This window comes from Pseudomonas sp. Z1-29 (genome assembly GCF_051131995.1).
Classification (GTDB): Bacteria; Pseudomonadota; Gammaproteobacteria; order Pseudomonadales; family Pseudomonadaceae; genus Aquipseudomonas.
In genome coordinates, this window is the sequence record NZ_CP071645.1 from 1,771,222 (window position 1) to 1,826,201 (window position 54,980).

Here is a 54,980-nt window from a genome sequence, read left to right on the forward strand (position 1 = left end):
AACGCGCCAAGCAGCCCTCGCTGCGTGGAATCGAAAAATTGGTCAGCGAGATCAACAGCGAATTTACCTACGTTCGAAAGCTTTGCAAGGAAGAGCGCGAAGGCTTTCACTGTTAAAAAGGTTGTTGTTCGGCGCGTTGGCCCATCCCTTGCATTGTCCTGTCTCGACTGCATCAAAGATCCCAGTGCAGCGGAGACCATTTCATGCCCGTTACGCCTAATACACTCCTTCAGGCCGTTACCCAGTCCAAGCCGCAGGCCGCCGTCAATCCGTTGGCGGCTGGCCCGGACGCCGGGACTAAAGCCTCCAGTTTCGCCCAGGTCTTCGCCAAGCAGGCCCCCGTCAAACCCTCGACGGCCCTTGAGCCGGAGATTAAGCCGGTGCGCGACAAGGCTTCCGACAACACCGTCAAAAAGGATGCAGGCAGCGACACGGCTGCCGCTCCTGAGCCGGCGGTTGCCGATAGCGGCAAACCCTTGCCCGCCGACAAGCCGGCCACGGCCGACGACAAGCCCACGCAGGACGATAGCGATACGGCCGAGACGCCTGTAGCCGACGCCGCCCCAGTCGATCCGACACTCGACCCGGCCTTGCTGCCCGGGGTCATCGTGCCTGAAGTCATTGCCGAGGCGCTGCCCGCGCCTGTGGTGAGCCCGACCGAGGCGCCAGTCGTCGCGGCAGTCGCGGCTCCCGTGGTGGCCTCGGCCACGCCGGCCACGCCGGCTCCGGTGACCGATCCGGAATTCGACCCCCAGGCCGATCCGCTCGACGCCCTGCCGGCGTTGCGTCTGGCGATGGAGCAGAGCGGCCATGTGTCCGCTTCCAGCCAGGCGCAGCCCAAGGCAACAGCGCCAGCGTCCGTCGATGGCGAGCCGACGTCGGCCCAGACGTTCGCGGCCGGCATGGCGAGCATGCTCCATGTACAAGCCGACCAGGACAGTACCAGTGCCGGCAGCCAGGGCGGTGAGAAGGCGTTCAGTGGCTTGCTCAACGAAGGCCTCAAGGATCTGACCGCCGCCTCCAGCGACACGCGGGTAGATGATTTCGCCAACCGCCTGGCGGCATTGACCCAGGCGGCTACGCCAAAAACCGCCAACGCGGTCCCGGTCAACCAGCCCATCGCCATGAACCAGAGCGGCTGGACCGAAGAAGTGGTCAACCGGGTGATGTACCTGTCGAGCGTCAATCTCAAGGCGGCTGATATCCAACTGCAGCCGGCCGAGCTGGGGCGCCTGGATATTCGCGTGAACATGGTCCCCGACCAGCAGACCCAGGTCACGTTCATGAGCGCCCATTCCGGCGTCCGTGAAGCCCTCGAAGGCCAGATGCATCGCCTGCGCGACAGCTTTGCCCAGCAGGGCATGGGCCAGGTCGACGTCAGCGTGTCGGATCAGTCGCGTGGCTCCCAGGGTCAGGAACAGCAAGCCCAGCAGCAGGCCCAGGCTGGTCGCACGAGCTCTTCCTCTGGCGGCCGAGTGGATTCGGTGGACGAAGAGTTGCCGGTCAGCGTTGCCGAAGTGGCGGCCAACACCACCAGCGTCATCGGCACCAGCGCGGTCGACTACTACGCCTGATCCAACGCGGTTTTTCCCCTGTGGGAGCGAGCCTGCTCGCGAAAGCGCACTGTCACCCACCCTTGGGGGCTGACCCGGCGCCATCGCGAGCAGGCTCGCTCCCACATTGGTTTATGCGGTGCCGAAGAGCGCAAGCGACCATCATCCTTAGCCCTGACACACTTCTGGCATAACACTTGCTCCAGCCAAGCCGTGCAACAGTGAAACCCCCGATTAGCGACGGATTATTGGCATGGCGAAGAGTGAAGCAGCAGCTGTAAAAGACCCCGCAACCAAAGGCAAACTCAAGCTGATCATCATGATCGTGGTGGGTTTGCTCCTGGCGATGGGTGTTTCCGTGGGGGCGACCTGGTATTTCATGCACAGCGCTCAAAGCAAACCGGCAGAAGTGGTGGAAACCGCGCCGGTGGGCAAGCAGCCGGCGATTTTCGAGCCGATGGCTCCCGCATTTGTGGCCAACTACACCCAGAACGGTCGCCAGCGCTACATGCAGGTGAGCATCACCCTGCTGGGCCGCAACCAGGCTGACCTGGAAGCGCTGCGGGTGCACATGCCGCTGATTCGCAATAACCTGGTGATGCTGTTCTCCGGACAGAGTTTCGACACCCTGGCCACTCCGGTCGGCCAGGAAATGCTGCGTCAGAAAGCCACGGCCAGCGTTCAGGAAGTGGCTCAGAAAGAGCTTGGCAAAGTGGTGATCGAACAGTTGCTCTTCACTAACTTCGTATTGCAGTAGGAACACGACATGGCCGTGCAGGACTTGTTGTCCCAGGACGAAATCGACGCGCTGTTGCATGGTGTCGACGACGGCCTGGTGCAGACCGAAAACGCTGCTGAACCGGGCAGCGTCAAAAGCTACGACCTGACCAGCCAGGATCGCATCGTTCGCGGACGCATGCCGACCCTGGAAATGATCAACGAGCGTTTTGCCCGTTACACCCGCATCAGCATGTTCAACATGCTGCGCCGTTCGGCCGACGTGGCCGTCGGTGGCGTGCAGGTGATGAAATTCGGCGAATATGTGCACTCGCTGTACGTGCCCACCAGTCTCAACCTGGTGAAGATCAAGCCGTTGCGCGGCACTGCACTGTTCATCCTTGACGCCAAGCTGGTGTTCAAGCTGGTGGATAACTTCTTCGGCGGTGACGGCCGTCACGCCAAGATCGAAGGCCGCGAATTCACGCCGACCGAGCTGCGCGTCGTGCGCATGGTGCTGGAGCAGGCTTTCATCGATTTGAAGGAAGCCTGGCAGGCGATCATGGAAGTCAACTTCGAGTACATCAACTCGGAAGTGAACCCGGCCATGGCCAACATCGTCGGTCCGAGCGAAGCCATTGTCGTGTCGACTTTCCACATCGAACTCGACGGTGGCGGCGGCGACCTGCACGTGACCATGCCGTACTCGATGATCGAGCCGGTGCGCGAAATGCTCGACGCCGGTTTCCAGTCGGACCTCGACGACCAGGACGAGCGCTGGATCAATGCGTTGCGCCAGGACGTGCTGGACGTCGACGTGCCGATCGGCGCGACGGTTGCCCGGCGCCAGCTGCGCCTGCGGGACATCCTGCATATGCAGCCGGGGGATATCATCCCCGTCGAGATGCCGGAAGACATGATCATGCGCGCCAATGGCGTGCCGGCCTTCAAGGTCAAGATGGGCTCTCACAAAGGCAACCTCGCGTTGCAAGTGATCGAGCCGATCGAACGCCGCTGAGTGCTGTCAATCGCTTAAGTTTGTAACGGATTTCTAGTTTTTTACCGATTCTTGCCCGCCGAGGAAACATGATGGCTGACGATATGAATACCCAGGATGACCAGGCGCTGGCCGATGAATGGGCTGCGGCCCTGGAAGAAACCGGCGACGCCGGGCAGGCCGATATCGATGCGCTGCTGGCCGCCGATACCGGCAACCACGCTTCCAATCGCATGCAGATGGAAGAGTTTGGCAGCGTGCCGAAAAGCAATGAGCAAGTCACCCTCGACGGGCCGAACCTGGACGTGATTCTCGACATCCCGGTGTCGATTTCCATGGAAGTGGGCAGCACCGACATCAACATCCGCAACCTGTTGCAGCTCAACCAGGGCTCGGTGATCGAACTGGATCGCCTGGCCGGTGAACCGCTGGACGTACTGGTCAACGGTACCCTGATCGCCCATGGCGAAGTGGTGGTGGTCAACGAGAAGTTCGGCATTCGCCTGACGGACGTGATCAGCCCGAGCGAACGCATCAAGAAGCTGCGCTGAATGAAAGGCTTTCTCGCCGCAGCCTTGATGCTGCCGTTCAGCGTGCTGGCGGCCGAGCCCGCGGCCACGGCGGCGGTTGCGCCGGCAAGTGGCGGCAGCATGGCCGGGCAATTGGCGCAGTTGGTGCTGGGCCTGCTCGTGGTGCTCGGGTTGATTTTTTTCCTCGCGTGGATGCTGCGGCGGGTGCAACAGGCGGGGCCTGCCGGCAAAGGCCAGGTCATCGACATCATCAGTTCCCGCGCGCTCGGCCCGCGGGATCGGCTGGTGCTGGTGCAAGTTGGCAACGAGCAGATCCTGCTCGGCCTGAGCCCTGGCACGATCACCGCTTTGCACGTTCTCAAGGAGCCGGTGCAGGTGCCCGCCACCGAGCAGGCCGCCCCCGAATTTGCCCAGCGGCTCATGGAACTGCTGGGTAAAGATCAGAAGGATAAAAAGTAATGCCGTTGCGCATTCTGTTGGCGCTGGCCCTGTTGCTGGCTGCACCGTTGGCGTTTGCCGCCGACCCGTTGTCGATTCCGGCGATCACGTTGGGCACCAACGCCGAAGGGGCTCAGGAGTATTCGGTCAGCCTGCAGATTCTGCTGATCATGACCGCGCTGAGTTTCATCCCGGCGTTCGTCATGCTGATGACCAGTTTCACCCGGATCATCATTGTCTTTTCGATCCTGCGCCAGGCCCTGGGTTTGCAGCAGACGCCGTCGAACCAGATCCTCACGGGCATGGCGTTGTTCCTCACCATGTTCATCATGGCGCCAGTCTTCGACCGGGTGAACCGTGATGCGCTGCAACCCTACCTGGCCGAAACCCTCAGTGCCCAGGACGCGGTGGCCAGGGCCCAGGTGCCGATCAAGGATTTCATGCTCGCCCAGACTCGCAGCAGCGACCTGGAGTTGTTCATGCGCCTGTCCAAGCGCACCGACATCGCCAGCCCCGACCAGGCCCCATTGACCATCCTGGTGCCAGCGTTCGTGACGTCCGAGCTGAAAACGGCGTTCCAGATCGGTTTCATGATCTTCATCCCGTTCCTGATCATCGACCTGGTGGTCGCCAGTATCCTCATGGCGATGGGTATGATGATGCTGTCACCGCTGATCATTTCGCTGCCGTTCAAGATCATGCTGTTCGTGCTGGTGGATGGCTGGGCCTTGATCATCGGCACGCTGGCGGGCAGTTTCGGCGGTGTTTAGACCACTTGCGCGGGTAGCACGACATGACGCCTGAAGTAGCGGTAGACCTGTTCCGCGAAGCACTCTGGCTGACCACCGTGATGGTTGCCATCCTGGTGATTCCGAGCCTGCTGGTGGGCTTGCTGGTGGCGATGTTCCAGGCCGCCACGCAGATCAACGAACAGACCCTGAGCTTCCTGCCGCGCCTGCTGGTGATGCTGGTAACGCTGATCGTCGCCGGCCCGTGGCTGGTGCAAACCTTCATGGAATACATCCTGCAGCTGTACGGCAGTATTCCCCAGTTGATCGGCTGACCCGATGTCGATGCTCGAACTGACGGACACCCAGATCAGCAGCTGGGTGGCGTCGTTTATCCTGCCGCTGTTTCGCGTCACCGCCGTGCTGATGAGCATGCCGGTCTTCGGCACGACCCTGGTGCCAAGCCGTGTGCGCCTGTACCTGGCTGTGGCAATCACCGTGGTCATCGCGCCCGGACTGCCGCCGATGCCGCCGGTCAATGCCCTTGACCTCAGTGCGCTGATGCTGGTGGCCGAGCAGATCCTCATTGGTGTCCTGCTGGGGTTTTCATTGCAGCTGTTCTTCCAGGCGTTCGTGGTGGCCGGGCAAATCATTTCGATCCAGATGGGCATGGCGTTCGCCTCCATGATCGACCCCACCAACGGCGTCAACACCGCGGTCATCGGGCAGTTCCTGACGATGCTGGTGACGTTGCTGTTCCTCGCCATGAACGGGCATCTGGTGGTGTTTGAAGTGCTCACCGAGAGCTTCACCACAATGCCGGTGGGCAGTGCGATGCTGGTCAATCATTTCTGGGACATCGCCGGCAAGCTCGGCTGGGTCCTGGGGGCGGCGATGCTGCTGGTATTGCCAGCCATCACCGCGCTGCTGGTGGTCAACATCGCTTTTGGCGTGATGACCCGCGCGGCGCCGCAGCTGAACATTTTTTCCATCGGCTTCCCCCTCACGCTGGTGCTGGGCATGGTGATCTTCTGGGTCAGCCTGGGGGATATTCTCAACCAGTATCAGCCGTTGGCGACTCAGGCCTTGCAGCTGCTACGCGACATGGCACAGGCGCGCTGAACCATGGCTGAGAGCGAAAGCGGTCAGGACAAGACAGAAGACCCCACGGAGAAACGCACCAGGGAGTCCCGCGAGAAGGGTGAGATCGCCCGTTCCAAGGAGCTCAACACCCTGGCGATCATGCTCGCCGGCGCTGGCGGCTTGCTGATCTATGGCGGCGGGCTGGCGCTGGAACTGCTGGAAATCATGCGCCTGAATTTTTCCTTGCCTCGGGAAGTATTGCTGACCCCTGGCGCCATGACGCAGTACCTGCTGCATTCGGGCAAGATCGCGCTTCTGGCGATGCAGCCCGTGCTGATTTTTTTATTGTTGGCGGCATTCATCGGCCCGATTTCCCTGGGCGGATGGCTCTTCGCCGCCGGCAGCCTGGCACCTAAGTTCAGCCGGATGAACCCGGCCGCCGGCATCAAGCGCATGTTTTCCACCACGGCGCTGGTGGAGCTGCTCAAGGCTTTCGGCAAGTTCCTGCTGGTCCTGTCCGTCGCGTTGGTGGTGCTGGAGGGCGACATCGACGATCTGCTGCGCATCGCCCATCAACCGCTGGAACAGGCCATCATTCATAGCGTGCAGCTGGTGGGATGGAGCACGTTGTGGATGTCTTGCGGCCTGATCCTGATCGCTGCCATCGATGTGCCGATCCAGCTCTATCAGAGCAAGCAGAAGCTGATGATGACCAAGCAGGAAGTGCGCGACGAGCACAAGGACGCGGAGGGCAAGCCGGAGGTCAAGCAGCGGATTCGCCAATTGCAGCGCGACGCCTCCCAGCGGCGCATGATGGCGGCGATTCCCGATGCCGACGTGGTCATCACCAACCCGACCCACTATGCGGTGGCGCTCAAATACGATCCTGAAAAAGGCAATGCGCCGGTGCTGCTGGCCAAGGGCAGTGATTTCCTGGCGTTGAAAATCCGCGAAATCGCCGTTGCCAACGAAGTGATGCTGCTCGAATCGCCGGCGCTGGCGCGCTCGATCTACTACTCCACCGAACTCGATCAGGAAATTCCCGGAGGTCTGTACCTGGCTGTGGCCCAGGTGCTGGCCTACGTCTACCAGATCCGCCAGCACCGCGCCGGCAAGGGCAAGCGTCCCGAACCGCTCAAGGACCTGCCGATCCCGCCGGATTTGCGGCGTGACTCCTGAGTCAGGCGATGCTATTCCCTTAAGGCATCGACAAACCCGTGGCGAGCGAGCTTGCTCCCGCTGGGCCGCGAAGCGGCCCCAAAACCCGCCAGATGCGGGGCATCAGACACGCCGCACCCGCCGGTTTGCGACTGCTTCGCAGCCGAGCGGGAGCAAGCTCCCTCGCCACGGATACATCATTTCTCAATCGAACCGCATTTACCCTGTGGGAGCGAGCCTGCTCGCGAATGCGGCCATCCATTTGATACAGGCGTCGATTGACAAACCGCTTTCGCGAGCAGGCTCGCTCCTACAGGGTTGAAGTCGCTTCGGCCTTTCTATTTCAAGCTTTTGCAAAAGTTGGAAAGCTTCTTGCAATACCCCGTCTGCGCCCCCTCCGGGCGTCAAAAACTTGCTTCACAGGAACGGGGAATATTGGTGGATCGCTCTCAGTTATTCAGCACCGCACGCAGCAACGTAGCCGACCTCAGCCGGGGGAATCTGGGTGTGCCGCTGTTGCTGCTGGTCATGCTCGCCATGATGATGCTGCCGATACCCCCGTTCCTGCTCGACGTGTTCTTCACGTTCAACATTGCGCTGTCCATCGTGGTACTGCTGGTCTGCGTATACGCCTTGCGGCCGCTGGATTTCGCGGTGTTCCCGACCATCCTGCTGGTGGCCACGCTGATGCGCCTGGCGCTGAACGTGGCGTCCACTCGCGTGGTCATGCTCCACGGCCAGGACGGCCACGCTGCCGCCGGTAAGGTGATCCAGGCCTTCGGTGAAGTGGTGATCGGCGGTAACTACGTGGTCGGTATCGTGGTTTTCGCCATCCTGATGATCATCAACTTCGTTGTGGTGACCAAGGGTGCCGGGCGGATTTCCGAGGTGAGCGCACGTTTCACCCTCGATGCGATGCCCGGCAAGCAGATGGCGATCGACGCCGACCTCAACGCCGGCCTGATCGATCAGAACCAGGCCAAGGCTCGTCGTCTTGACGTGGCCCAGGAAGCCGAGTTCTACGGCTCCATGGACGGTGCGAGCAAGTTCGTGCGCGGCGACGCCATCGCCGGCCTGCTGATCCTGTTCATCAACCTCATCGGCGGCATGGCCGTCGGTATCTTCCAACACGGTATGACGTTCGGTGATGCTGGCAGGGTTTACGCCTTGCTGACCATCGGTGACGGTTTGGTGGCGCAATTGCCATCACTGTTGTTATCCACAGCTGCCGCGATCATGGTGACCCGTGCTTCGGGCTCCGAAGACATGGGCAAGCAGATCAATCGCCAGATGTTCGCTTCGCCCAAGGCCCTGGCCGTGGCGGCCGGCCTGATGGCGGTGATGGGTATCGTGCCGGGCATGCCCCACGTGTCGTTCCTGAGCATGGCTGCCCTGGCTGCTGGTGGCGCCTACCTGTTCTGGAAAAAGCAGAACGGGCAAAAGGTCCAGGCGCTGGAAGAGGTCAAGCGTCAGCAGGAACTGCTGCCATCGCCGGCGCGGGCCATGGAAACCAAGGAGTTGGGTTGGGACGATGTGACGCCGATCGACATGATTGGCCTGGAAGTCGGCTACCGCCTGATCCCACTGGTCGACCGCAACCAGGGTGGTCAACTGCTGGCCCGGATCAAGGGCGTGCGCAAGAAGCTGTCCCAGGACCTGGGCTTCCTGATGCCCACCGTGCATATCCGCGACAACCTCGATCTGGCCCCGAGCGCCTATCGCCTGACGCTCATGGGCGTGATCCTGGCCGAAGCGGAGATCTATCCCGACCGCGAGCTGGCGATCAACCCAGGACAGGTCTACGGTTCGCTCAACGGTATTACCGCCAAGGATCCGGCTTTCGGCCTGGAAGCGGTGTGGATCGAAATCAGCCAGCGGGCCCAGGCGCAATCGCTCGGTTATACCGTGGTAGACGCCAGCACCGTGGTGGCGACCCACTTGAACCAGATTTTGTACAAGCACTCCAGCGAGCTGATCGGTCACGAGGAAGTCCAGCAATTGCTGCAAGTACTGGCCAAAGGCTCGCCAAAACTCGCCGAGGAGCTGGTGCCGGGCGTGGTGTCGCTGTCGCAGTTGCTCAAGGTTTTGCAGGCGCTGTTGGCCGAACAGGTCCCGGTGCGCGACATTCGCAGTATCGCCGAAGCCATCGCCAACAACGCTTCGAAGAGTCAAGATACCGCCGCGTTGGTCGCTGCGGTGCGGGTCGGCGTATCCCGCGCAATCGTCCAAAGCATTGTAGGCACTGAGTCTGAGCTGCCTGTGATCACTCTGGAGCCAAGGTTGGAACAGATATTGCTCAATAGTCTGCAGAAGGCAGGACAAGGCTCGGAAGAGGGTGTTCTGCTGGAGCCAAGCATGGCCGAGAAGCTGCAGCGTTCGTTGATCGAAGCAGCCCAGCGGCAAGAGATGCAAGGCCAACCGGTGATCCTGCTGGTGGCCGGTCCGATTCGCGCGATGCTCTCGCGGTTCGGTCGCCTCGCGGTCCCGGGGCTGCATGTGCTGGCGTACCAGGAAATACCGGACAACAAGCAAGTGACCATCGTTGCGACAGTAGGGCCCAACGGCTGAGGTAGTGGTTTATGCAAGTGAAGCGTTTTTTTGCCGCCGATATGCGTCAGGCCATGAAGCTGGTACGTGACGAGCTGGGCGCTGAAGCAGCCATCATCGGTAATCGCCGGATCGCCGGCGGTGTCGAGCTGACGGCTGCCCTGGATTACAAATTGTCGGCGCTGGCCCCGCGGGTTCCGAACATGGAGCTTGAGGATGAGCTGCGCAAGACCCAGTCGCGCATCGCCAGCGCCCAGGCCGAACTGAGCCTGCGCAGCAGCGAAGGCGAAGGCAGCGCGGGGACCAATCGTCAATTGTTCGCCGGCCAGCCACTGACGGCCGGCCTGCCGCTGACCGCTGCCGAACCGCTGATCGAGCCAGCCCAGGCCGAGCCGCGTCGTCCGGCACCGGCGCCAGCCGCGCCAGCCGCGGGTGTCGACCCACGTGCCCTGGACTCGATGCGCTTTGAACTCAACAGCCTGCGTGAGCTGATGGAAGTCCAGCTTGGCTCGTTGGCCTGGAACCAGCTGCAAGGCAGCCGTCCGGCCCAGGCCAACCTGTGGCGTCGCCTGCAACGCATCGGCTTGTCCGGCCCGTTGTCCCGCGACCTGCTGGCACTGATCAACGATATCGAAGAGCCTCGCCAGGCCTGGCGCATGTTGTTGGCGCACCTGGCGCGGATGATCGCCACGCCGGAAGTCGAGCCGCTGGAAGAGGGCGGGGTGATTGCCATGGTCGGCCCGGCCGGCATGGGCAAGACCACCACCCTGGCCAAGCTCGCCGCCCGTTATGTACTCAAGTACGGCGCCCAGAGCATCGCCCTGGTGAGCATGGACAGTTTCCGCATCGGCGCCCAGGAGCAACTCAAGACCCTGGGCCGGATCCTCAATGTGTCGGTGACCCATGTGGATCCGGGCCAATCGCTGGCCCAGGCGCTGGAACCACTGCTGCGCAAGCGCGTCGTGCTGATCGACACCGCCGGCCTGCAAGCCAGCGATCCGGCCCTGCGCATGCAGCTGGAAAGCCTGGCCGGGCGTGGCATCAAGTCAAAAAATTATCTCGTGTTGGCAACCACCAGCCAGAAACAGGTTCTAACCGCCGCATACCACAGCTACAAACGCTGCGGGCTGGCCGGTTGCATCCTGACCAAGCTGGACGAAACGGCAAGCCTGGGCGAGGTGTTGAGCCTGGCGATCGGTCATGAACTACCGGTGGCCTACCTGACCGACGGGCCGCGGATCCCGGATGATTTGCATCTGCCGCGCCGTCATCAACTGGTCAGTCGTGCCGTGAGTGTGCAAATGCAGGAAGAACCCAGCGACGAAGCCATGGCTGACATGTTCGCTGACATCTACCACAGCCCGACCAAGCAGGTCGGCTGAGGTAATCATGAATATTTTTTGTACCTACATCGATGGTCTGCCATGCATTGTTCCGTATGCGAACGCGCAGCCAGTAATGTGGCCTCCGTCTAAGTAAGACAAGGTAAAGAACGAACATGGGCAGCATGCATCCCGTACAGGTGATCGCGGTGACCGGCGGCAAAGGTGGCGTCGGGAAGACTAACGTGTCAGTGAACTTGTCCCTGGCTCTGGCAGAGCTTGGCCGACGGGTCATGCTGCTGGACGCCGACCTGGGCCTGGCGAACGTCGACGTGCTGCTGGGGCTCACTCCCAAGCGCACGCTGGCGGACGTGATCGAAGGCCGCTGCGAACTGCGCGACGTGCTCCTGCAGGGGCCTGGCGGGATTCGCATCGTGCCGGCCGCCTCCGGTACCCAAAGCATGGTTCACCTGACGCCGGCGCAGCACGCCGGCCTGATCCAGGCTTTCAGCGACATCGGCGACAACCTCGATGTGCTGGTGATCGACACGGCCGCCGGTATCGGTGACTCGGTGGTCAGTTTTGTCCGCGCCGCCCAGGAAGTCCTGCTGGTGGTCTGTGACGAACCGACCTCCATCACCGATGCCTACGCCCTGATCAAACTGCTCAACCGCGACTATGGCATGAACCGCTTCCGCGTCCTGGCCAACATGGCCCAGAGCCCGCAGGAAGGACGCAACCTGTTCGCCAAGTTGACGAAGGTCACGGATCGCTTCCTGGACGTCGCCCTACAATATGTCGGCGCAGTGCCTTACGACGAAAGCGTACGCAAGGCTGTCCAGAAGCAACGTGCCGTCTATGAAGCTTTTCCACGTTCCAAATGCGCGCTGGCGTTCAAGGCTATCGCCCAGAAGGTCGATACCTGGCCGCTGCCGGCCAACCCTCGCGGGCATCTGGAATTTTTCGTCGAGCGTCTCGTGCAACAAACGGCAGGGCCCGTGTTATGACAGCCAGCGGTTACAACCATCTCTACAAAAAATCGGCACGGGACGCCCAGTACGAACTGATCGAGCGTTATGCGCCGTTGGTCAAGCGCATCGCCTATCACTTGCTGGCACGCTTGCCGGCCAGCGTCCAGGTCGAAGACTTGATCCAGGCGGGCATGATCGGCCTGCTCGAAGTGTCGAACAAATACGACGCGAGCAAGGGCGCCAGTTTCGAGACGTATGCCGGTATCCGGATTCGCGGAGCGATGCTCGATGAAGTCCGCAAGGGCGACTGGGCGCCGCGTTCGGTGCACCGCAATACCCGTATGGTCAGTGACGCGATCCGCGCGATTGAAGCTAAAACCGGGCGTGACGCTAAAGATCACGAGGTTGCGGCCGAACTCCAGTTGAGTCTCGATGATTATTACGGGATTTTGAACGATACCTTGGGCAGCCGCCTGTTCAGTTTCGACGACCTTTTGCAGGACGGCGAGCACGAAGGGCTGCACGAGGACAATGCGAGTGCTCACATGGAGCCGTCGCGTGATCTGGAAGACGAACGTTTCCAGAGCGCGCTGGCGGATGCGATTGCCAATTTGCCGGAGCGTGAGCGACTGGTCTTGGCGCTGTACTACGACGAAGAGCTGAACCTCAAGGAAATCGGTGAGGTCCTGGGGGTCAGCGAATCGCGGGTCAGCCAGTTACACAGCCAGTGCGCGGCCCGCTTGCGGGGGCGTTTGGGGGAGTGGCGAGCGCGCTGACAGGCAGTGTGGGGACGCTGCGAGCGGGGCTGGCATGGCATGTGCCGGGCCAGTCTCCATCCGTGGGACTCCATACAGTTGTCGAGTGTTGTGCCGGATTGATTGAAATGGCGCGTCCAGGTGCTGGGCGCGTTTAAGACTGCTTGGAGGTCGAATTGGACAAGAACATGAAAATCCTCATCGTTGATGACTTCTCAACGATGCGGCGGATCATAAAAAACCTGTTGCGTGACCTCGGGTTCACCAACACGGTCGAGGCTGACGATGGCACCACTGCCATTCCAGTCCTCAACAGCGGGAGCATCGACTTTCTGGTGACTGACTGGAACATGCCCGGCATGACCGGTATCGACTTGCTGCGCCACGTGCGCGCCGATGAAAAACTCAAGCACCTGCCGGTGCTGATGGTCACCGCCGAAGCCAAGCGCGAGCAGATCATCGAAGCGGCCCAGGCCGGTGTAAACGGCTATGTGGTCAAACCCTTCACGGCCCAGGCGTTGAAAGAGAAGATCGAAAAAATCTTCGAACGCATCGGTTAACGGCGCCACGGGGGAGCTATGGACAACGAATCTTCAATGGGCGATTTCGAATCGACCCTGAAAAAACATGCCCGCGAACTGGTCGACAGCCTTGAAAAGGGCCGCTTCGGTGACGCGGTTCAAATGATTCATGAGCTCAACCAGACCCGTGACCGCGGTCTGTACCAGGAAGTCGGCAAGCTCACCCGTGAACTGCACAGCGCGATCGTCAATTTCCAGATCGATCCGAACATGCCACAGGCCGAGGAAGTCTCGCAGATCACCGACGCCACCGAGCGCCTGGGGTATGTGGTCAAGCTGACCGAAGCCGCGGCCAACCGCACCATGGACCTGGTGGAAAGCGCTACTCCGCTGGTCAACGGCCTGAGCGAGGAAGCCCAGGCGTTGAGTACCGATTGGGGGCGCTTCATGCGTCGCGAAGTCGGTGCCGAGGAGTTTCGCGAGTTGGCCCGTCGGGTCGACGGTTTCCTGACGCGCAGCAGCAGCGAAAACCGCGCCGTGGCGAGCAATCTCAATGACATCCTGCTGGCTCAGGACTACCAGGACCTGACAGGCCAGGTGATCAAGCGCGTGACCCAGTTGGTCACCGAAGTGGAAAGCAATTTGCTCAAACTGGTGCTCATGGCCAGCCAGGTCGATCGCTTTGCCGGCATCGAACACGACCGTGAGGCGATGCTTGCTGAAAAAGATCCACAAAAACATCTCTCTCAGGGTGAAGGTCCGCAGATTCATGCCGATAAAAGAGAAGACGTTGTGTCCGGTCAGGACGATGTGGACGATTTGCTGTCCAGCCTTGGATTTTGAGTTTTAGCCCTATTTTAGGAGCAGCCATTAATGAGCTTCGGCGCCGATGAAGAGATCCTTCAGGATTTCCTGGTTGAGGCCGGCGAGATTCTAGAGCAACTGTCCGAACAGCTGGTCGAGCTGGAAAGCCGACCTGATGATGCGGATCTGCTCAATGCAATTTTTCGCGGTTTCCACACTGTAAAAGGAGGCGCCGGCTTCCTCCAGCTCAATGAGCTGGTGGAGTGCTGCCACATTGCCGAAAACGTGTTCGACATCCTGCGCAAGGGTGAGCGTCGCGTTGACTCGGAATTGATGGACGTCGTGCTCGAAGCGCTGGATGCGGTCAACAGCATGTTCAGCGAAGTGCGCGAGCGTTCGCCGATCACCCCCGCCACGCCTGAGCTGCTTGCTGCATTGGCGCGCCTGGCCGAGCCGCAGTCGGCTGACGAAACCGCGCCGGTTGCCGAGGCTGTGGCTGAAGAGCCGGTTGCCGAGGAATCGGGTGACATTACCGACCACGAATTTGAATCGCTGCTGGACTCGCTGAGTGCCGTCAAGGCCCAGGCCGAGGCTCCGGCCGCACCCGCTGCGCCAGCCGCTGCTGCTGCCCCAGGCAGTGATGAAATCACCGACGCCGAGTTCGAGTCGTTGCTCGACCAGCTCCACGGCAAAGGCCAGTTCGCCCCTGATGCCGTTGCCGCCCCGGCGGCCCCGGCCGCGCCAAAGGCTGCGGGGGATAACTCCGACATCACCGACGACGAATTCGAAGCATTGCTCGACCAGTTGCACGGCAAGGGCACCTTTGCCGTCGATGCGCTGGATTCGGCCATCGCTGCTGCGCCAGCCCCGGCCAAGCCAACCGCGGCCGCCGCCGGTGGCGACCTGATCAGCGACCACGAATTCGAATCCCTGCTCGACGAATTGCACGGCAAGGGCAAGTTCAGCGAAGTCGGCACGGCCACCGCCGCGCCTGCCGCCGCCACTGCTGCGCCGGCCGCCAAGGCCGCGCCCAAGCCCGCTGCCAAGGCACCGGAGCCGAAGGCCGAGACACCCAAGCCTGCCGCCGCCGCAGCGCCGGCCCCAGCCCGTGCGCCGTCTGCGCCGCCTGCGGAGAAACCGGCCAGCGAAGCCGAGACCACCGTTCGGGTCGACACCGCGCGCCTGGACGAAATCATGAACATGGTTGGCGAACTGGTGCTGGTGCGTAACCGCCTGGTGCGCCTGGGCCTCAACAGCCAGGACGAAGCGATGTCCAAGGCCGTGTCGAACCTCGACGTGGTCACGGCTGACCTGCAGACCGCGGTCATGAAGACCCGGATGCAGCCGATCAAGAAAGTCTTCGGGCGCTTCCCGCGCCTGGTTCGTGACCTGGCGCGCCAGCTCAAGAAAGAAATCAACCTGGAGCTGGTGGGTGAAGAGACCGACCTCGACAAGAACCTTGTCGAGGCCCTGGCCGACCCGCTGGTCCACTTGGTGCGCAACGCGGTCGACCACGGCATCGAGTCGCCGGAAGAGCGCGAGGCCTCGGGCAAGGTCCGCAGCGGCAAGGTGATCCTGGCCGCCGAGCAGGAGGGCGACCACATCCTGCTGTCGATCTCCGACGACGGCAAGGGCATGGACCCGCACGTACTCCGGGCGATTGCGGTGAAACGCGGCGTGATGGACAAGGACGCGGCCGACCGCCTGAGCGACACCGAGTGCTACAACCTGATTTTCGCTCCGGGCTTCTCGACCAAGACCGAGATTTCCGACGTGTCGGGTCGTGGCGTGGGCATGGACGTGGTGAAAACCAAGATTTCCCAGCTCAACGGCTCGATCAACATCTACTCGACCAAGGGCCAGGGCTCGAAAATCGTCATCAAGGTCCCGTTGACCCTGGCGATCATGCCGACCCTGATGGTGATGCTGGGCAACCAGGCCTTCGCCTTCCCGCTGGTCAACGTCAACGAGATCTTCCACCTCGACCTGTCGCGCACCAACGTGGTCGACGGCCAGGAAGTGGTCATCGTGCGGGACAAGGCGCTGCCGCTGTTCTACCTCAAGCGCTGGCTGGTCAGCTCCGCCGCCCATGTCGAGCAGGGCGAGGGCCACGTGGTGATCCTTTCGGTGGGCACCCAGCGGATCGGCTTCGTCGTCGACCAACTAGTGGGCCAGGAAGAAGTGGTCATCAAACCGTTGGGCAAGATGCTCCAAGGCACCCCGGGCATGTCCGGCGCCACCATCACCGGCGACGGCCGCATCGCGTTGATTCTCGATGTGCCTAGCATGCTCAAGCGCTACGCCGCCCGGCGTATTTGATTCTGGAGGGGTGCGGCCTGGCGCCGCGCCTCGTCTAACGGAGTGTTTATGGTAGTTAAAGTCCTGGTGGTGGACGATTCGGGGTTCTTCCGCCGCCGCGTCTCGGAAATTCTTTCGGCGGACACCAGCATCCAGGTCGTCGGTACGGCGACCAACGGCAAAGAGGCGATCGATCAGGCGCTGGCGCTCAAGCCGGACGTGATCACCATGGACTACGAGATGCCGATGATGGATGGCATCACGGCGGTGCGGCATATCATGCAGCGCTGCCCGACCCCTGTATTGATGTTCTCGTCCCTGACCCATGAAGGCGCCCGTGTCACCCTCGATGCGCTGGACGCCGGGGCGGTCGATTTCCTGCCGAAGAATTTCGAAGACATCTCGCGCAACCCGGACAAGGTCCGCCAGTTGCTGTGCGAGAAAGTCCACAGCATTTCCCGCAGCAATCGCCGGGTCAGTGCCTACAGCGCACCGGCGCCCGCGCCGGTTGTTGCGCCGACGTCCGCGCCCGCGTCTTCTTCCTCGTCGAGCAGCTTCAATCCGGCCCCGGTACGCAGTGCTCCGGCACCGGCGCCGGCGCGCTCGGCACCGGCCAGCGCAGCGTCGCCGGCACCCAAGCGCAAGGCCTACAAACTGGTTGCCATCGGTACGTCCACCGGCGGCCCGGTGGCGCTGCAGCGGGTCCTGACCCAACTGCCGGCGAATTTCCCGGCGCCCATCGTGCTGATCCAGCACATGCCTGCGGCGTTCACCAAGGCGTTTGCCGAGCGCCTGGACAAACTCTGCCGCATCAGCGTCAAGGAAGCCGAGGACGGCGACATCCTGCGGCCGGGGCTGGCGCTGTTGGCGCCGGGTGGCAAGCAGATGATGATCGACGGCCGTGGCGCGGTGAAAATCCTGCCAGGTGACGAGCGTCTCAACTACAAGCCTTGCGTGGACATTACCTTCGGTTCCGCGGCGAAGTCCTACGGCGACAAAGTTCTGGCGGTGGTCCTCACCGGCATGGGCGCTGACGGTCGCGAGGGCGCGCGCCTGCTCAAGCAGGGCGGCAGCGCGATCTGGGCCCAGGACGAGGCCAGTTGCGTGATCTATGGCATGCCCATGGCAATCGTCAAGGCCGACCTGGCCGACGCGGTCTACAGCCTGGACGACATGGGTAAACATCTGGTCGAGGCGTGCCTGTAATGGACGTGCTCAGCCTGATCGGCATCATCATGGCGTTCGTCGCCATCATTGGTGGCAATTACCTGGAAGGCGGTCACCTCGGCGCGTTGGCCAATGGCCCGGCCGCGTTGATCGTGATCGGTGGCACCGTAGGCGCTGCGCTGTTGCAGTCGCCGATGAGCGCCTTCAAGCGCGCCATGCAGGTATTGGTGTGGATTCTGTTCCCGCCGCGGGTCGACCTGGCCGGCGGCATCGACCGCGTGGTGAACTGGAGCCTGACCGCCCGCAAGGAAGGCTTGCTGGGGCTGGAAGGGGTGGCCGACGCCGAACCCGACAGCTACTCGCGCAAGGGCCTGCAATTGTTGGTCGACGGCGCCGAGCCGGAAGCGATCCGCAGCATCCTGGAGGTGGATTTCTACACCCAGGAAAGTCGCGACATCGAAGCGGCGAAAGTCTTCGAAAGCATGGGTGGCTATGCGCCGACCATCGGCATCATCGGTGCGGTGATGGGCCTGATCCATGTGATGGGCAACCTGGCCGATCCGTCGCAACTGGGCAGCGGCATCGCCGTGGCCTTCGTCGCGACCATCTATGGTGTGGCGAGCGCCAACCTGGTGCTGCTGCCGATCGCGGCCAAGCTCAAGTCCATTGCCATGCGCCAGTCGCGCTATCGGGAAATGCTCCTGGAAGGCATCCTGTCTATCGCCGAAGGTGAAAACCCGCGCTCCATCGAATTGAAGCTCCAGGGCTTCATGGACTGATGGAGGATATGGAAGATGGCACGTCGCAGACATCGTGAAGAACACGTCAACCATGAACGCTGGCTGGTTTCCTACGCCGACTTCATCACGTTGCTGTTTGCCTTTTTTGTGGTCATGTATTCGATCTCCTCGGTCAACGAGGGCAAGTACAAGGTCATTTCCGAAGCGTTGATTGGCGTTTTCACTGATTCGGACCGTGCTCTCAAGCCGATTCCCATCGGCGACGAACGCCCGAAGACGACGACCCCGGCCAAGCCGTTGGTCAAGGACAGCGAGCAGGTCGATGCTGGCATTGCCGGTGGCAGCGATCCGTTGAAAAGCATTGCCGACGACATCAGCGCGGCGTTCGGCGACCTTATCAGCTCCAACCAGATGACCGTGCGCGGCAATGAGTTGTGGGTCGAGATCGAGCTCAACTCCAGCCTGCTGTTCGGTAGCGGCGACGCGATGCCCAGCGACATGGCATTCAATATCATCGATAAGGTCGCGGCGATCCTGAAACCGTTCGACAACCCGATCCACGTCGAAGGTTTCACCGATGACCAGCCGATCCGCACCGCGCAGTACCCGACCAACTGGGAGCTGTCGTCGGCCCGTTCGGCGAGCATCGTGCGCATGCTTGCCATGCAGGGCGTCAATCCCGGACGCCTGGCCTCGGTGGGGTATGGCGAGTTCCAACCGGTGGCCAACAACGCCACCGCCGAAGGGCGCGCGCGCAACCGGCGGGTAGTGCTCGTGGTGTCGCGTAACCTTGATGTCCGGCGCAGCCTGACCGGTACCGGCACCGCCAATGCAAAACCCGATGCGGCATTGAAGCGGGCTGGCACACAAACTGCACCGACCCCGGTCAAGTCGCCGGAAAGACAGAACGCCGTCAATTCTCCGTCACCGGCTTTATAACCGAGCTATTTCTCGGTCGAACCCGTTTCGACCGGGAGGAACGATCCGAATGAGAGTCTGGGCAGTCGCCAATCAAAAAGGTGGTGTGGGCAAAACCACATCCTCCATCGCTTTAGCCGGTTTGCTGGCCGAGGCGGGCAAGCGCGTGGTCATCGTCGATCTGGACCCCCACGGCTCGATGACCAGCTATTTCGGCTACGATCCCGATAGCCTGGAGCACAGCAACTACGACTTGTTCCTGCACAAGGGCAGCGTGCCCGAGGGCCTGCCGGGCCAGTTGTTGCTGTCTACCAGTGACGAGCGGATTTCCCTGTTGCCATCGAGCACGGCCCTGGCCACCCTGGAGCGCCAGTCGCCCGGGCAGGGCGGCCTGGGCCTGGTGATCGCCAAGAGTCTGGCGCAGCTGTGGCAGGATTTCGATTACGCAATCATCGACAGCCCACCATTGCTCGGGCTACTGATGGTCAATGCCCTGGCCGCGAGCCAGCAACTGGTGATTCCGGTGCAGACCGAACACCTGGCTGTCAAAGGCCTGGAGCGCATGGTCAACACCCTGGCGATGGTCAACCGCTCGCGCAAGCAATCCCTGGCGTTCAACATCGTGCCGACCCTGTTCGACCGTCGCACCCAGGCGTCCCTCGGTACCCTGCGCGTGTTGCGCGATATGTACCCCGAGGACATCTGGCAAGGTTATATCCCGGTCGATACGCGTCTGCGAGACGCCAGCCGCGCCGGCGTGACCCCTTCGCAATTCGATGGCAAAAGCCGTGGCATCCTGGCCTATCGCGCGCTTCTCAAACATTTGCTGGCCCAGCAGCTCGTTCCGCAGCAGGTGGCTTGAAGTGACGAAGTTTTCCACAGCCGTTGTGCTTGCTTGCGGGCGCTCAAGTCCTGACGTATCCATGCCGATAACCTTTTCAAGTGGCGCACAGTTCTCATGAACCGCCCGATCAAGACAACCTCGCGTCCGCAACTGGCCTTGCAGTCCTACCTGGACGGGCTCTTGCAGGAAGCGACCGAAGAATTGCCAGCGCCGCCGAGCGCGGCCGAGGCGTTGCCCGAGCCCGTCGTCGAAGCCGAAGCTGAAGCTGTACTGGACGAGTTCCAGGCGGCCGTGCTCGAAGAGCAGGCTCGTGATGCACGGATTTCCATGACTGCCGCAGCGGTCGAGGCGCCGCTCGTCAAGCCGAAGGTGGCCGTGATGGAAGCGCCCGCGCCGATCCTGGCGCCGGTCTCGACCGTTGCACCGTTGTTGCAGGGCCTGGTGACGCCGGTAGTGGAAATCCACTTGCCGCCGCCGAGCAACACACCGCCGCCGGTGCAGGGCGACGACCGTCCGGCCTGGGCCGCCGAGCCGTTCGAGTGTCTGTTGTTCGATGTGGCCGGGTTGACCCTGGCGGTGCCGCTGGTGTGCCTGGGATCGATTTATTCCCTGGCGGGGCAGGAATTGACGCCGTTGTTCGGCCAGCCGGAATGGTTCCTCGGGATCCTGCCGAGCCAGGCCGGCAACCTGAAGGTGCTGGACACCGCGCGCTGGGTCATGCCGGACCGTTATCGCGATGATTTTCGCCAGGGCCTGCAATACGTGATTTCAGTGCAAGGCTACGAGTGGGGATTGGCGGTGCATCAGGTCAGCCGTTCGCTGCGCCTGGACCCGAACGAAATCAAATGGCGAAGCCATCGAGGACAACGGCCATGGCTGGCCGGTACGGTGATCGAACACATGTGCGCCTTGCTGGACGTTTCCGAACTGGCGGAGCTGATCGCCAGCGGCGGGGCAAAACACCTGGGCGGCAGCAAGCCGGTCCAGAAACCGAAATAAGACAACCGGGGGCGCAGGGCGCCGCCGGACAGAACACACACCGCCACAGGCGGTTTTTCGAGGGGTCAGGGTATGAATGATAAGGCGTCGTCTCAAAAGGGTTCTGAAGATCCGATTCTGCAGTGGGTGACCTTCAAGCTCGATAACGAAACCTACGGCATCAACGTGATGCGCGTTCAGGAAGTGCTGCGCTACACCGAGATCGCCCCGGTTCCAGGTGCGCCAAGCTATGTGCTGGGGATCATCAACCTGCGTGGCAACGTGGTCACCGTGATCGATACTCGTCAACGCTTCGGCCTGATGAACGCCGAGATCAGCGACAACACCCGGATCGTCATCATCGAAGCCGACAAGCAAGTGGTTGGCATCATGGTCGACAGCGTCGCCGAAGTGGTTTACCTGCGTCAGTCGGAAATCGAAACCGCGCCGAACGTCGGTAACGAAGAGTCCGCCAAGTTCATTCAGGGCGTGTGCAACAAGAACAACGAGTTGCTGATCCTGGTTGAACTGGACAAGATGATGAGCGAAGAAGAGTGGTCGGAACTGGAGAGTATCTGATTTGATTCTTGAGGTAGCAGTCATTGTCCTGTTCCTTTTCTGGGCAGGCACGCTGGCAATGTTCGTGTCCTATATACGCGGCCAGCGGCAGATCGCCGCTCAGCAGGCCCAGGGCGATGCGCTGCGCGATCAGCGCATCCGCGACCTGGCCAAGCGCGTCGACGACTATCAGAACGGCACCGTGCGCATGGGCGAAGCGCTCCATGAGCTGCGTGCCGTGGTCGGGCCATTGCCGGACAAACTGGCGCAGCTGGAACAGCGCGACCCCTCCAGCCTGTCCTTCGCCCAGGCCGCCCGCCTGGTCGGCATGGGCGCCAGCGTCGACGAACTGACCCAGGCGTGTGGTCTGACCCAGGCCGAAGCGGAATTGATGAGCAAGTTGCACAAGGGCGGCTGAAGCTATTTCTCCCCCTGAACCCTGTGGGAGCGAGCCTGCTCGCGAAAGCGGCGTGACAGTCAATAAAGATGTTGACTGACCCGACGCCTTCGCGAGCAAGCTCGCTCCCACAGGTTTTTCTGGCGTTCAGAAATAGTCATTCCTACCCAGGCCTGTGGCGAGGGGATTTATCCCCGCTGGGTTGCGCAGCGACCCCGCTTTTTAGCGGCTGCTGCGCACCCGAGCGGGGATAAATCCCCTCGCCACAAATCAGTAATCATCCCCGCGGTCCGTCACGTCCTTTTCGACGTCCGGCGCGTGGGGGTCGAAGCCTTGGGGGAATTTGCCCTTCAGGTTCCAGGCAAAGGCAATGATCTCGGCGATCGTGCGGTACAGCTCCTCTGGGATGCTGTCGCCCAACTCCAGCCGCGCCAGCAATTTCACCAATTCGGCGTTTTCATAGATCGGCACTTCGCTTTCCCGGGCGATGCGCAGGATTTCCTCGGCCAGGGCTTCGTCGCCCTTGGCGGTGAGGGTGGGGGCGTGGTGGCCGTCGTACTTGAGTGCGATGGCCTGGCGGGGTTCGGTATGGGTTGTCATGCGGTTTCGTCCACCCAGCGTTGATCCAGTCGGGTCTTTGGCCCCTGGGGCGGGGTGCCGAGGTGGCAATCCAGGTCGCCGACGTTCAGCCCGCATGTCACCAGACGCTCACGCAGGGCGGTCAGGTTGCTTTCGATCAGGCTTGCGGTGTACGGCCTTTGCGCCCACAGCTGGCTGGAAAGGCTGCCGCCGAGCAACTGGGCCTGAATCTGCAACGGGCCCAGCGGCTCCATGTCGAACGCCAGCTCGACCCTCCACAATTGCTGTTTCGCTTCGCGTGGTTCGCGGCGCTCGTCCGGCTGCTCCCGGGCAGGGGTTTCCTCGCGTTGGAACTTGACCTGCAATGGCACGATGTCCTGCAGGTTGCGCATCGGAATTTCCAACTGCCAGGTGCTCATCAGTCGGCCATCGTCGGTCAGCCCGGTCTGCTCCAGGCTCGACAACTGATGGCTTTGCAGGCGCGAGACAGCGGCTGCGGCCAGACGCAACAGGTGCTCCAGATCGCCTTCTTCGTCCTGGCCTTTGAGCAGGCGCGAGGGCAGCGGAAAACTCGTGGGCTGCGGCTTGGCGCTGACCTGGCCAAGCATCCCCAAGGCACTGCGCACGAAGTTGGGCAGAGCCTGGGCCAGGGTGTTGGCGGCGATGATGGCGCTGAGATTGGTGGACGCGGGCAGGGCCGGTGTCAGTTGGGCGATCAGTTTCAGCAGGTCGCCTTTCATGTCCGGGGCGAGGCTCGGCGGCTGCCCGGCGAGGAGTTTGCTCTCCAGGAACATGCCGCTGGCGACCATGGCCTGGGCCAGGCCCTTGGGTGTGCTCAGTTGCTGGACGTCTGGCAGACCGGCCAACAGGCGCGTTACCGCCGCGCGCAGCTCGGAGCCGGCGTCTTCGCTGGCGGGAAGGTTTTGCAGGGCGGTGAGCAAGCTGTCCAGCGAACCCTGGCGGCTCACCTGCGTAACCAGCTGCTGGCTGACCGCCAATTGTTCCTGGCGGTTGCTCAGGGGGACGAACTTCAAGGTCTGCACATCCTGCACCTGAGCGCTCAACAACGTGCCGATGCGCAGGGGCTGGGGGCTGTCGATGTCCAGGGTACTGCCGGCCTGGACGGTGTTGAGCAAACTCACCAGCGAGCGATATACCGCCGCTTGCCCTGGCAACTGCGGCAGCACCTGGCTGGTCAGCACCTTGCCTTGCAGCAACGTGCCCACCGGCAGCTGCGCGGTGTCGATGCGCGTCAAGGTGGCGACGCTGGAGGCGACGGCCTGTTGCACGGCAATCGCCAGGTTGCTGGCGGACGGCTGGGTCACGGCCAGGCTGGTGCCTTGCGGCAACGGCTGGGCGCTGGTGGCCTGCACCGTGGCCTGCCGGCCGCTTTCCAGGGTCAGCTTGAGCAACAGCTGGAAGGCCTGGTCCGCCTGCTTGAGTGACAACACCTCGGCCTTGGCTGTCTGGCCCGGGCCGATCAGCCCCTCGGCCGGCGCCAGCAACTTCAGCAGCTCGCCAGTCACTGCCGGCATACGTGTCGTTGCCGTGGGCTGGGGCAGCGGCGGGATGTTCATGTCGCCTGTCATCTGCGGTCTTACCTTGGGGAAATCAGCGCTCTTTGGAGCGAGGCTTCACATGTATAATGCCGCCCGCCTTCCAGAGAGCGGCGAAAATCTTGCATTTGTTTGACGCAGCTCTGTGGAACGGGCCGTCAATGCATCTATGCTGCATCACTTTAACGGCCGCTGCACTGCCGACTTGAACCGTATAAGGCCCGCGATCCCTTGACCAGTCCTCTCTTGCAAACCATCGGCCTCGCCTGCGAGCGAGACCTGCGGCTGCTTTTCGAAAATCTCGAATTGAGACTCTCGCGTGGCGATATGGTGCAAGTCAGTGGCCCCAACGGCAGCGGCAAGACCAGCCTGTTGCGCCTGCTGGCCGGGTTGATGCAACCCACCGCAGGCCAGGTGCTGCTCAACGGCCAGCCCCTCGACAGCCAGCGCAGCGAACTGGCCCGCAACCTGCTCTGGATCGGCCATGCCGCCGGTATCAAGGACCTGCTGACGCCGGAAGAAAACCTCAGCTGGCTGTGCGCCTTGCACCGGCCGGCCGGTCGCGAGGCGATCTGGCAGGCCCTGGCGGCGGTAGGTCTGAAGGGTTTCGAGGATGTGCCCAGCCACACACTGTCGGCCGGCCAGCAGCGCCGCGTGGCCCTGGCCCGGTTGTACCTGGACAGCCCGCCGCTGTGGATTCTCGACGAACCCTTCACCGCACTGGACAAGCAGGGCGTCGCCCAGCTCGAAGAACACCTGGCCCGGCATTGCGAGAGCGGCGGCATGGTGTTGTTGACGACCCATCACACGTTGACCCGGATGCCCGCCGGCTATCGCAGCATTGACCTGGGGAACTGGGCGGTATGAGCGTCTTTGGCCTGTTGCTTGCCCGTGAAGCACGCCTGCTATGTCGGCGTCCGGCTGAACTGGCCAATCCGCTGGTGTTTTTTGCGATCGTCATCGCGCTGTTCCCTCTGGCGGTCGGTCCGGAGACTCAATTGTTGCAAACCTTGTCGCCAGGGCTGGTCTGGGTGGCCGCGCTTTTGTCGGTCCTGCTCTCGCTGGACGGGCTTTTCCGCAGTGATTTCGAAGACGGTTCCCTGGAACAGTGGGTCCTTTCGTCGCACCCCCTGGCCCTTCTGGTTTTGGCCAAGGTACTGGCACACTGGGTTTTTTCCGGCCTGGCGCTGGTGCTGCTCTCGCCGCTGCTTGCGATGATGCTGGGCTTGCCCGCCGCGTGCATGCCGGTGCTGCTGCTGTCACTGTTGCTCGGCACGCCGGTGCTGAGCCTGCTCGGCGCGGTGGGTGCGGCGCTGACGGTAGGGCTCAAGCGTGGCGGCTTGTTGCTGGCGCTGCTGATCCTGCCGCTGTACATCCCGGTACTGATCCTCGGCAGTGGCGCCTTGCAAGCGGCGCTGCAAGGCCTGCCGGCAACCGGTTATCTGCTGTGGCTTGGGAGCCTGAGCGCCCTGGCGATAACCCTGACACCCTTTGCAATAGCCGCTGGCCTGAAGATCAGCGTCGGCGAATAATAATGCGGCCTGGTCAGGAATTGACCACTTCCACTGGAAGCGAAGGCTGACCTGGCGGCTCGTGAAGACGAGCCGCAACCGTGATGGAAACTGCAATGAACTGGACCTGGTTTCATAAGCTCGGCTCACCCAAGTGGTTCTACGGCATCAGCGGCAAGATGCTGCCCTGGTTGAGTATCGCCGCCCTGTTGCTGATCGGCATCGGCCTGGCCTGGGGCCTGGCTTTCGCGCCGCCGGACTACCAGCAGGGCAACAGCTTTCGCATTATCTATATCCATGTTCCGGCGGCGATGCTCGCCCAGTCGGTCTACGTGATGCTGGCAATCTGCGGTGTGGTCGGGCTGGTGTGGAAGATGAAGCTGGCCGACGTCGCGCTGCAATGCGCAGCGCCCATCGGTGCCTGGATGACCGCCGTGGCGCTGGTCACCGGGGCAATCTGGGGCAAGCCGACCTGGGGTTCATGGTGGGTCTGGGATGCACGACTGACGTCGATGCTGATCCTGCTGTTCCTGTACTTCGGTCTTATTGCGCTGGGCAACGCCATCAGCAATCGTGACAGCGCGGCCAAGGCCTGCGCGGTGCTGGCGATTGTCGGCGTGATCAACATCCCGATCATCAAGTACTCGGTGGAATGGTGGAACACCCTGCATCAGGGCGCGACCTTCACCCTCACCGAAAAACCGGCGATGCCGGTCGAGATGTGGCTGCCGCTGCTGCTGACCGTGCTGGGTTTCTACTGCTTCTTCGGCGCGGTGTTGCTGCTGCGCATGCGCCTCGAAGTACTCAAGCGCGAAGCCCGCGCCAGTTGGGTGAAAGCCGAAGTACAGAACAGCCTGGAGGCCGCTCGATGAGTTTTGCGTCATTCGGCGACTTCCTCGCCATGGGCCATCACGGCCTGTATGTCTGGTCAGCCTATGGCATCTGCCTGGCGGTGCTGGCCCTCAACGTGGCGGCGCCGATCCTGGCCCGCAAGCGGTATCTGCAACAAGAGGCGCGTCGTCTGCGTCGGGAGAACGGTCAGTGAATCCGCTGCGCAAAAAACGTCTTGTCATCATCCTGGCGATTCTGGTCGGCGTCGGTGCGGCGGTCGGCCTCGCCCTCAGCGCCTTGCAACAGAACATCAACCTGTTCTACACCCCGACCCAGATCGCCAATGGCGAAGCGCCCAAGGGTACGCGCATCCGCGCTGGCGGCATGGTGGAGCAGGGCTCGCTGGCGCGTTCCGGTGATTCGCTGGACGTGAAGTTCAACGTCACCGACTTCAACAAGACCGTGACCATCAGCTATCGCGGGATCCTCCCGGACCTGTTCCGCGAAGGGCAGGGCATCGTTGCCCTGGGCAAACTCAACGCCGACGGCGTGGTGGTGGCCGACGAGGTACTGGCCAAGCACGATGAGAAATACATGCCGCCGGAAGTGACCAAGGCCCTGAAAGACAGCGGCCAGTCGGCGCCCGCTCCCGCTCCCGTGAAGGAGGGTTGATCGATGAATGCCGGTCTGTTTATTCCTGAGCTGGGCCATCTGGCGATGATCCTGGCCCTGTGTTTTTCCCTGGTCCAGGCGGTTGTGCCGTTGCTCGGTGCCTGGCGTGGCGACCGCTTGTGGATGAGCCTCGCCCAGCCGGCGGCATGGGGGCAGTTTGCATTCATGCTGTTCGCGTTCGGCTGCCTGACCTACGCGTTCATGGCCGACGATTTTTCCGTGGCCTATGTCGCCAGCAACTCCAACAGCGCCTTGCCCTGGTACTACAAGTTCAGCGCGGTGTGGGGTGCCCACGAAGGTTCGTTGCTGCTCTGGGCGTTGATTCTTGCCGGCTGGACCTTCGCGGTGTCAGTGTTCTCCCGACAGTTGCCGCAAGTGATGCTGGCCCGGGTGCTGGCGGTGATGGGCATGATCAGCATCGGTTTCCTGCTGTTCCTCATCCTCACGTCAAACCCGTTCGAGCGCATCCTGCCGCAAGTGCCGATGGACGGCCGCGACCTCAACCCGTTGCTTCAGGACATCGGTCTGATCGTCCATCCGCCGATGCTCTACATGGGCTACGTCGGCTTTTCCGTGGCCTTCGCGTTCGCCATCGCCGCTTTGCTCGGTGGTCGCCTCGACGCCGCGTGGGCGCGCTGGTCGCGGCCATGGACCATTGTCGCCTGGGCCTTCCTCGGGATCGGCATCACACTCGGGTCGTGGTGGGCCTATTACGAACTCGGCTGGGGCGGCTGGTGGTTCTGGGACCCGGTGGAGAACGCCTCCTTCATGCCATGGCTGGTCGGCACGGCGCTGATCCACTCCCTGGCCGTCACCGAAAAACGCGGTGTGTTCAAGAGCTGGACCGTGCTGCTGGCGATCGCGGCGTTCTCGCTGAGCCTGCTCGGGACCTTCCTGGTGCGCTCCGGCGTGCTGACCTCGGTGCATGCCTTCGCCTCGGACCCCGAGCGTGGCGTATTCATCCTGATGTTCCTGCTGTTCGTGGTCGGCGGTTCGCTGACGCTGTTCGCCCTGCGTGCACCCGTGGTGAAAAGCCAGGTCGGCTTCAACCTCTGGTCCCGGGAAACCCTGTTGCTGGGCAATAACCTGGTGCTGGTGGTGGCGGCGTCGATGATCCTCCTCGGGACGTTGTATCCGCTGGTGCTCGATGCGTTGTCCGGCGCCAAGCTGTCGGTCGGCCCGCCATATTTCAACGCACTGTTCATTCCGTTGATGGCGATCCTGATGGTGGTGATGGCGATCGGTATGCTGGTGCGCTGGAAGGACACGCCGGTCAAATGGCTGCTGGGCATGCTCACGCCGGTGCTGCTCGGCACCGCCGCCCTGGCCGTGGTGGCGGGCATCGCTTATGGCGATTTCAACTGGGCGGTGCTGGCGACATTCGTGCTGGCGGCGTGGGTATTGCTGGCGGGCGTGCGGGATATTTTCGACAAGACCCGCCATAAAGGCCTTTTCAAAGGTCTGCCGACCCTGACCCGCAGTTACTGGGGCATGCAGCTCGCCCACCTGGGGATCGCCGTCTGCGCCCTCGGTGTGGTGCTGTCCAGCCAGAACAGCGCCGAACGCGACCTGCGCCTGGCACCGGGCGAGTCCATGGACCTGGGCGGTTATCAGTTCGTTTTCGAGGGCGCCAGGCATTTCGAAGGTCCGAACTTCACGTCCGACAAGGGCACCGTGCGGGTCATTCGCGACGGCCAGGAGATCACCGTGCTGCACCCGGAAAAACGCCTCTACACCGTACAGAACTCGGTGATGACCGAAGCCGGGATCGACGCCGGGTTCACCCGCGACCTCTACGTGGCGCTGGGCGAACCCCTCGGTGATGGCGCCTGGGCGGTACGCGTCCACGTCAAGCCGTTCGTACGCTGGATCTGGTTCGGTGGCCTGCTCACCGGCCTGGGCGGCGTATTGGCTGCGCTGGATCGACGCTATCGGGTCAAAGTGAAAACCCGGGTGCGCGAAGCCCTGGGCGTGACGGGAGCCACTGCATGAAACGTTGGTTGATGGTGTTGCCGCTGGCGCTGTTTCTGGTGATGGCGGTGTTCTTGTACCGCGGGCTTTACCTGAACCCGTCCGAATTGCCCTCGGCGATGATCGGCAAACCGTTTCCGGAGTTCTCCCTGCCATCGGTACAAGGCGACAAGACGCTGACTCGCGCCGACCTGCTGGGCAAGCCGGCGCTGGTCAACGTGTGGGGCACCTGGTGCATTTCCTGCCGGGTCGAACATCCGGTGCTGAACAAACTGGCCCAGAACGGCGTGGTGATCTACGGCGTCAACTACAAGGACGTCAATGCCGATGCCTTGAAGTGGCTTGCCGAGTTCCACAACCCGTATCAACTGGACATCCGTGATGAGGAGGGCACCCTCGGCCTGAACCTGGGCGTCTACGGTGCGCCGGAAACCTTCTTTATCGACGCCAAGGGCATCATCCGGGACAAGTTCATCGGGGTGGTCGACGAGCAGGTCTGGCGCGAGAAGCTGGCCGGCAAATATCAGGCACTGGTGGACGAGGCCAAGCCATGAGGCGCTGGTTAGCGGCTGCCGTCCTCGGCTTGAGCCTGGCGGGTGTGGCCCACGCCGCCATCGACACTTACGAATTTGCCAACGATGCCGAGCGCGAGCGGTTTCGCGAACTGACCAAGGAACTGCGCTGCCCCAAATGTCAGAACCAGGACATCGCCGACTCCAACGCGCCGATTGCCGCCGACCTGCGCAAGGAGATCTTCCGCATGCTCGGCGAGGGCAAGGACAACCAGCAGATCATCGACTTCATGGTTGATCGCTACGGTGAGTTCGTGCGCTACAACCCGGCGCTGTCTTCCAAGACCGCGCTGCTCTGGTTCGGCCCCGCCGGGCTGCTGCTCGGTGGTTTCGTCGTCATCGCGGTGATCGTGCGTCGCCGCCGGGTCCAGCGCACTGCCGCCCCGGACACGCTTTCTGTCGAAGAGCGCCAGCGCCTCGACCAACTGTTGGATAAAACCAAGCATGATTGATTTCTGGCTCGCCGCAGGTCTGCTTCTCCTGGTTGCCCTGAGTTTTCTGTTGATCCCCGTGTTGCGTGGCCGCCGCGCCCAATTGGAAGAAGACCGTACTGCGCTGAACGTGGCGCTGTACCAGGAGCGCGTCGCCGAACTGCAGGCCGAGCGGGAGGAGGGCGTGCTCAACGCCGCGCAACTGGACACCGGTCGCGCCGAGGCCGCCCGTGAATTGCTCGCCGACACCGAGGGCGCCGAGGCGCCGCGCGAATCGCGACTGGGCAAGCCGTTGCCGCTGCTCGCGGCGGTATTGGTGCCGGTATTGGGCCTGGCGCTGTACCTGCATTTCGGCGCAAGCGACAAGGTCGAGCTGACCCGTGAATTCGCTCAGGCGCCCAAGTCCATGGAAGAAATGACTTTGCGCCTGGAGCGCGCGGTGGCGGCACAACCGGATTCCGCCGAAGGTTTGTATTTCCTCGGGCGGACCTACATGGCGCAGGATCGGCCGGCGGATGCGGCAAAGATCTTCGAGCGCACCGTGGCACTGGCCGGCCGCCAGCCCGAGCTGCTCGGACAGTGGGCCCAGGCGCAGTATTTTGCCGACGGCAAGAAATGGTCGGACAAGGTCCAGGCCCTCACCGACGAGGCGCTGAAGCTCGATCCGAAGGAGGTCACCAGCCTCGGCCTGTTGGGCATCGCCGCGTTCGAAGGCGAGCGCTATCAGGAGGCGATCGATTACTGGGGCCGCCTGCTGGCGCAGTTGCCCGAAGGCGACAAGTCGCGGGAGGCGTTGCAGGGGGGCATCACTCGCGCCACCGAGAAGCTGCAAGCCAATGGCGGCAAGGTTGCCCAAGCGCCGGTCGCCAAGCCTGCGGCGCTGCTCAAGGTCCGTGTCGAGCTCGATCCGGCCCTCAAAGCCAAGGTGCAGCCGGGCGACAGCGTGTTCATTTTCGCGCGCGCCGTGTCGGGCCCGCCCGCGCCGTTGGCGGCCAGGCGCCTGACCGTCGCCGACCTGCCGGCCAGCGTCGAGCTGGGTGACGCTGATGCGATGATGCCGCAGCTGAAACTGTCGAACTTCCCTGAAGTCCAACTGGTGGCGCGCATCTCCCGAGCCGGCCAACCCACCGCCGGCGAGTGGATCGGTCGCAGCCAGCCCCTGGCGAGCAGCACCACGGCGCTACAACAATTGATTATCGACAGTCCGGACCAATGACAGGAATTCGCACCATGACCGCCATCGCTCGTATGACCCTGCTCACCCTCGTCCTGGGCCTGAGCGCTTGTGCGGTCCAGCGTCCACCGGAGCCTTCGGCGCCATTGCCACCGATTCCGCCTTCGACGCCGACCACCAAACCAGGCCCGTCGACCGCGCCCGGCAAACCCGTGACCCCGAACAAACCGGCCAAGCCGCTGCCGCGCACCTCCGCCAGTTTCGCTCCACCACCGGGCGGCAACAGCCACTGGGACGCCAAGCTCGGGGTCTATGTGCTGGACAAGCAGCCCAACACGTTCTATCGCCAGCGCACCTATTATCGTTGGAACAACGGCTGGAGCCGCTCCGTCAGCCCGAACGGCCCGTGGGAAGAAACCACTATCGAAGGCGTACCGGCGGGGCTCGGACAGAAGTTTCACTGAAGCCTGGGCCTTGGTGGCGAGGGAGCTTGCTCCCTCGCCACCAGAAGGTTCGACCTGTCATCCCCAGCGTCGTAGAATGCGCGCCTTTGCGAGCCTTAACTGGCCAACGCGTATTGATCGGAGCACCTGACCATGACGACCACCCCGACCGGCGACTACCTGGAAACCCTCTACGAAGGCTATGGCCAGCGTTTTCGCATGGACAAGCTGCTGCACGAAGTGCGCACCGAGCACCAGCACCTGGTGATTTTCGAAAACCCGCGCATGGGCCGGGTCATGGCCCTGGATGGTGTCATCCAGACCACCGAAGCCGATGAATTCATCTATCACGAGATGCTCACCCACGTACCCATCCTCGCTCATGGCGCCGTCAAGCGCGTGCTGATCATCGGTGGCGGTGACGGCGGCATGCTCCGTGAAGTGACCAAGCACGTCGGCATCGAGCACATCACCATGGTCGAGATCGATGGTACGGTGGTGGACATGTGCAAGGAGTTCCTGCCCAACCACTCCAAGGGTGCCTACGACGACCCGCGGCTGAACCTGGTGATCGACGATGGCATGCGTTTCGTCGCCACCACCCAGGAGAAATTCGACGTCATCATTTCCGACTCCACCGACCCGATCGGCCCGGGCGAAGTGCTGTTCTCGGAAAACTTCTACCAGGCTTGCCATCGCTGCCTGAACGAAGGCGGGATCCTGGTGACCCAGAACGGCACGCCGTTCATGCAACTGGGCGAAGTGCAGACCACCGCCGGACGCTTGCACGGCCTGTTCGCCGACTGGCATTTTTACCAGGCCGCTGTGCCGACCTACATCGGCGGCGCCATGACCTTCGCCTGGGGCTCGACTGATACCGCTCACCGCAAGCTTTCTCGCGAAACCCTGCGCGAGCGCTTCATTGGCAGCGGTATCGTGACGCGCTACTACAACCCCGAGATCCACCTGGGCGCGTTCGCCATGCCGCAATATGTGCTGCAGGCGATCAACAAGCCGAGCAACGACTGAGGCCTCGCAATTGAGGCGAGATCCTTCTGTGGCGAGGGAGCTTGCTCCCGCTGGGGCGCGAAGCGGCCCTCCTGGATCTACCTGACACACCCAGTTGCCTCAGCGTGTGTTGGGGGCCGCTTCGCAGCCCAGCGGGAGCAAGCTCCCTCGCCACAAGAGCGCTGGGGTGCTTTTGTGTTTCCAGATATTCATTGAACGAAATTTTCACCAAGTCTTGTCGACAATCCCCCGCGCTCTGTCGCCAGCGGTTATTTAATGGCAATGCCATGGCCGTTCGTGCGACATTCGCGCACTTGCGCAAGCCCCGGGCCTGATATCTGGCCAACAGAGGGCGCGCCGTTGTTCTATTTGTCACTCCAACTCCAATAGGTCCTCAAACGACATGGCAATCCCGGACGCCCTGAGTCAGCAGCGCACCACGCATCGCCTGCTGCAACCGACCGTCAAATCGCACCTGGCCTACACGTTGCTCTGTGCGTTGGTGATAATGGTCATGCTGAGCCTGCTGCGCGTTGCGCTGCTGGTCTACAACCGCGAGATGATCCTTGATACACCGGCCTCTACCTTCGTTGAAGCGTTCGCCAACGGCCTGCGTTTCGACGTGCGCCTGGTGGTCTACCTGTGCATCCCGCTGCTGCTGGCCCTGTTCAGCGCACGGGCGATGGCGGCACGTGGATTCTTTCGTTTCTGGCTGACCGTCACGTCCAGCATCGCGCTGTTTCTCGGCTTGATGGAAATGGACTTCTACCGCGAGTTCCACCAGCGCCTCAACGGCCTGGTCTTCCAATATGTGCAGGAAGACCCGAAAACCGTCATGAGCATGCTCTGGTACGGTTTCCCGGTGGTGCGCTACCTGCTGGCCTGGGCCGGCGGCACGCTGATCCTGGCCCTGGCCTTCAAAGGTGCTGATCGCGCTACCCGGCCACGCGGGCCGTTCAGTGGCGGCAGCATCGGCACCCGCCAGATCGCCCCGTGGTATGGCCGCGTCGCGGTGTTCCTGGTCTGCCTGGTGGTGGCCGTCGCCGCCGCCCGTGGCACCTTGCGCCAAGGCCCGCCCCTGCGTTGGGGCGACGTCTATACCACCGATTCGAACTTCGCCAACCAGTTGGGCCTCAACGGTACTCTGTCGCTGGTGGCGGCGGCCAAGAGCCGAATGTCCGAACACCGTGACAATGTCTGGAAGGCCACCCTCGAATCGTCGCTGGCGCAGCAGACCGTGCGCGACATGCTGGTGATGCCCGACGACAAGCTCGTCGACGCCGGGACTGCCGCGGTAAGACGCGACTACACGCCGCCGGCCGACAAGACACTGCCGATCAAGAACGTGGTGGTGATCCTGATGGAAAGCATGGCCGGTCACTCGGTCGGCGCCCTGGGCGCGCCGGGTAACATCACGCCATACCTGGACAAGCTGTCCAAGGAAGGCCTGCTGTTCGACCGCTTCTTCTCCAACGGCACCCACACCCACCAGGGCATGTTTGCCACCATGGCGTGTTTCCCGAACCTGCCCGGTTTTGAATACCTGATGCAGACCCCGGAAGGCAGTCACAAGCTCTCGGGCCTGCCGCAACTGCTCAGCGCCCGGGACTACGACGATGTGTATGTCTACAACGGCGATTTCGCCTGGGACAACCAGTCGGGTTTCTTCAGCAACCAGGGCATGACCACGTTCATCGGACGCAATGACTATGTGAACCCGGTGTTCTCCGACCCGACCTGGGGCGTGTCCGACCAGGACATGTTCGACCGTGGCCTGATCGAGCTCAAGGCGCGCGAGAACGGCAAGCCGTTCTATGCGTTGTTGCAGACCCTGTCCAACCACACGCCTTACGCACTGCCGACGCCGTTGCCGGTCGAGCCGGTCACGGACCGTGGTCGCCTGAACGAACACTTGACCGCCATGCGTTACTCCGATTGGGCGCTGGGGCAGTTCTTCGAGAAAGCGCGCAAGGAGCCTTACTTCAAGGAAACCCTGTTTGTCGTGGTCGGCGACCATGGCTTCGGCAACGAGCGTCAGATCACCGAAATGGACCTTGGCCGCTTCAACGTGCCGATGTTGCTGATCGGCCCGGGCATCCAGGAAAAATTCGGCCAGCGCAGCCACACCGTGGGCACCCAGGTCGATATCGTCCCAACCATCATGGGACGGCTCGGCGGACAGGTGCGTAACCAGTGCTGGGGCCGTGACCTGTTGAACCTGCCGTCAGGCGACACCGGGTTTGGCGTGATCAAGCCGTCGGGCAGCGACCAGACCACCGCGATCATTCGCGACGACACGATCCTGGTACTGCCGGAAGAAAAGGCCATGCCAGCGAAGCTGTTCCGCTATCAGCTGGGGGCCAATCCGCATGCCGAGATCATTCCGGACGCACCTGACACCGCTCAGATGAAACTCAAGCTCGAGGCGTTCCTGCAAACCGCGACCAAGAGCCTGCTGGATAACACCGCCGGTGTTGTTGACGGCAAGCCGGACTGATAATCGCGACGTATAAAAAAAGAGGCCTCAAAGGCCTCTTTTTTTACGCTTGGTGTTTTATATCTTGCCAAGTAACAACAAGATCAACAGCACGACCAGCACAACGCCGATGATACCGGACGGGCCATAACCCCAACTTCTGGAGTGCGGGAAGACCGGAAGGCCACCGATCAGCAGGAGGATCAGGATGATGATAAGAATAGTGCCCATTGTTGATTTCCTTATTGGTCAGTTCTGGAGTGATGTAACTTTCAACTGCCAGCGCGCGTGCGTTGAATCCGGGCGGCTTATTAAGTCCGACCGTAACGTCCTGTAAAAAATTCAAAAGTTTTTATTGTTGAGCGTAAAACACAAGAGCACTGAAACCCCGTGGCGAGGGAGCTTGCTCCCGCTGGGCTGCGTAGCGGCCCTTTAATTGAAACCGACTCCGTTAACGAGGCGGCATCATGGAGGCCGCTCCGCGCTGGAACGCCAGCCCGCCCAGCGAGAGCACTCCCTCGCCCGGTACCTCAACCCTCCACGGTTTGCCCTCGCCATTCAGCAATCTGATGGTGCATGGGTCTGTTCGGGTCCTTCGCTACACTCGGCGCATCTCTCCCGGAACAACAAGGCTGTTTCCCTATGCAAAATCGCATGATGATCACCGGTGCCGGCTCCGGCCTGGGCCGCGAAATCGCGCTGCGCTGGGCCCGTGAAGGCTGGCGCCTGGCCCTGTCCGATGTCAGCGAGCCCGGCCTTCAGGAAACCCTCAGGCTGGTGCGCGAGGTCGGTGGCGAGGGTTTCGTCCAGCGCTGTGACGTGCGCGACTACAGCCAGCTCACCGCATTCGCCCAGGCCTGCGAGGAGAAGCTTGGCGGCATCGACATCATCGTCAATAACGCTGGCGTGGCTTCGGGCGGGTTCTTCAGCGAGCTCTCGCTGGAGGATTGGGACTGGCAGATCGCAATCAACCTGATGGGGGTGGTCAAGGGCTGCAAGGCGTTCCTGCCACTGCTGGAAAAAAGCCGCGGCAAGATCATCAACATCGCCTCCATGGCGGCGCTGATGCAGGGGCCTGCCATGAGCAACTACAACGTGGCCAAGGCCGGCGTCGTGGCGCTGTCGGAAAGCCTGCTGGTCGAGCTGGCCCAGCAGGAAATCGGCGTACACGTGGTATGTCCGTCGTTCTTCCAGACCAACCTGCTGGACTCGTTCCGTGGCCCGACCCCGGCCATGAAGGCCCAGGTGGGCAAACTGCTGGAAAGCTCGCCGATCACCGCGGCGGACATTGCCGATTACATCTACCAGCATGTCGCCCAGGGTGAATTCATGATCCTGCCCCACGAGCAGGGGCGCATGGCCTGGGCCCTCAAACAGAAAAATCCGCAACTGCTGTACGACGAAATGACCGCCATGGCCGACAAGATGCGCGCCAAGGCACGGCAGGCCTGAGTTGACCTGATTGCCGGGTGTCCTCAGGATGGCGCCATTCGTGCCTTCCTGATGGACATAGCAATGCTCAATTACCTGTGGTTTTTTCTCGCCGCGCTGTTCGAGATCGCTGGCTGCTACGCCTTCTGGATGTGGTTGCGCCAGGGCAAGAGTGCCTGGTGGATCGTGCCGGCGCTGCTCAGCCTTGCGTTATTCGCCCTGTTGCTGACGCGCATCGAAGCCACTTATGCCGGTCGTGCCTACGCCGCCTACGGTGGCATTTACATCATCGCCTCGATCGGCTGGCTGGCCGTGGTGGAACGGGTGCGGCCGCTGGGTTCCGACTGGATCGGCGTGGCCCTCTGTGTCGTGGGGGCCAGCGTGATTCTGTTCGGTCCGCGTTTTTCGGGGCCATAAACTGCCGTTTCGGCGGGGTTTTGCAGGACGTTTCCTTCAGCCAACGGAAAGTTGTTCGTAGGGGTTTACTGAATTCCCGCCGGTATCTTGTGCTCGGAAAACAGGCCGTGCATGGTCAATGTCCAATCACTCTTAAGGACAAGACCATGCTCGTATTAAGCCGTACCGTAGGTGAGTTGATTTCCATCGGTGATGAGATTTCCGTCCGTGTGCTGTCGATCAGCGGCGGCACCGTGCGCTTTGGCGTAGAAGCGCCTCGGCACGTGGAGGTTCATCGTTCCGAGGTTTACGACAGGATCCAGAGAAAAAAGGCCGGATCCGACCGCAAGGTCGGTTAATCGAACAGATGTCTGGGCACATCGTGCTTGAGCATCAATTGGCACTGTTCGCTTTCGGGATCGAAGACAATCATGGCCTGGCCTTTGGTCAGGGCCTGCCTGACCCGCAGGACGCGGGTTTCCAGCGGGGTATCGTCGCCATTGTCAGTACCGTCACGGGTGACGAAATCCTCGATCAGGCGGGTGAGCGTATCGACTTCGAGTTGGTCGTAGGGGATCAGCATGGTGGGGCTCCGCAAAACAATAGAGCGGATGCTACGGTGGATGCGCTGCTGCGGCTAGCCTGAGTTCTGTAGAGCCATGCGGGCCTCATCGCGAGCAGGCTCGCTCCCACCTCGATGGCGTAATTACCTTGTGGGAGCGAGCCTGCTCGCGAAAGCATCGTAAGAATCGATAAGGGCTTGGTTCAGCTATCCGAACGGTGCCCGATCAGGCTGTCCACCGACGGCACCCGGGTGTCGCTTTCCATCTGCGCATCGTGCTCGATCTGATGGCTGAAGCGATCCAGTGATCCCTGGGCCGGTTGGGCGTCGCTGGCAAATACCGGAGGGCTCAGGATGTAGGCACCGAGCAGGCGGCTCAGCGCGGCCAGGCTGTCGATGTGGGTGCGCTCGTAACCATGGGTCGCGTCGCAGCCGAAGGCGAGCAGGGCAGTGCGGATGTCGTGCCCGGCGGTAATCGCCGAATGGGCGTCGCTGAAGTAATAGCGAAACAGGTCGCGGCGCGCCGGTAGTTCGTGCTCCTTGGCCAGCTTCAGCAAATGTCGCGACAGATGGTAGTCGTACGGGCCTCCCGAGTCCTGCATGGCCACGCTTACCGCATGTTCGCTGGAGTGCTGGCCTGGCGCGACCGGTGCAATGTCTATCCCGACGAATTCGCTGACGTCCCAAGGCAGCGCGGCCGCCGCGCCGCTGCCGGTTTCCTCGGTGATGGTGAACAGCGGGTGGCAGTCGATCAACAGTTCCTCGCCGCTGTCGACAATCGCCTTGAGCGCCGCCAGCAACGCGGCGACCCCGGCCTTGTCATCCAGGTGACGGGCGCTGATATGGCCGCTTTCGGTGAACTCCGGCAAGGGGTCGAACGCCACATAGTCGCCGATGCCCACCCCCAACGTTTCGCAATCGGCGCGGGTGGCGCAGTAGGCGTCCAGGCGCAGTTCGATGTGGTCCCAACTGATGGGCATCTCATCCACGGCGGTGTTGAACGCGTGCCCGGAAGCCATCAGCGGCAGCACGCTGCCACGGATCACCCCAGTGTCGGTAAACAGGCTGACCCGGCTGCCCTCGGCAAAGCGGCTCGACCAGCAGCCCACCGGCGCCAGCGTCAGGCGGCCGTTGTCCTTGATGGCGCGAACGGAGGCGCCGATGGTGTCCAGGTGAGCCGATACGGCCCGGTCGGGGCTGCTCTTGCGGCCCTTGAGGGTGGCGCGGATCGTGCCGCGCCGGGTCATTTCGAAAGGGATGCCCAGCTCTTCGAGCCGCTCGGCAACGTACCGCACGATGGTATCGGTGAAGCCGGTCGGGCTGGGAATGGCGAGCATTTCCAACAGGACTTTCTGCAGGTATGCGAGATCCGGTTCGGGAATTTTGCTGATCATGGAAACTCCTCGCGGAACGTTAAGTTTTGCATAGGGGAACCTTGTGGCGAGGGAGCTTGCTCCCGCTGGGCCGCGAAGCGGTCCTTCTTTTCAGACCTCGGGGCCTGAGCGACCGCTTCGCGGCCGAGCGGGAGCAAGCTCCCTCGCCACGGAGAGATTTGAGTCAGACCACTGCCTGGCTATGGGGAAACAACAGATCCACAAAGCGCTCGGCAGTGGGTTGCGGTTCATGGTTGGCCAGGCCGGCGCGTTCGTTGGCTTCGATGAACACGTACTCCGGTTGATCGGCCGCCGGTACCAGCAGGTCGAGGCCGACCATCGGGATGTCCAGCGCCCGCGCGGCGCGCACCGCCGCATCGGCCAGGGTCGGATGCAGAATCGCGGTGACGTCTTCCAGCACGCCGCCGGTATGCAGGTTTGCGGTGCGCCGGACAAACAGATGCTCACCCGCCGGCAGCACGCTGTCATAGTCATACCCGGCCGCGCTCAGCGTTCGCTCGGTCTCGGCATCCATCGGGATCTTGCTTTCACCCCCGGTAGCCGCCTGCCGCCGCCGGCTCTGCGCCTCGATCAGCGCGCCAATGGTGTGCTGGCCGTCGCCGATCACTTCTGCCGGGCGCCGGATCGCCGCCGCCACCACTTCAAAACCGATCACCAGAATTCGCAAGTCGAGCCCTTCGTGGAAGCTCTCCAGCAGCACGCGGCTGTCGAAGCGTCGGGCTGTTTCGATGGCGTTCTGGACTTCCTCGATGGTCCGCAGGTCCACCGCCACGCCCTGGCCCTGTTCGCCGTCCAGCGGCTTGACCACCACGCGCTCGTGTTCATCTAGAAACGCCAGGTTGTCGTCGGCATTGCCCGCCAGCTGTTGCGCCGGCAGGTTCAGACCGGCATTTTTCAGCACCTTGTGGGTCAGGCTCTTGTTCTGGCACAGGGTCATGCTGATCGCACTGGTCAAGTCGCTCAGCGATTCCCGGCAGCGAACCCGCCGGCTGCCATGCACCAGGGTGAACAGCCCGGCCTCGGCGTCATCCACTTGCACTTCGATGCCACGCCGGTGCGCTTCCTCGACGATGATCCGCGCGTACGGGTTGAATTGCGCCTCGGGCCCCGGCCCGAGGAACAGCGGCTGGTTGATGCCGTTCTTGCGTTTGATGGCGAAGGTCGAAAGGTTGCGGAAACCGAGCTTGGCGTAGAGATTTTTCGCCAGGCGATTGTTGTGCAGCACCGACAGGTCCAGGTAGCTCAAGCCACGGCTCATGAAATGCTCGATGAGATGGCGCACCAGCACTTCGCCGACGCCGGGCCGCGAACATTGCGGGTCCACCGCCAGGCACCAGAGGCTGCTGCCGTTTTCCGGGTCGTTGAACGCTTTCTGGTGGTTGAGGCCCATGACGCTGCCGATCACCGCGCCGGTGTCGTCGTCTTCGGCCAGCCAGTACACCGGGCCGCCCTGGTGACGCGGGGTCAGGCGCTCGGGATCGATGGGCAGCATGCCGCGAGCCTGGTAGAGCTGGTTGATGGCTTGCCAGTCGCTCTCGCTCTGGGCCCGGCGGATCCGGAAGCCGCGAAACACTCGCGTGGCTTGGCGATAATCGCTGAACCACAGGCGCAGGGTATCCGACGGGTCAAGGAACAGATGCGCCGGTTCCAGCCCCAGCACTTGCTGCGGCGCGGCGACGTACAAGGCAATGTCACGCTCGCCGGGCTGCTCGTTGAGCAGCTCCTGGGCAAGAGTCGCCGGGTCCGGAAAGGTATGGCCGATGAGCAAGCGGCCCCAGCCGCAATGCACGGCGATCGGAGCGGCGCCCAGTTCGCTGCCATCTTCGGCCAGGCGCGCCTGTAAGCGTTCGTAGGACGGTGGCTGTCCACGCAAGAGACGTTGGTTGTGAAGGGTCGGGTGGGGTTTCATCAGTCAGATTCCTTGCTCGCTGAGCCACAGGTTCAGCGCCGCCAATTGCCATAACCGCGAGCCGCGCAAAGGCGTGAGCTGGCCGTTGGGATCGGTCAGCAAACGGTCGAGCATGGTCGGGTTGAACAAGCCGCGATCCTGGCTCGGGTCCAGCAGCAGTTCGCGAACCCAGGCCAGGGTGTTGCCTTCCAAGTGCTTGAGGCCCGGGACCGGGAAATAACCTTTCTTGCGATCGATGACCTCGCTCGGAATCACCCGGCGGGCCGCTTCCTTGAGTACCTGCTTGCCGCCATCGGGCAGCTTGAATTTCGCCGGCACCCGTGCCGAAAGCTCCACCAGCCGGTAGTCGAGGAACGGCGTGCGCGCTTCCAGGCCCCAGGCCATGGTCATGTTGTCGACGCGCTTGACCGGGTCGTCCACCAGCATCACGGTGCTGTCCAGGCGCAGGGCCTTGTCGACGGCCGCATCGGCGCCCGGCTGGGCGAAGTGCTCCTTGACGAAGTCGCCGGCGGCGTCGTTGGCCGTCAGCCATCCAGGCTGCACGGTCGCGGCATATTCTTCATAGCTGCGGTCGAAGAACGCGGCGCGATAGGCGGCGTACGGGTCGCTGGCGCCGTCCACTTGCGGATACCAGTGGTAACCGGCGAACAGCTCGTCGGCGCCCTGGCCGCTTTGTACCACTTTGCAGTGCTTGGCGACTTCCCGCGACAACAGGTAAAAGGCGATGCAGTCGTGGCTGACCATCGGCTCGCTCATGGCGCGAAACGCCGCTGGCAGCTGTTCGATGATTTCTTTCTCATCGATGCGCAACTGATGATGGCGGGTGCCGTAGTGCTTGGCGATCAGGTCCGAATACTGGAACTCGTCACCGCGCTCGCCGCCGGCGTCCTGGAAGCCGATGGAGAAGGTGGACAGGTCTTCCACGCCCACTTCGCGCAACAGGCCGACGAGCATGCTCGAATCGACGCCGCCCGAGAGCAGCACGCCCACGTCGACGGCGGCGCGCTGGCGAATGGCGACGGCTTCGCGGGTGCTGTCGAGCACGCGATCGATCCAGTCTTCCAGGTTGAGGTTCTGTTCATCGGACCGTGGGCCGTAGGGCAGCGTCCACCAGGTTTTCTGCTCGGTGCGACCGTCCGCTTCGATGCGCATCCAGGTCGCCGGTGGCAGTTTTTCGATGCCCGCCAACAAGGTGCGTGGCGCCGGGACGACCGCGTGGAAATTCAGATAGTGATTGAGGGCGATCGGGTCAAGCACCGGATTGATGTCGCCACCCTTGAGCAGGGCCGGCAGCGCCGAGGCAAAGCGCAGGCGCTGGCCGGTACGCGACAGGTACAGCGGCTTGACGCCGAGACGGTCGCGGGCGATGAACAGCCGCTTGGCGTCGCGTTCCCAGATGGCGAAGGCGAACATGCCATTGAGTTTGGGCAGCAGGGCTTCGCCCCAGGCGTGATAACCCTTGAGCAACACTTCGGTGTCGCCGCCAGAGTAGAAGGTGTAGCCCAGGCCTTCGAGTTCGCTGCGCAGTTCCGGGTAGTTGTAGATCGCGCCGTTGAACGCCAGGGACAGGCCCAGTTGATTGTCGATCATCGGCTGGGCCGAACCATCGGACAGGTCCATGATTTTCAGGCGCCGGTGGCCGAGGGCGATCGGCCCCTGGCTATGAAAGCCCCACGCGTCAGGGCCGCGAGGGGCCAGGTGGTGGGTGATGCGCTCTACGGCCGCAAGGTCCGCAGGTTGTTGATCGAAACGTAACTCACCAGCTAATCCGCACATAAGTCCTTACCGGTTTTTCCGTTGGGGAGGGGTCAATCCGTACACACCGAAATGGCGGGTACTCTGAAACTGACCGGAGGGATTGCTCTGAGTTTTATATCGATGCGTTATAAGCCGACGGGTGGGGATCGCAGGTCATTCAGACCGACGAACACCCCGTGGGAGCGAGCCTGCTCGCGAAAGCGTTGTGTAAGGCGCCCCGATGGTGGCTGATCTACCGCTTTCGCGAGCAGGCTCGCTCCCACAGGGGAAAGGATGGCCAGTCGTCAATTGGCCTTGCCGCGAATCACCGCCCGCAAGGCAAACCGGTTCGGGTGGCAGGCCTCGGCGACGCTTCGCGGCAGTGGCAGCGGTTCGTTGTCCAGCCAGGCGGCGATCAGTTCGCCCGACAGCGGCGCAGTGATCAGGCCCCGGGAGCCATGCCCGCTGTTGACGTACAGGCCGTCGAGCCAGGGACACGGCGTGTCCGGCACTTGGCGCGCATCCTTGCCCAGGGCCGCGTAGGTTTCGACGAACGCCCGGCTGTCAGCCAGCGGTCCGACAATCGGCAGGTAATCGGGGCTGGTGCAACGGAACGCCGCGCGGCCTTCGAGGCGCTGCGGATCGAGGGTATCGGCGTTCAGGCGGTCCACCAGATCGTGGGAGATTTCTTCGAGCATTTGCAGGTTGCCGGCGTGCTCGGCGGCGGTGGGGGTCAGGTCATCGCTGTGGAAATCGAAACTGGCGCCCAGGGTGTGCTCGGCCATTCGCGACGGCGCCACATAGCCTTCGGCGCAGACCACCGTCGCCAGGCTTTGGCTGCGGGTGGTTTGCGTCAGCCGCGTGATCTGCCCGCGAATGCGCTTGAGGGGTAACCCGGCGGCCGGTTCGAAGCGTTTGATCTCGGCGGCGCTGGCGAGGATTACCACCGGGGCGCTGGCCAGGCAACGTTCGCCGTCCCAAGCCTGCCATTGGCCGTCGACACGTCGCAGTTCAAGCACTTCGCGATGTGGCTGCACGGTAATCGCAGCAGCCGAGGCTTGCCAGCGGCACAGGGCTGGCGGGTGTACCCAGCCGCCTTCGGGATAGAACAGGCCGCCACAGGCCAGGCCGATACCAGACTGCGCCTCGGCTTCGGCGCGATCGACAATTCGCAGCAGACCCGCGGGAAACGCCTCGGCCAGTTGGCGCTGGCGTTGGCCTTCCTTCTCGTTGAAGGCCAGCTGCAAGACTCCGCATCCGTCCCAGTCGAGGCCCCGTTGCAGGTTTTCGAGCAAGCGCCGGGTGTAGCCGAAACCGCTGAGGATCATCTGCGACAACGCCGTGCCGTGGGCCGACAACTTGAGGTACAGCACGCCTTGGGGGTTGCCGGACGCTTCCTCGGCCAACCCGGCGTGACGCTCCAGCAAGGTCACTCGCCAGCCGCGGGCCGCGAGACTCGCCGCGCTGGCGCAACCGGCCAGGCCGCCGCCGATCACCAGCGCATGGCGTTCGCCAGCCGGCGGGGCGGGGCGGGCGTACCAGGGCTTGGCCGGGGCGGGTTTGGGCACCTGGTCCGGCCAGCCGAGAAATACCCCACGGAGAATTTCCCACTTGTGGCCGATGCCCGGGGTGCGCTTCATCTTGAAGCCCGCCGCATTGAGCAGCCTGCGCACCCAACCGGTGCTGGTAAAGGTGCTGAGGGTGGCGCCGGGCGCTGCCAGCCGCGCCAGTTCGGCGAACAGCTCGGCGGTCCACATCTCCGGGTTTTTCGCCGGGGCAAAACCGTCGAGGAACCAGGCGTCGATCTGTCCGTCCAGCTGCGGCAGTTGCTCCAGTGCATCGCCAATCAACAGGGTCAATGTCACTCGCCCGCCCGCCAGGGTCATGCGCTGGAAACCCTGGTGAATCGCGACGTACTGCTCAAGTAATTGATCAGCCTGGTACTTGAGCTCCGGCCACAGGGCAAGGGCCCGACGCAGGTCCTCGGGGCTCAGGGGAAATTTTTCGACGCTGACGAAATGCAAGCGCGCACCGGTCGGTGCGCATTCTTCGAACAGCTGCCAGGCGCAGAGAAAATTCAGCCCGGTGCCAAATCCGGTTTCGCCGATCACCAGTCGTCCGTGCTCCGCCAGCGCGGCGAAACGCTCGGCCAGGTTGTTCTGCGCAAGGAACACGTAGCGGGTTTCTTCCAGGCCCGACTGGTCGGAGAAATACACGTCGCCGAATACCCGGGAGCGGGGGCGACCCTGGTCATCCCAGTCGAGTTGGGCGTGGTGCTGGATGGGCGTCATGGCTGGCTCGGTCAAAACAAGGTCGCCATTCTAGCCGATCAGCGCCGCAATGCCTGATCCACGGCAAGCGTGGGCATGTCTGAAGGGAATCTGCTGCGCAGCGGCGTATCCAATCCGCTAGTCTTGCCCCATTCCTGGAAGGAGCTGTCCATGTTCGAATCCGCTGAAATCGGTCACGTCGTCGACAAAGAAACCTATGAAGCCGAGGTGCCGGCATTGCGTGAAGCATTGCTCGAAGCTCAGTACGAGTTGCATCAGCAAGGCCGCTTCCCGGTCATCATCCTGATCAACGGCATCGAAGGCGCGGGCAAAGGCGAGACGATAAAGCTGCTCAACGAATGGATGGATCCGCGGCTGATCGAGGTGCGCACCTTCGACCAGCAGACCGACGAGGAACTGGCGCGGCCGCCGGCCTGGCGCTATTGGCGGATGCTGCCAGCGAAGGGGCGGATGGGGATCTTTTTTGGCAACTGGTACAGCCAGATGCTCCAGGGGCGGGTGCACGGCGAGTTCAAGGACCCGCGGCTCGATCAGGCGATCAACGGCGCCGAGCGTCTGGAGAAGATGCTCTGCGATGAGGGCGCGCTGATCTTCAAGTTCTGGTTCCACCTCTCCAAGAAGCAGATGAAGGCCCGCCTGAAAAGTCTCAAGGACGACCCGCTGCACAGCTGGCGGATCAGCCCCTTGGACTGGCAGCAGTCCCAGACCTACGACAAGTTCGTCAAATACGGCGAGCGCGTGCTGCGCCGCACCAGTCGCGACTACGCACCCTGGCATGTGATCGAAGGCGTGGATGCCTGTTATCGCAGCCTCGCGGTCGGGCAGATTTTGCTCGAAGGCCTGCGCCAGGCCCTGGACCGACCGAAGATCAGCCCGGAAAAAGTCAACGTGGCAGCATTGCCGGCACTGGACGACCAAGTGACCTTGCTCGACAGCCTCGACATGACGCTGCGCCTGGACAAGGCCGATTATGAGGAGCAGTTGATCACCGAGCAGGCCCGCTTCGCCGGGCTGCTGCGGGACAAGCGCATGCGCCGGCACGCCCTGGTGGCGGTGTTCGAAGGTAACGACGCGGCGGGCAAGGGTGGGGCGATCCGTCGGGTCGCCGCGGCGCTCGACCCGCGTCAGTACAGCATCGTGCCGATTGCCGCGCCCACCGAGGAAGAACGCGCCCACCCCTACATGTGGCGTTTCTGGCGGCACATTCCGGCGCGGGGCAAGTTCACCATGTTCGACCGCTCCTGGTACGGGCGGGTATTGGTGGAGCGGGTCGAAGGTTTTTGCAGCCGTGCCGACTGGCTGCGAGCCTACGGTGAAATCAACGACTTCGAAGAACAACTGGCCGATGCCGGCGTGGTGGTGGTGAAGTTCTGGCTGGCCATTGACAAGGAGACCCAACTGGAGCGCTTCCAGGAACGCGAGGAAATCCCGTTCAAGCGGTTCAAGATCACCGAGGATGATTGGCGCAACCGTGACAAGTGGGATGCCTATCGGTCGGCGGTCTGCGACATGGTCGATCGCACCAGCACCGAAATATCACCGTGGACCCTGGTCGAAGCGAACGACAAGCGTTGGGCCCGGGTCAAGGTATTGCGTACGCTCAACGACGCGCTGGAGGCCGCGTTCGAACGTTCCGCCAGGCAGGCGCGCAAAAAGAAATAGGCCGATGGCGGCGCATACGCGAGGTGAATGATTGTCGCGTTCGGTTATGGGCTGGATTTATCCTCGAATCCACTCCTGAACCGATAACAACAATGAGGTAACCGTCATGCGTGAAGTGGTGATCGTCGACAGCGTACGGACCGGCCTGGCCAAGTCCTTTCGCGGCAAGTTCAACATGACCCGCCCGGACGACATGGCGGCCCATTGCGTCAACGCGTTGCTGGCGCGTAACGATATTGACCCGGCCAGCGTCGAGGACTGTATCGTCGGCGCCGGTTCCAACGAAGGCGCCCAAGGCTACAACATCGGGCGCAACGTGGCGGTGCTCTCGCAGCTGGGCATCGGCACGGCCGGGATGACACTGAACCGCTTCTGTTCCTCGGGCCTGCAAGCCATCGCCATCGCCGCCAACCAGATCGCCTCCGGCTGCAGCGAGATCATCGTCGCCGGTGGCGTGGAATCCATCAGCCTGACGATGAAAAGCGTCAACACTGACAACCTGATCAACCCCTTGCTCAAGGAGCAGGTGCCGGGGATCTACTTCCCCATGGGCCAGACCGCCGAGATCGTCGCGCGCCGTTACCAGGTCAGCCGCGATGAGCAGGACCGCTACGCCTTGCAGAGCCAGCAGCGCACTGCCCGGGCCCAGGCAGCCGGGCTGTTCGACGATGAAATCGTGCCGATGGCGGTGAAATACCGGGTCGAGGACAAGACCACCGGTGCGGTGCAGATCGTTGACGGGGTGGTTGATCGCGATGATTGCAACCGCCCCGATACCACGTATGAAAGCCTGGCCGGGCTGAAACCGGTGTTCGCCGAAGACGGTTCGGTGACGGCGGGCAACTCTTCGCAGTTATCCGACGGCGCCTCGATGACCCTGGTGATGAGCCTGGAAAAAGCCCTGGCGTTGGGGCTCAAGCCCAAGGCATTTTTCCGTGGCTTTACCGTGGCCGGCTGCGAGCCGGACGAGATGGGCATCGGCCCGGTGTTCTCGGTGCCTAGATTGCTCCAGGCCAAGGGTTTGCAGATCGGCGATATCGATTTGTGGGAGCTCAACGAAGCGTTTGCATCCCAGTGCCTGTACAGCCGCAATCGACTGGAGATCGATAACGAGAAATACAACGTCAACGGCGGCTCGATTTCCATCGGTCACCCGTTCGGCATGACCGGCTCGCGGCAGGTGGGGCATCTGGTGCGTGAGTTGCAACGGCGCAGCCTGCGCTACGGCGTCGTGACCATGTGCGTGGGCGGCGGGATGGGGGCAACGGGGTTGTTCGAGGCGGTTCGCTAACCGCCGCCCTAGTGGCAAGGATGGTTATGTGTGGCGAGGGGATTTATCCCCGCTGGGCTGCGCAGCAGCCCCGATATCAGCGACTGGGTATATCAGGCCCGATTGGATGACCTTGTGGGGCCGCTTCGCGGCCCAGCGGGGATAAATCCCCTCGCCACGGAAGCTTCTCTTCACCAGCTATCGAGCCCTCAGTTGGCAACCTGGTCAGCTGCAGCATCCGCTGGATATACGCCGCTATCTCCCGCTCCGCAGCCTCGCGGCTTTCGAACGGACCTTCCTGGGTGCCTTCGCGCGTATCGAAATAGAACTTGCCATTCTCCCGGACGATCCGATCGCTGCTGCGGTAAATCGTCTTGGGAGCATCTGTATCTTCGGCGCGCGTTCCAGGCATTTCGGTCTCCATTGGGGGCTGCGTGGTCGTTTCAATTGAGCATATGTGGTGCCGCCGTTTTGCGCCTGTCCAGCCGATCGACGGCTACGACCCTTACAATTCCATCAGCGTCGCAGCGCCAACTGTCCCTGTGTTGCCGAGCGATTCGGACCTAGAATACTCGTTCATGTCTTGGCTTCGAGGGTTGCATGCACATATCGTCCGGTCGCTGGGTCTACGGCCTGTTCCTCGCCCTGCTGACCGCCTTGTTGTGGGGAATCCTGCCGATCAAGCTCAAGCAAGTGCTGCAGGTGATGGATCCGGTGACGGTGACCTGGTTTCGGCTGACGGTGTCCGGTGGCCTGCTGTTCATCTACCTGGCGGCAACCCGACGCCTGCCCAGCCGCAAGGTGCTCGGCCCCCGTGGCGGTTGGCTGGTAGGCATGGCGGTGCTGGGGCTGGTGGGCAATTATGTGCTGTACCTGATGGGCCTGAACCGCCTGAGCCCCGGCACCGCCCAACTGGTGGTGCAGATGGGGCCGATCATGCTGCTGGTCGCCAGCCTGTTTGTATTCAAGGAGCGTTTCAGCGTGGGGCAGGGCATTGGTTTGCTGGTGCTGCTGATCGGTTTTGCGCTGTTCTTCAATCAGCGCCTCGTCGAATTGCTGACATCCCTGAGCGAGTACACCGTCGGCGTTCTGTTGGTATTGCTGGCCTCGACCGTCTGGACGTTCTATGCCCTGGGCCAGAAGCAATTGCTGACGGTGTGGAATTCATTGCAAGTAATGATGGTGATCTACCTGTTCTGCGCGCTGTTGCTCACGCCCTGGGTGCATCCACTGGAAGCGTTGCAACTGAGCCCGCTGCAAGGCTGGCTATTGTTGGCCTGCTGCCTCAATACGCTGATTGCCTATGGCGCGTTCGCCGAGGCGTTGGCGCATTGGGAGGCTTCGCGGGTCAGCGCGACGCTGGCGATCACGCCGCTGGTGACCTTCGCGGCCGTGGCGATGGCTGCCTGGTGGTGGCCCGACTATGTGCATGCCGAGCAGATCAATCTGCTGGGTTACGGTGGGGCAGTGTTGGTGGTATTGGGGTCGGCGCTGGTGGCGCTGGGGCCATCTCTCATCGCCGGGCTCAGGGCCCGGCGCGAACGCCTGGCGCTGGGGCGTTAGCCCCCCTGTGGGAGCGGGCTTGCTCGCGAAAGCGGACTGTCAGGCAACAGTGATGTCGAGCCTGCCGGCCTCATCGCGAGCAAGCTCGCTCCCACAGTGGAGCTTGGGTGGAGGCGATAGCGCGGTTCACACAAATTCCTTGTGGGAGCGAGCTTGCTCGCGATGGCGGGCTATTGATCAACGCACAACTCAGCCCTGGCCACCCGCTTCCAGCATGTTCTCCGGCCTGACCCAGGCGTCGAACTCTTCGTCGGTCAGATACCCCAACTGCACCGCTGCCTCCCGTAGCGTCAGCCCTTCGCCGTAGGCTTTCTTGGCGATCTCCGCCGACTTGTCGTAGCCGATATGCGGATTCAGCGCCGTCACCAGCATCAGGCCACGCTCCAGGTGCGCGGTCATCTGCTCGCCATCCGGTTCGAGGCCGGCGATGCAGTGCTGCTGGAAGTTGCTGCAGCCGTCGGCCAGCAGGCGGATCGATTGCAGCAGGTTGTGGATGATCACCGGCTTGAACACGTTCAACTGCAAGTGTCCCTGACTGGCGGCAAAACCGATCGCCACGTCATTGCCCAATACCTGGCACGCCAGCATCGACAAGGCTTCACACTGGGTCGGGTTGACCTTGCCAGGCATGATCGAGCTGCCCGGTTCGTTGGCCGGCAATTTCACTTCGGCAAATCCCGCCCGTGGCCCGGAGCCCAGCAGGCGCAGGTCATTGGCGATTTTCATCAGCGTCACGGCCAGGGTTTTCAACGCGCCGGACAACGTGGTCAACGGTTCGTGACCTGCCAGTGCGGCGAACTTGTTCGGCGCCGTGACAAAAGGCAGCCCGGACAGCGCCGCAAGTTCAGCGGCAATCGCTTCGCCGAAACCGTGCGGCGAATTGAGCCCGGTGCCCACCGCCGTGCCGCCCTGGGCCAGCTCGCAGACCGCCGGCAACGAAGCGCGGATTGCCCGCTCGGCGTAGTCGAGTTGGGCAATGAAGGCGGACAGTTCCTGGCCGAACGTGATCGGCGTGGCATCCATCATGTGGGTGCGGCCGGTCTTGACCAGTTTCATGTGGCGCGCCGCCAGTTCCGCGAGGCCGCCGGACAACTCGCTGATGGCCGGCAGCAATTGCTGGTACACGGCCTGGGCGGCGGCGATGTGCATGGCGGTGGGGAAGCAGTCGTTGGAGCTCTGGGACCGGTTGACATGGTCGTTGGGGTGCACCGGGCTCTTGCCGCCACGGGGGTTGCCCGCCAGCTCGTTGGCGCGCCCGGCGATCACCTCGTTGACGTTCATGTTGCTCTGGGTTCCGCTGCCGGTCTGCCAGACCACCAGGGGAAACTGATCGTCATGCTGGCCGGCCAGCACCTCGTCGGCCGCCTGTTCGATCAGGCGGGCGATGTCGGCGGGCAAGTCACCGTTGCGGTCGTTGACCCGCGCGGCGGCTTTCTTGACCAGCGCCAGGGCATGCAGCACCGACAGCGGCATGCGTTCGTTGCCAATGGCAAAGTTGATCATCGAGCGCTGTGTCTGGGCGCCCCAATAGGCTTCATCCGGGACTTCAACCTGGCCAAGGCTGTCGGTTTCGATACGGCTCATCGGGTCAAACTCCTGTAGGGCTGAATGCGCAGTTTAGGCCCTGACGGGCGTCACCGGTTCCCTCAATCTAGGGCTGGCCGGTTCGGCCCGTCAATCAGTCGAGCCAAGTACAGGGTTGAGCCCCGGCGTTTTTTAGGCGCAGAATGGTCGCCCTTGGGGTTTTACCTCGCCTGTTAGAAAAGGAAACTCGATGACCCGTCTTCGTGCCATCTGTACCGCAGTTGCTCTGGTGTGTGCCAGCGGCCCTGTTCTTGCCGATACCGCCAGCCACAACGCCAGTGCCGAAGCGTTCCTGACCCTGGCGCACGCTGACAAGCTGGGTACTCCGGTGTACATGCAGGTACAGCAGATGTTTGCCCAGCGCTTTGAGCAGACCAAGGCTCCCGAGTCGAAAAAAGCCACCCTGGAAACCTACCAGGCCAAGGCCAATGCCGCCCTGGACCAGGCGATCGGCTGGAACAAGCTCAAGCCGGACATGGTCAAGCTCTACACCTCCAACTTCAGCGAATCGGAGCTCAAGGACCTGGTGTCCTTCTATCAGTCTCCCTTGGGCAAGAAGGTCCTGGAAAAAATGCCGCAGCTGACCCAGCAATCGGCGCAACTGACCCAGGCCAAGCTGGAAAGCGCGGTGCCGGTGGTCAACAAGCTGCTGGCCGACATGACCGCCGAGCTTGAGCCGAAAGCCGCCGCCCCGGCCAAGAAAAAGCCATAAGCGGAGCCCTGGCATGAGCATGCAACAACGCATTGAATCGACCCTCGGGCTGCTGCAGCCCGAGCACCTGCAAGTGCTCGATGAAAGCCACATGCACAGCCGTGGGCTTGAGACCCACTTCAAGGCAGTGGTGGTCAGCCAGCAGTTCGAGGGGCTCAATCGGGTCAAGCGACACCAGAAGGTCTACGGTACGTTGGGCGAGCTGATGGGCGAATTCCATGCGCTGGCGCTGCACACCTACACGCCTGAAGAATGGGCCCAGGTCGACGCAGCCCCGGCATCGCCAACCTGTGCCGGTGGCAGTAAGCACTGATATTTGAGACAAAGGCACTTGCTCCTAAAGCCACATGTTTTTTGCTAGAATCCGCAACGCGCCGCTAACCCCGGCGCGTTTTTTTTCGCATCCGGTTCACCCTTTGCGAGGGTAGCCACCTGGAGAGATACCCATGACACCACCGATTGTCGTGGCGGCACTGTATAAGTTCGTCACCCTGGAAGATTACGTCGAGCTGCGTGAGCCCCTGCTCAAGGCGATGCTCGACAACGGCATCAAAGGAACCTTGCTGATTGCCGAGGAAGGCATCAACGGCACCGTTTCCGGCACCCGCGAAGGCATCGACGGGCTGATGGCCTGGCTCAAGAACGATCCGCGCATGGACGACATCGACCACAAGGAGTCGTACTGTGACGAGCAGCCGTTCTACCGCACCAAGGTCAAGCTCAAGAAAGAGATCGTTACCCTCGGCGTAGAAGGCGTGGACCCGAACAAGCGGGTCGGCACCTATGTCGAACCGCAAGACTGGAACGCGCTGATCAGCGATCCGGAAGTGCTGCTGATCGACACGCGCAACGATTATGAAGTCTCCATTGGCACCTTCGAAGGCGCGATCGATCCCAAGACCGCCAGCTTCCGTGAGTTTCCCGAGTACATCAAAGCCAACTTCGACCCGGCCCGGCACAAGAAAGTCGCGATGTTCTGCACCGGTGGCATTCGCTGTGAAAAAGCCTCGAGCTTCATGCTCAATGAGGGTTTCGAAGAGGTCTACCACCTAAAGGGCGGGATTCTCAAATACCTCGAAGAGGTGCCCCAGGAAGAGATCAAATGGCGCGGTGACTGCTTTGTCTTCGACAACCGCGTGACCGTGCGCCACGATCTCAGCGAAGGCGACTACGATCAGTGCCATGCCTGTCGCACCCCGATCAGCGCAGAGGATCGTGCTTCGGAGCATTATTCGCCTGGCATCAGTTGCCCGCATTGCTGGGACAAACTGAGCGAAAAGACCCGTCGCAGCGCCATCGACCGGCAAAAGCAGATCGAACTGGCCAAGGCGCGCAACATGCCGCATCCGATCGGCTACAACTACAAGCAATCATCTTCCGAGGCTTGAGCCATGGCGTCGCGCCTGCTGTATGTGATGGACCCGATGTGTTCCTGGTGCTGGGGCTTCGCGCCAGTGGCCGAAGCGTTGGCCGAGCAGGCGCAGGCGGCGGGCGTGGAGTTGCACCTGGTGGTGGGCGGCTTGCGCACCGGCAGCGGTTCGGCTCTCGAGCCGACCACCCGACGCTACATTCTCGAGCACTGGCAGGCCGTTACCCAAGCCACCGGCCAGCCGTTCAAGCTTGAAGGCGCGTTGCCGGACGGTTTTGTCTACGACACCGAACCCGCATGCCGCGCCTTGGTGACGGCCCGCAGCCTGGCGCCGGACCTGGCCTGGCAGTTACTGAAGCTGATCCAGCAGGCGTTTTATGTGCAAGGCCGCGACGTGACCCACGCCAGCGTCCTGGTGGAACTGGCCGAACAGGCCGGGCTGCCCCGCATCGAGTTTGCCGCGGCATTCGACCGCGCCGACCAGCATGCCGCCACCGCCGCCGACTTCACCTGGGTGCAAGACCTTGGCATCGCCGGATTCCCTACGATGCTGGCCGAACGTGACGGCCAATTGGCCCTGCTGACCAACGGCTACCAACCGTTGGACCAGTTGTCGCCATTGCTGGGGCGCTGGCTGGAGCGTGCGGCCTGTGCCTGACCTGCCCGCAGATGACGCATCGACCTCGCGGCGCATCGACCGGTTGAGCTGGACGGAAATCCGTCGCCTGGCCCTTACGCACAAAAAAGCCCTGTGGATCGCCAACGGCGTCGCCGTGCTGGCGACGCTGTGCAGTGTACCGATCCCATTATTGCTGCCGCTGCTCGTGGACGAAGTGCTGCTGGGCCACGGCGACGCGGCATTGAAGGTCATGAATCAGGCGTTGCCGAGCGCTTGGCAGAGCGCTGCCGGCTACATCGGATTGATGTTGCTGGTGACCTTGGCCCTGCGCTGCGGCGCCTTGCTGTTCAACGTGTTGCAGGCGCGGCTGTTCGCCAGTCTCGCCAAGGACATCGTCTATCGCATCCGCATCCGGTTGATCGAGCGCCTCAAGCGGATTTCCCTTGGCGAATACGAAAGCCTGGGCAGCGGCACGGTGACGACGCACCTGGTCACCGACCTGGACACCCTCGACAAATTTGTTGGCGAAACCCTGAGCCGGTTCCTGGTGGCGATGCTGACCCTGGTAGGCACCGCGGGCATCCTGGTATGGATGCATTGGGAACTGGCGCTGCTGATCCTGCTGTTCAACCCGCTGGTGATCTACGCCACGGTGCAGTTGGGCAAACGGGTCAAGCACCTCAAGAAGCTGGAGAATGACAGCACCTCGCGCTTCACCCAGGCCCTGACCGAAACCCTGGATGCGATCCAGGAAGTGCGCGCCGGCAATCGCCAGGGGTTTTTCCTTGGACGCCTGGGCACGCGTGCCCGGGAAGTGCGCGACTACGCGGTGAGCTCGCAGTGGAAAACCGACGCCTCGAACCGCGCCAGTGGTTTGCTGTTCCAGTTCGGCATCGATATTTTTCGCGCGGCGGCCATGCTGACCGTGCTGTTCTCCGATCTGTCGATCGGCCAGATGCTCGCGGTGTTCAGCTACCTGTGGTTCATGATCGGCCCGGTCGAGCAACTGCTTAACTTGCAGTACGCCTACTACGCGGCGGGTGGGGCATTGAACCGTATCAACGAACTGCTGGCGCGCGCCGATGAGCCCCAGTACAGCGGTGGCGTCGATCCTTTCAAGGGGCGCGACACCGTGGGCATCGACATCCAGGGGCTCAGCTTCGGTTACGGCGAGGAAAAGGTGCTCGACCAATTGAACCTGTCCATTTCGCCGGGGGAAAAGGTCGCTATCGT

At 62.4% G+C, this 54,980-nt stretch carries 57 protein-coding genes (2 of these 57 only partly in view); 47 read left to right on the plus strand and 10 right to left on the minus strand.

The genetic code is table 11. The features are described from left to right. The 24 genes from J3P84_RS08245 to J3P84_RS08360 all read left to right on the plus strand — a co-directional run. A protein-coding gene (locus J3P84_RS08245; RefSeq protein ID WP_434629241.1) for an Hpt domain-containing protein crosses the window boundary here: on the plus strand, positions 1 to 116 show its 3' end. Its footprint begins 229 nt before the window's first position; the window shows 116 of its 345 coding nt (coding positions 230–345); its start codon lies off the left edge, out of view; it ends in the stop codon at positions 114 to 116. Between the two features lie 87 nt (positions 117 to 203). Next, positions 204 to 1,574, plus strand: a complete 1,371-nt coding sequence (locus J3P84_RS08250; protein WP_434629243.1) for a flagellar hook-length control protein FliK — start codon at positions 204 to 206, stop codon at positions 1,572 to 1,574. A gap of 232 nt (positions 1,575 to 1,806) precedes the next feature. Beyond that, positions 1,807 to 2,310: a flagellar basal body-associated protein FliL gene (fliL, locus tag J3P84_RS08255; RefSeq protein ID WP_434572638.1), complete on the plus strand. Its 504-nt coding sequence runs from the start codon at positions 1,807 to 1,809 to the stop codon at positions 2,308 to 2,310. A 9-nt stretch (positions 2,311 to 2,319) separates the two neighbouring features. After that, on the plus strand, positions 2,320 to 3,288 hold the full coding sequence (gene fliM, locus J3P84_RS08260; RefSeq protein WP_053120288.1) for a flagellar motor switch protein FliM: 969 nt from the start codon (positions 2,320 to 2,322) through the stop codon (positions 3,286 to 3,288). A 71-nt stretch (positions 3,289 to 3,359) separates the two neighbouring features. After that, a complete protein-coding gene (fliN, locus tag J3P84_RS08265; RefSeq protein ID WP_305499620.1) occupies positions 3,360 to 3,818 on the plus strand; it encodes a flagellar motor switch protein FliN in 459 nt (152 codons plus the stop codon). Beyond that, positions 3,819 to 4,256, plus strand: a complete 438-nt coding sequence (fliO, locus tag J3P84_RS08270) for a flagellar biosynthetic protein FliO (RefSeq protein WP_434629246.1) — start codon at positions 3,819 to 3,821, stop codon at positions 4,254 to 4,256. It abuts the gene before it with no gap. Then, positions 4,256 to 5,005, plus strand: coding sequence for a flagellar type III secretion system pore protein FliP (gene fliP / locus J3P84_RS08275; RefSeq protein WP_434572641.1), 750 nt, complete (start codon positions 4,256 to 4,258; stop codon positions 5,003 to 5,005). Before fliO ends, fliP begins: the two co-directional genes overlap by 1 nt. A gap of 23 nt (positions 5,006 to 5,028) precedes the next feature. Beyond that, positions 5,029 to 5,298 carry a flagellar biosynthesis protein FliQ gene (gene fliQ, locus J3P84_RS08280; protein WP_024618176.1) on the plus strand — a complete coding sequence of 90 codons (270 nt, stop codon included), beginning with the start codon at positions 5,029 to 5,031 and terminating at the stop codon, positions 5,296 to 5,298. 10 nt (positions 5,299 to 5,308) lie between these two features. Then, positions 5,309 to 6,085, plus strand: coding sequence for a flagellar biosynthetic protein FliR (gene fliR / locus J3P84_RS08285; RefSeq protein ID WP_434631212.1), 777 nt, complete (start codon positions 5,309 to 5,311; stop codon positions 6,083 to 6,085). 3 nt (positions 6,086 to 6,088) lie between these two features. Next, the gene (gene flhB, locus J3P84_RS08290) at positions 6,089 to 7,225 is read left to right on the plus strand and encodes a flagellar biosynthesis protein FlhB (protein ID WP_434629248.1); all 1,137 of its coding nucleotides are present in this window, start codon (positions 6,089 to 6,091) and stop codon (positions 7,223 to 7,225) included. Positions 7,226 to 7,642: 417 nt separating this feature from the next. Continuing rightward, the gene (flhA, locus tag J3P84_RS08295) at positions 7,643 to 9,772 is read left to right on the plus strand and encodes a flagellar biosynthesis protein FlhA (protein ID WP_434572646.1); all 2,130 of its coding nucleotides are present in this window, start codon (positions 7,643 to 7,645) and stop codon (positions 9,770 to 9,772) included. 11 nt (positions 9,773 to 9,783) lie between these two features. Next, the gene (gene flhF, locus J3P84_RS08300; protein WP_434629250.1) at positions 9,784 to 11,133 is read left to right on the plus strand and encodes a flagellar biosynthesis protein FlhF; all 1,350 of its coding nucleotides are present in this window, start codon (positions 9,784 to 9,786) and stop codon (positions 11,131 to 11,133) included. Positions 11,134 to 11,249: 116 nt separating this feature from the next. Next, complete coding sequence (gene fleN, locus J3P84_RS08305) at positions 11,250 to 12,080, plus strand: flagellar synthesis regulator FleN (RefSeq protein ID WP_003184001.1); 831 nt, start codon at positions 11,250 to 11,252, stop codon at positions 12,078 to 12,080. After that, a complete protein-coding gene (fliA, locus tag J3P84_RS08310) occupies positions 12,077 to 12,820 on the plus strand; it encodes an RNA polymerase sigma factor FliA (protein WP_014337177.1) in 744 nt (247 codons plus the stop codon). Before fleN ends, fliA begins: the two co-directional genes overlap by 4 nt. Positions 12,821 to 12,987: 167 nt before the next feature. Next, a complete protein-coding gene (locus tag J3P84_RS08315) occupies positions 12,988 to 13,359 on the plus strand; it encodes a chemotaxis response regulator CheY (protein WP_003183998.1) in 372 nt (123 codons plus the stop codon). Between the two features lie 18 nt (positions 13,360 to 13,377). After that, the gene (locus J3P84_RS08320) at positions 13,378 to 14,163 is read left to right on the plus strand and encodes a protein phosphatase CheZ (protein ID WP_434629252.1); all 786 of its coding nucleotides are present in this window, start codon (positions 13,378 to 13,380) and stop codon (positions 14,161 to 14,163) included. 30 nt (positions 14,164 to 14,193) lie between these two features. Continuing rightward, positions 14,194 to 16,443: a chemotaxis protein CheA gene (locus J3P84_RS08325; RefSeq protein ID WP_434629254.1), complete on the plus strand. Its 2,250-nt coding sequence runs from the start codon at positions 14,194 to 14,196 to the stop codon at positions 16,441 to 16,443. A gap of 48 nt (positions 16,444 to 16,491) precedes the next feature. Next, a complete protein-coding gene (locus tag J3P84_RS08330; protein ID WP_434629256.1) occupies positions 16,492 to 17,628 on the plus strand; it encodes a protein-glutamate methylesterase/protein-glutamine glutaminase in 1,137 nt (378 codons plus the stop codon). Beyond that, the gene (locus J3P84_RS08335; protein ID WP_434572657.1) at positions 17,628 to 18,368 is read left to right on the plus strand and encodes a flagellar motor protein; all 741 of its coding nucleotides are present in this window, start codon (positions 17,628 to 17,630) and stop codon (positions 18,366 to 18,368) included. The genes J3P84_RS08330 and J3P84_RS08335 overlap by 1 nt, the downstream gene beginning before the upstream one ends. 15 nt (positions 18,369 to 18,383) lie before the next feature. Continuing rightward, positions 18,384 to 19,268 carry a flagellar motor protein MotD gene (gene motD / locus J3P84_RS08340; protein WP_434572659.1) on the plus strand — a complete coding sequence of 295 codons (885 nt, stop codon included), beginning with the start codon at positions 18,384 to 18,386 and terminating at the stop codon, positions 19,266 to 19,268. 49 nt (positions 19,269 to 19,317) lie between these two features. Continuing rightward, positions 19,318 to 20,109 (plus strand): ParA family protein, encoded by a 792-nt coding sequence (locus tag J3P84_RS08345; protein ID WP_434629259.1) that lies wholly within the window; start codon positions 19,318 to 19,320, stop codon positions 20,107 to 20,109. A gap of 96 nt (positions 20,110 to 20,205) precedes the next feature. After that, positions 20,206 to 21,090 (plus strand): chemotaxis protein CheW, encoded by an 885-nt coding sequence (locus tag J3P84_RS08350; RefSeq protein ID WP_434572663.1) that lies wholly within the window; start codon positions 20,206 to 20,208, stop codon positions 21,088 to 21,090. A 72-nt stretch (positions 21,091 to 21,162) separates the two neighbouring features. Continuing rightward, complete coding sequence (locus tag J3P84_RS08355) at positions 21,163 to 21,648, plus strand: chemotaxis protein CheW (RefSeq protein WP_003199144.1); 486 nt, start codon at positions 21,163 to 21,165, stop codon at positions 21,646 to 21,648. A gap of 1 nt (position 21,649) precedes the next feature. After that, positions 21,650 to 22,045, plus strand: coding sequence for a DUF2802 domain-containing protein (locus J3P84_RS08360; RefSeq protein WP_434601459.1), 396 nt, complete (start codon positions 21,650 to 21,652; stop codon positions 22,043 to 22,045). A 249-nt stretch (positions 22,046 to 22,294) separates the two neighbouring features. Here the strand turns inward: J3P84_RS08360 and J3P84_RS08365 are convergent, their stop codons facing one another. Then, complete coding sequence (locus J3P84_RS08365) at positions 22,295 to 22,624, minus strand: EscU/YscU/HrcU family type III secretion system export apparatus switch protein (RefSeq protein WP_434629261.1); 330 nt, start codon at positions 22,622 to 22,624, stop codon at positions 22,295 to 22,297. After that, positions 22,621 to 24,192: a flagellar hook-length control protein FliK gene (locus J3P84_RS08370; RefSeq protein ID WP_434629263.1), complete on the minus strand. Its 1,572-nt coding sequence runs from the start codon at positions 24,190 to 24,192 to the stop codon at positions 22,621 to 22,623. Before J3P84_RS08370 ends, J3P84_RS08365 begins: the two co-directional genes overlap by 4 nt. 198 nt (positions 24,193 to 24,390) lie before the next feature. Here J3P84_RS08370 and ccmA point away from each other — a divergent pair, with 198 nt between their 5' ends. The 12 genes from ccmA to J3P84_RS08430 all read left to right on the plus strand — a co-directional run bounded on the left by ccmA (position 24,391) and on the right by J3P84_RS08430 (position 35,269). Beyond that, positions 24,391 to 25,026: a cytochrome c biogenesis heme-transporting ATPase CcmA gene (gene ccmA / locus J3P84_RS08375; protein ID WP_434629265.1), complete on the plus strand. Its 636-nt coding sequence runs from the start codon at positions 24,391 to 24,393 to the stop codon at positions 25,024 to 25,026. Next, complete coding sequence (gene ccmB, locus J3P84_RS08380; RefSeq protein WP_434629267.1) at positions 25,023 to 25,691, plus strand: heme exporter protein CcmB; 669 nt, start codon at positions 25,023 to 25,025, stop codon at positions 25,689 to 25,691. The genes ccmA and ccmB overlap by 4 nt, the downstream gene beginning before the upstream one ends. Positions 25,692 to 25,786: 95 nt before the next feature. Next, positions 25,787 to 26,542, plus strand: a complete 756-nt coding sequence (locus J3P84_RS08385) for a heme ABC transporter permease (protein WP_434629269.1) — start codon at positions 25,787 to 25,789, stop codon at positions 26,540 to 26,542. Beyond that, on the plus strand, positions 26,539 to 26,715 hold the full coding sequence (ccmD, locus tag J3P84_RS08390; RefSeq protein WP_007939192.1) for a heme exporter protein CcmD: 177 nt from the start codon (positions 26,539 to 26,541) through the stop codon (positions 26,713 to 26,715). Before J3P84_RS08385 ends, ccmD begins: the two co-directional genes overlap by 4 nt. Further along, positions 26,712 to 27,173, plus strand: coding sequence for a cytochrome c maturation protein CcmE (gene ccmE / locus J3P84_RS08395; protein WP_434629271.1), 462 nt, complete (start codon positions 26,712 to 26,714; stop codon positions 27,171 to 27,173). Before ccmD ends, ccmE begins: the two co-directional genes overlap by 4 nt. A 3-nt stretch (positions 27,174 to 27,176) precedes the next feature. Further along, complete coding sequence (locus J3P84_RS08400; protein ID WP_434629272.1) at positions 27,177 to 29,165, plus strand: heme lyase CcmF/NrfE family subunit; 1,989 nt, start codon at positions 27,177 to 27,179, stop codon at positions 29,163 to 29,165. Next, positions 29,162 to 29,698, plus strand: coding sequence for a DsbE family thiol:disulfide interchange protein (locus J3P84_RS08405; protein ID WP_434629274.1), 537 nt, complete (start codon positions 29,162 to 29,164; stop codon positions 29,696 to 29,698). Before J3P84_RS08400 ends, J3P84_RS08405 begins: the two co-directional genes overlap by 4 nt. After that, positions 29,695 to 30,168, plus strand: a complete 474-nt coding sequence (locus tag J3P84_RS08410) for a cytochrome c-type biogenesis protein (RefSeq protein WP_434572677.1) — start codon at positions 29,695 to 29,697, stop codon at positions 30,166 to 30,168. Before J3P84_RS08405 ends, J3P84_RS08410 begins: the two co-directional genes overlap by 4 nt. Continuing rightward, the gene (gene ccmI / locus J3P84_RS08415) at positions 30,161 to 31,363 is read left to right on the plus strand and encodes a c-type cytochrome biogenesis protein CcmI (protein WP_434629277.1); all 1,203 of its coding nucleotides are present in this window, start codon (positions 30,161 to 30,163) and stop codon (positions 31,361 to 31,363) included. Before J3P84_RS08410 ends, ccmI begins: the two co-directional genes overlap by 8 nt. Positions 31,364 to 31,377: 14 nt before the next feature. Beyond that, positions 31,378 to 31,785 (plus strand): hypothetical protein, encoded by a 408-nt coding sequence (locus J3P84_RS08420; RefSeq protein WP_305499657.1) that lies wholly within the window; start codon positions 31,378 to 31,380, stop codon positions 31,783 to 31,785. A gap of 132 nt (positions 31,786 to 31,917) precedes the next feature. Further along, entirely contained in the window at positions 31,918 to 32,793 is an 876-nt protein-coding gene (gene speE, locus J3P84_RS08425; RefSeq protein ID WP_305499658.1) for a polyamine aminopropyltransferase, read from the plus strand. A gap of 382 nt (positions 32,794 to 33,175) precedes the next feature. Then, complete coding sequence (locus tag J3P84_RS08430; protein ID WP_434629279.1) at positions 33,176 to 35,269, plus strand: LTA synthase family protein; 2,094 nt, start codon at positions 33,176 to 33,178, stop codon at positions 35,267 to 35,269. A gap of 57 nt (positions 35,270 to 35,326) precedes the next feature. On the opposite strand, the gene J3P84_RS08435 is transcribed toward J3P84_RS08430, so the two are convergent. Continuing rightward, positions 35,327 to 35,479 carry a DUF3309 family protein gene (locus J3P84_RS08435; protein ID WP_018606531.1) on the minus strand — a complete coding sequence of 51 codons (153 nt, stop codon included), beginning with the start codon at positions 35,477 to 35,479 and terminating at the stop codon, positions 35,327 to 35,329. A 411-nt stretch (positions 35,480 to 35,890) separates the two neighbouring features. On the opposite strand from J3P84_RS08435, the gene J3P84_RS08440 reads away from it, so the two are divergent. From J3P84_RS08440 to csrA, 3 genes are all read left to right on the plus strand, one after another. After that, a complete protein-coding gene (locus J3P84_RS08440; protein ID WP_434629281.1) occupies positions 35,891 to 36,700 on the plus strand; it encodes an SDR family oxidoreductase in 810 nt (269 codons plus the stop codon). Positions 36,701 to 36,763: 63 nt separating this feature from the next. Next, positions 36,764 to 37,096, plus strand: coding sequence for a YnfA family protein (locus J3P84_RS08445; protein ID WP_434629283.1), 333 nt, complete (start codon positions 36,764 to 36,766; stop codon positions 37,094 to 37,096). 146 nt (positions 37,097 to 37,242) lie between these two features. Then, on the plus strand, positions 37,243 to 37,434 hold the full coding sequence (csrA, locus tag J3P84_RS08450; RefSeq protein ID WP_305499663.1) for a carbon storage regulator CsrA: 192 nt from the start codon (positions 37,243 to 37,245) through the stop codon (positions 37,432 to 37,434). Here the strand turns inward: csrA and J3P84_RS08455 are convergent. The 5 genes from J3P84_RS08455 to mnmC form a co-directional block, all read right to left on the minus strand. Beyond that, entirely contained in the window at positions 37,431 to 37,658 is a 228-nt protein-coding gene (locus J3P84_RS08455) for a YheU family protein (RefSeq protein WP_305499664.1), read from the minus strand. The genes csrA and J3P84_RS08455 overlap by 4 nt on opposite strands. 182 nt (positions 37,659 to 37,840) lie before the next feature. Beyond that, positions 37,841 to 39,031, minus strand: a complete 1,191-nt coding sequence (locus J3P84_RS08460; protein ID WP_434629286.1) for an osmoprotectant NAGGN system M42 family peptidase — start codon at positions 39,029 to 39,031, stop codon at positions 37,841 to 37,843. A gap of 163 nt (positions 39,032 to 39,194) precedes the next feature. Next, the gene (ngg, locus tag J3P84_RS08465) at positions 39,195 to 40,940 is read right to left on the minus strand and encodes an N-acetylglutaminylglutamine synthetase (RefSeq protein ID WP_434629288.1); all 1,746 of its coding nucleotides are present in this window, start codon (positions 40,938 to 40,940) and stop codon (positions 39,195 to 39,197) included. A 3-nt stretch (positions 40,941 to 40,943) separates the two neighbouring features. Continuing rightward, on the minus strand, positions 40,944 to 42,716 hold the full coding sequence (locus tag J3P84_RS08470) for an N-acetylglutaminylglutamine amidotransferase (protein WP_434629290.1): 1,773 nt from the start codon (positions 42,714 to 42,716) through the stop codon (positions 40,944 to 40,946). Between the two features lie 266 nt (positions 42,717 to 42,982). Continuing rightward, positions 42,983 to 44,968: a bifunctional tRNA (5-methylaminomethyl-2-thiouridine)(34)-methyltransferase MnmD/FAD-dependent 5-carboxymethylaminomethyl-2-thiouridine(34) oxidoreductase MnmC gene (gene mnmC / locus J3P84_RS08475; RefSeq protein WP_434629292.1), complete on the minus strand. Its 1,986-nt coding sequence runs from the start codon at positions 44,966 to 44,968 to the stop codon at positions 42,983 to 42,985. Between the two features lie 150 nt (positions 44,969 to 45,118). On the opposite strand from mnmC, the gene pap reads away from it, so the two are divergent. Then, a complete protein-coding gene (pap, locus tag J3P84_RS08480; RefSeq protein WP_434629294.1) occupies positions 45,119 to 46,630 on the plus strand; it encodes a polyphosphate:AMP phosphotransferase in 1,512 nt (503 codons plus the stop codon). A 106-nt stretch (positions 46,631 to 46,736) separates the two neighbouring features. Further along, the gene (locus J3P84_RS08485; protein ID WP_434572700.1) at positions 46,737 to 47,921 is read left to right on the plus strand and encodes a thiolase family protein; all 1,185 of its coding nucleotides are present in this window, start codon (positions 46,737 to 46,739) and stop codon (positions 47,919 to 47,921) included. A 76-nt stretch (positions 47,922 to 47,997) separates the two neighbouring features. Here the strand turns inward: J3P84_RS08485 and J3P84_RS08490 are convergent, their stop codons facing one another. Continuing rightward, complete coding sequence (locus J3P84_RS08490; protein WP_434629296.1) at positions 47,998 to 48,312, minus strand: DUF6316 family protein; 315 nt, start codon at positions 48,310 to 48,312, stop codon at positions 47,998 to 48,000. 188 nt (positions 48,313 to 48,500) lie between these two features. Between J3P84_RS08490 and J3P84_RS08495 the strand changes: the two genes are divergently transcribed. Beyond that, positions 48,501 to 49,463, plus strand: a complete 963-nt coding sequence (locus J3P84_RS08495; protein WP_434629298.1) for a DMT family transporter — start codon at positions 48,501 to 48,503, stop codon at positions 49,461 to 49,463. Between the two features lie 189 nt (positions 49,464 to 49,652). On the opposite strand, the gene J3P84_RS08500 is transcribed toward J3P84_RS08495, so the two are convergent. Continuing rightward, positions 49,653 to 51,047, minus strand: coding sequence for a class II fumarate hydratase (locus tag J3P84_RS08500; protein ID WP_434629300.1), 1,395 nt, complete (start codon positions 51,045 to 51,047; stop codon positions 49,653 to 49,655). Between the two features lie 190 nt (positions 51,048 to 51,237). On the opposite strand from J3P84_RS08500, the gene J3P84_RS08505 reads away from it, so the two are divergent. From J3P84_RS08505 to J3P84_RS08525, 5 genes are all read left to right on the plus strand, one after another. Next, positions 51,238 to 51,759, plus strand: a complete 522-nt coding sequence (locus J3P84_RS08505; protein ID WP_030141033.1) for a DUF2059 domain-containing protein — start codon at positions 51,238 to 51,240, stop codon at positions 51,757 to 51,759. Between the two features lie 13 nt (positions 51,760 to 51,772). Next, a complete protein-coding gene (locus tag J3P84_RS08510; protein WP_434601443.1) occupies positions 51,773 to 52,072 on the plus strand; it encodes a BolA family protein in 300 nt (99 codons plus the stop codon). A gap of 133 nt (positions 52,073 to 52,205) precedes the next feature. Beyond that, positions 52,206 to 53,147 (plus strand): rhodanese-related sulfurtransferase, encoded by a 942-nt coding sequence (locus J3P84_RS08515; RefSeq protein ID WP_434629302.1) that lies wholly within the window; start codon positions 52,206 to 52,208, stop codon positions 53,145 to 53,147. A gap of 3 nt (positions 53,148 to 53,150) precedes the next feature. Beyond that, entirely contained in the window at positions 53,151 to 53,786 is a 636-nt protein-coding gene (locus J3P84_RS08520) for a DsbA family protein (protein ID WP_434572708.1), read from the plus strand. Continuing rightward, positions 53,779 to 54,980, plus strand: the 5' portion of a protein-coding gene (locus tag J3P84_RS08525; protein ID WP_434629305.1) for an ABC transporter ATP-binding protein. It continues 628 nt past the right edge of the window; 1,202 of the gene's 1,830 nt are visible here — the first part of the coding sequence; it begins with the start codon at positions 53,779 to 53,781; the stop codon falls past the right edge of the window. Before J3P84_RS08520 ends, J3P84_RS08525 begins: the two co-directional genes overlap by 8 nt.

What these genes read in the sequence shown, in the direction of transcription:
- J3P84_RS08400 (WP_434629272.1), top strand. Translation starts at nt 27,177, where the DNA reads ATGAATGCCGGTCTGTTTATTCCTGAGCTGGGCCATCTGGCGATGATC.
- ccmI (WP_434629277.1), top strand. Translation starts at nt 30,161, where the DNA reads ATGATTGATTTCTGGCTCGCCGCAGGTCTGCTTCTCCTGGTTGCCCTG.
- J3P84_RS08505 (WP_030141033.1), top strand. Translation starts at nt 51,238, where the DNA reads ATGACCCGTCTTCGTGCCATCTGTACCGCAGTTGCTCTGGTGTGTGCC.
- J3P84_RS08320 (WP_434629252.1), top strand. Translation starts at nt 13,378, where the DNA reads ATGGACAACGAATCTTCAATGGGCGATTTCGAATCGACCCTGAAAAAA.
- J3P84_RS08315 (WP_003183998.1), top strand. Translation starts at nt 12,988, where the DNA reads ATGAAAATCCTCATCGTTGATGACTTCTCAACGATGCGGCGGATCATA.
- J3P84_RS08370 (WP_434629263.1), bottom strand. Translation starts at nt 24,192, where the DNA reads ATGACAGGCGACATGAACATCCCGCCGCTGCCCCAGCCCACGGCAACG.
- ccmB (WP_434629267.1), top strand. Translation starts at nt 25,023, where the DNA reads ATGAGCGTCTTTGGCCTGTTGCTTGCCCGTGAAGCACGCCTGCTATGT.
- csrA (WP_305499663.1), top strand. Translation starts at nt 37,243, where the DNA reads ATGCTCGTATTAAGCCGTACCGTAGGTGAGTTGATTTCCATCGGTGAT.
- J3P84_RS08345 (WP_434629259.1), top strand. Translation starts at nt 19,318, where the DNA reads ATGAGAGTCTGGGCAGTCGCCAATCAAAAAGGTGGTGTGGGCAAAACC.
- fliM (WP_053120288.1), top strand. Translation starts at nt 2,320, where the DNA reads ATGGCCGTGCAGGACTTGTTGTCCCAGGACGAAATCGACGCGCTGTTG.
- speE (WP_305499658.1), top strand. Translation starts at nt 31,918, where the DNA reads ATGACGACCACCCCGACCGGCGACTACCTGGAAACCCTCTACGAAGGC.
- J3P84_RS08350 (WP_434572663.1), top strand. Translation starts at nt 20,206, where the DNA reads ATGAACCGCCCGATCAAGACAACCTCGCGTCCGCAACTGGCCTTGCAG.
- J3P84_RS08460 (WP_434629286.1), bottom strand. Translation starts at nt 39,031, where the DNA reads ATGATCAGCAAAATTCCCGAACCGGATCTCGCATACCTGCAGAAAGTC.
- J3P84_RS08520 (WP_434572708.1), top strand. Translation starts at nt 53,151, where the DNA reads ATGGCGTCGCGCCTGCTGTATGTGATGGACCCGATGTGTTCCTGGTGC.
- fliQ (WP_024618176.1), top strand. Translation starts at nt 5,029, where the DNA reads ATGACGCCTGAAGTAGCGGTAGACCTGTTCCGCGAAGCACTCTGGCTG.
- fliL (WP_434572638.1), top strand. Translation starts at nt 1,807, where the DNA reads ATGGCGAAGAGTGAAGCAGCAGCTGTAAAAGACCCCGCAACCAAAGGC.
- J3P84_RS08490 (WP_434629296.1), bottom strand. Translation starts at nt 48,312, where the DNA reads ATGCCTGGAACGCGCGCCGAAGATACAGATGCTCCCAAGACGATTTAC.
- J3P84_RS08435 (WP_018606531.1), bottom strand. Translation starts at nt 35,479, where the DNA reads ATGGGCACTATTCTTATCATCATCCTGATCCTCCTGCTGATCGGTGGC.
- J3P84_RS08365 (WP_434629261.1), bottom strand. Translation starts at nt 22,624, where the DNA reads ATGACAACCCATACCGAACCCCGCCAGGCCATCGCACTCAAGTACGAC.
- J3P84_RS08485 (WP_434572700.1), top strand. Translation starts at nt 46,737, where the DNA reads ATGCGTGAAGTGGTGATCGTCGACAGCGTACGGACCGGCCTGGCCAAG.
- J3P84_RS08495 (WP_434629298.1), top strand. Translation starts at nt 48,501, where the DNA reads ATGCACATATCGTCCGGTCGCTGGGTCTACGGCCTGTTCCTCGCCCTG.
- J3P84_RS08420 (WP_305499657.1), top strand. Translation starts at nt 31,378, where the DNA reads ATGACCGCCATCGCTCGTATGACCCTGCTCACCCTCGTCCTGGGCCTG.
- J3P84_RS08330 (WP_434629256.1), top strand. Translation starts at nt 16,492, where the DNA reads ATGGTAGTTAAAGTCCTGGTGGTGGACGATTCGGGGTTCTTCCGCCGC.
- J3P84_RS08250 (WP_434629243.1), top strand. Translation starts at nt 204, where the DNA reads ATGCCCGTTACGCCTAATACACTCCTTCAGGCCGTTACCCAGTCCAAG.
- fliR (WP_434631212.1), top strand. Translation starts at nt 5,309, where the DNA reads ATGCTCGAACTGACGGACACCCAGATCAGCAGCTGGGTGGCGTCGTTT.
- ngg (WP_434629288.1), bottom strand. Translation starts at nt 40,940, where the DNA reads ATGAAACCCCACCCGACCCTTCACAACCAACGTCTCTTGCGTGGACAG.
- J3P84_RS08445 (WP_434629283.1), top strand. Translation starts at nt 36,764, where the DNA reads ATGCTCAATTACCTGTGGTTTTTTCTCGCCGCGCTGTTCGAGATCGCT.
- fliP (WP_434572641.1), top strand. Translation starts at nt 4,256, where the DNA reads ATGCCGTTGCGCATTCTGTTGGCGCTGGCCCTGTTGCTGGCTGCACCG.
- flhB (WP_434629248.1), top strand. Translation starts at nt 6,089, where the DNA reads ATGGCTGAGAGCGAAAGCGGTCAGGACAAGACAGAAGACCCCACGGAG.
- J3P84_RS08335 (WP_434572657.1), top strand. Translation starts at nt 17,628, where the DNA reads ATGGACGTGCTCAGCCTGATCGGCATCATCATGGCGTTCGTCGCCATC.
- J3P84_RS08500 (WP_434629300.1), bottom strand. Translation starts at nt 51,047, where the DNA reads ATGAGCCGTATCGAAACCGACAGCCTTGGCCAGGTTGAAGTCCCGGAT.
- J3P84_RS08440 (WP_434629281.1), top strand. Translation starts at nt 35,891, where the DNA reads ATGCAAAATCGCATGATGATCACCGGTGCCGGCTCCGGCCTGGGCCGC.
- motD (WP_434572659.1), top strand. Translation starts at nt 18,384, where the DNA reads ATGGCACGTCGCAGACATCGTGAAGAACACGTCAACCATGAACGCTGG.
- fliO (WP_434629246.1), top strand. Translation starts at nt 3,819, where the DNA reads ATGAAAGGCTTTCTCGCCGCAGCCTTGATGCTGCCGTTCAGCGTGCTG.
- J3P84_RS08510 (WP_434601443.1), top strand. Translation starts at nt 51,773, where the DNA reads ATGAGCATGCAACAACGCATTGAATCGACCCTCGGGCTGCTGCAGCCC.
- J3P84_RS08470 (WP_434629290.1), bottom strand. Translation starts at nt 42,716, where the DNA reads ATGTGCGGATTAGCTGGTGAGTTACGTTTCGATCAACAACCTGCGGAC.
- J3P84_RS08325 (WP_434629254.1), top strand. Translation starts at nt 14,194, where the DNA reads ATGAGCTTCGGCGCCGATGAAGAGATCCTTCAGGATTTCCTGGTTGAG.
- mnmC (WP_434629292.1), bottom strand. Translation starts at nt 44,968, where the DNA reads ATGACGCCCATCCAGCACCACGCCCAACTCGACTGGGATGACCAGGGT.
- J3P84_RS08385 (WP_434629269.1), top strand. Translation starts at nt 25,787, where the DNA reads ATGAACTGGACCTGGTTTCATAAGCTCGGCTCACCCAAGTGGTTCTAC.
- J3P84_RS08430 (WP_434629279.1), top strand. Translation starts at nt 33,176, where the DNA reads ATGGCAATCCCGGACGCCCTGAGTCAGCAGCGCACCACGCATCGCCTG.
- fliA (WP_014337177.1), top strand. Translation starts at nt 12,077, where the DNA reads ATGACAGCCAGCGGTTACAACCATCTCTACAAAAAATCGGCACGGGAC.
- fleN (WP_003184001.1), top strand. Translation starts at nt 11,250, where the DNA reads ATGGGCAGCATGCATCCCGTACAGGTGATCGCGGTGACCGGCGGCAAA.
- J3P84_RS08455 (WP_305499664.1), bottom strand. Translation starts at nt 37,658, where the DNA reads ATGCTGATCCCCTACGACCAACTCGAAGTCGATACGCTCACCCGCCTG.
- ccmD (WP_007939192.1), top strand. Translation starts at nt 26,539, where the DNA reads ATGAGTTTTGCGTCATTCGGCGACTTCCTCGCCATGGGCCATCACGGC.
- J3P84_RS08515 (WP_434629302.1), top strand. Translation starts at nt 52,206, where the DNA reads ATGACACCACCGATTGTCGTGGCGGCACTGTATAAGTTCGTCACCCTG.
- J3P84_RS08355 (WP_003199144.1), top strand. Translation starts at nt 21,163, where the DNA reads ATGAATGATAAGGCGTCGTCTCAAAAGGGTTCTGAAGATCCGATTCTG.
- J3P84_RS08410 (WP_434572677.1), top strand. Translation starts at nt 29,695, where the DNA reads ATGAGGCGCTGGTTAGCGGCTGCCGTCCTCGGCTTGAGCCTGGCGGGT.
- fliN (WP_305499620.1), top strand. Translation starts at nt 3,360, where the DNA reads ATGGCTGACGATATGAATACCCAGGATGACCAGGCGCTGGCCGATGAA.
- J3P84_RS08405 (WP_434629274.1), top strand. Translation starts at nt 29,162, where the DNA reads ATGAAACGTTGGTTGATGGTGTTGCCGCTGGCGCTGTTTCTGGTGATG.
- flhF (WP_434629250.1), top strand. Translation starts at nt 9,784, where the DNA reads ATGCAAGTGAAGCGTTTTTTTGCCGCCGATATGCGTCAGGCCATGAAG.
- pap (WP_434629294.1), top strand. Translation starts at nt 45,119, where the DNA reads ATGTTCGAATCCGCTGAAATCGGTCACGTCGTCGACAAAGAAACCTAT.